At 71.9% G+C, this 56,475-nt stretch carries 52 protein-coding genes, 2 tRNA genes and 1 riboswitch (2 of these 55 running past the window's edge); of the genes, 23 read left to right on the forward strand and 31 right to left on the reverse strand.

Features of this window, described 5'->3' with window-relative positions; all coding sequences use genetic code 11:
* Positions 1-1,344: the 5' portion of a zinc-dependent metalloprotease gene (locus OG392_RS24205; protein ID WP_329282807.1), read on the reverse strand. Its footprint begins 87 nt before the window's first position; only the first 1,344 of its 1,431 coding nucleotides appear in the window; the start codon lies at positions 1,342-1,344; the stop codon falls past the left edge of the window.
* Positions 1,345-1,558: 214 nt separating this feature from the next.
* Here OG392_RS24205 and OG392_RS24210 point away from each other — a divergent pair, with 214 nt between their 5' ends.
* The 4 genes from OG392_RS24210 to OG392_RS24225 all read left to right on the forward strand — a co-directional run bounded on the left by OG392_RS24210 (position 1,559) and on the right by OG392_RS24225 (position 4,839).
* Positions 1,559-2,668 carry an SDR family oxidoreductase gene (locus tag OG392_RS24210; protein ID WP_187622414.1) on the forward strand — a complete coding sequence of 370 codons (1,110 nt, stop codon included), beginning with the start codon at positions 1,559-1,561 and terminating at the stop codon, positions 2,666-2,668.
* A 101-nt stretch (positions 2,669-2,769) separates the two neighbouring features.
* On the forward strand, positions 2,770-3,234 hold the full coding sequence (locus OG392_RS24215; RefSeq protein WP_329282809.1) for a molybdenum cofactor biosynthesis protein MoaE: 465 nt from the start codon (positions 2,770-2,772) through the stop codon (positions 3,232-3,234).
* A gap of 315 nt (positions 3,235-3,549) precedes the next feature.
* Entirely contained in the window at positions 3,550-3,684 is a 135-nt protein-coding gene (locus OG392_RS24220; protein WP_329287698.1) for a hypothetical protein, read from the forward strand.
* A 66-nt stretch (positions 3,685-3,750) separates the two neighbouring features.
* The gene (locus OG392_RS24225; protein ID WP_329282810.1) at positions 3,751-4,839 is read left to right on the forward strand and encodes a YlbL family protein; all 1,089 of its coding nucleotides are present in this window, start codon (positions 3,751-3,753) and stop codon (positions 4,837-4,839) included.
* Between the two features lie 69 nt (positions 4,840-4,908).
* Here the strand turns inward: OG392_RS24225 and OG392_RS24230 are convergent, their stop codons facing one another.
* Positions 4,909-5,460, reverse strand: coding sequence for a PPA1309 family protein (locus OG392_RS24230; RefSeq protein WP_329282812.1), 552 nt, complete (start codon positions 5,458-5,460; stop codon positions 4,909-4,911).
* A gap of 135 nt (positions 5,461-5,595) precedes the next feature.
* Between OG392_RS24230 and OG392_RS24235 the strand changes: the two genes are divergently transcribed.
* The 4 genes from OG392_RS24235 (at position 5,596) to OG392_RS24250 (ending at position 10,951) form a co-directional block, all read left to right on the forward strand.
* On the forward strand, positions 5,596-8,496 hold the full coding sequence (locus OG392_RS24235; protein ID WP_329287424.1) for a UPF0182 family membrane protein: 2,901 nt from the start codon (positions 5,596-5,598) through the stop codon (positions 8,494-8,496).
* A gap of 45 nt (positions 8,497-8,541) precedes the next feature.
* Positions 8,542-8,615 (forward strand) — tRNA-Met (locus tag OG392_RS24240).
* Positions 8,616-8,819: 204 nt separating this feature from the next.
* Positions 8,820-10,805 carry a tetratricopeptide repeat protein gene (locus OG392_RS24245; RefSeq protein WP_329282813.1) on the forward strand — a complete coding sequence of 662 codons (1,986 nt, stop codon included), beginning with the start codon at positions 8,820-8,822 and terminating at the stop codon, positions 10,803-10,805.
* Between the two features lie 72 nt (positions 10,806-10,877).
* Positions 10,878-10,951 (forward strand) — tRNA-Met (locus OG392_RS24250).
* A gap of 104 nt (positions 10,952-11,055) precedes the next feature.
* Here the strand turns inward: OG392_RS24250 and OG392_RS24255 are convergent.
* A complete protein-coding gene (locus OG392_RS24255; protein WP_329282816.1) occupies positions 11,056-11,475 on the reverse strand; it encodes a Fur family transcriptional regulator in 420 nt (139 codons plus the stop codon).
* A gap of 73 nt (positions 11,476-11,548) precedes the next feature.
* Between OG392_RS24255 and OG392_RS24260 the strand changes: the two genes are divergently transcribed.
* Entirely contained in the window at positions 11,549-13,054 is a 1,506-nt protein-coding gene (locus OG392_RS24260) for a catalase (protein ID WP_329282819.1), read from the forward strand.
* Between the two features lie 63 nt (positions 13,055-13,117).
* Here the strand turns inward: OG392_RS24260 and OG392_RS24265 are convergent, their stop codons facing one another.
* Positions 13,118-13,504, reverse strand: coding sequence for a CBS domain-containing protein (locus tag OG392_RS24265; protein ID WP_329282822.1), 387 nt, complete (start codon positions 13,502-13,504; stop codon positions 13,118-13,120).
* Between the two features lie 183 nt (positions 13,505-13,687).
* On the reverse strand, positions 13,688-14,497 hold the full coding sequence (hisN, locus tag OG392_RS24270; protein WP_030320808.1) for a histidinol-phosphatase: 810 nt from the start codon (positions 14,495-14,497) through the stop codon (positions 13,688-13,690).
* Between the two features lie 120 nt (positions 14,498-14,617).
* On the opposite strand from hisN, the gene OG392_RS24275 reads away from it, so the two are divergent.
* Positions 14,618-15,271, forward strand: coding sequence for a TetR/AcrR family transcriptional regulator (locus OG392_RS24275; protein WP_329282825.1), 654 nt, complete (start codon positions 14,618-14,620; stop codon positions 15,269-15,271).
* On the opposite strand, the gene OG392_RS24280 is transcribed toward OG392_RS24275, so the two are convergent.
* From OG392_RS24280 to OG392_RS24295, 4 genes are all read right to left on the reverse strand, one after another.
* Entirely contained in the window at positions 15,163-15,486 is a 324-nt protein-coding gene (locus tag OG392_RS24280) for a DMT family transporter (protein WP_209496723.1), read from the reverse strand. The genes OG392_RS24275 and OG392_RS24280 overlap by 109 nt on opposite strands.
* A 106-nt stretch (positions 15,487-15,592) precedes the next feature.
* Positions 15,593-16,606, reverse strand: coding sequence for a ribosome small subunit-dependent GTPase A (gene rsgA, locus OG392_RS24285; protein WP_329282827.1), 1,014 nt, complete (start codon positions 16,604-16,606; stop codon positions 15,593-15,595).
* A gap of 3 nt (positions 16,607-16,609) precedes the next feature.
* Positions 16,610-17,941 carry a 3-phosphoshikimate 1-carboxyvinyltransferase gene (gene aroA, locus OG392_RS24290; protein WP_329282829.1) on the reverse strand — a complete coding sequence of 444 codons (1,332 nt, stop codon included), beginning with the start codon at positions 17,939-17,941 and terminating at the stop codon, positions 16,610-16,612.
* 20 nt (positions 17,942-17,961) lie between these two features.
* Entirely contained in the window at positions 17,962-18,651 is a 690-nt protein-coding gene (locus OG392_RS24295; protein WP_329282831.1) for a M50 family metallopeptidase, read from the reverse strand.
* A 49-nt stretch (positions 18,652-18,700) separates the two neighbouring features.
* Between OG392_RS24295 and OG392_RS24300 the strand changes: the two genes are divergently transcribed.
* The 8 genes from OG392_RS24300 (at position 18,701) to def (ending at position 26,111) form a co-directional block, all read left to right on the forward strand.
* Positions 18,701-19,516, forward strand: a complete 816-nt coding sequence (locus tag OG392_RS24300; RefSeq protein WP_329282832.1) for an SOS response-associated peptidase — start codon at positions 18,701-18,703, stop codon at positions 19,514-19,516.
* Between the two features lie 46 nt (positions 19,517-19,562).
* Positions 19,563-20,204: an alpha/beta hydrolase family protein gene (locus OG392_RS24305; protein ID WP_443055093.1), complete on the forward strand. Its 642-nt coding sequence runs from the start codon at positions 19,563-19,565 to the stop codon at positions 20,202-20,204.
* Positions 20,205-20,446: 242 nt separating this feature from the next.
* The gene (locus tag OG392_RS24310; RefSeq protein ID WP_030207302.1) at positions 20,447-21,103 is read left to right on the forward strand and encodes a sigma-70 family RNA polymerase sigma factor; all 657 of its coding nucleotides are present in this window, start codon (positions 20,447-20,449) and stop codon (positions 21,101-21,103) included.
* Complete coding sequence (rsrA, locus tag OG392_RS24315; protein ID WP_030320825.1) at positions 21,100-21,417, forward strand: mycothiol system anti-sigma-R factor; 318 nt, start codon at positions 21,100-21,102, stop codon at positions 21,415-21,417. Before OG392_RS24310 ends, rsrA begins: the two co-directional genes overlap by 4 nt.
* A 149-nt stretch (positions 21,418-21,566) precedes the next feature.
* On the forward strand, positions 21,567-23,081 hold the full coding sequence (locus tag OG392_RS24320) for an HD-GYP domain-containing protein (protein WP_329287426.1): 1,515 nt from the start codon (positions 21,567-21,569) through the stop codon (positions 23,079-23,081).
* The gene (locus tag OG392_RS24325; protein WP_329282837.1) at positions 23,078-24,337 is read left to right on the forward strand and encodes an HD-GYP domain-containing protein; all 1,260 of its coding nucleotides are present in this window, start codon (positions 23,078-23,080) and stop codon (positions 24,335-24,337) included. Before OG392_RS24320 ends, OG392_RS24325 begins: the two co-directional genes overlap by 4 nt.
* A 79-nt stretch (positions 24,338-24,416) precedes the next feature.
* Complete coding sequence (locus OG392_RS24330) at positions 24,417-25,397, forward strand: tetratricopeptide repeat protein (protein ID WP_055600922.1); 981 nt, start codon at positions 24,417-24,419, stop codon at positions 25,395-25,397.
* 81 nt (positions 25,398-25,478) lie between these two features.
* A complete protein-coding gene (gene def / locus OG392_RS24335; RefSeq protein ID WP_329282839.1) occupies positions 25,479-26,111 on the forward strand; it encodes a peptide deformylase in 633 nt (210 codons plus the stop codon).
* A gap of 69 nt (positions 26,112-26,180) precedes the next feature.
* On the opposite strand, the gene OG392_RS24340 is transcribed toward def, so the two are convergent.
* From OG392_RS24340 to OG392_RS24435, 20 genes are all read right to left on the reverse strand, one after another.
* Positions 26,181-27,197: a ribonucleotide-diphosphate reductase subunit beta gene (locus tag OG392_RS24340; RefSeq protein WP_329282841.1), complete on the reverse strand. Its 1,017-nt coding sequence runs from the start codon at positions 27,195-27,197 to the stop codon at positions 26,181-26,183.
* Entirely contained in the window at positions 27,197-29,581 is a 2,385-nt protein-coding gene (locus OG392_RS24345) for a ribonucleoside-diphosphate reductase subunit alpha (protein ID WP_329282843.1), read from the reverse strand. Before OG392_RS24345 ends, OG392_RS24340 begins: the two co-directional genes overlap by 1 nt.
* A gap of 133 nt (positions 29,582-29,714) precedes the next feature.
* Positions 29,715-29,846: riboswitch (cobalamin riboswitch) on the reverse strand.
* Positions 29,847-29,900: 54 nt separating this feature from the next.
* Complete coding sequence (locus OG392_RS24350) at positions 29,901-30,401, reverse strand: GNAT family N-acetyltransferase (RefSeq protein ID WP_329282845.1); 501 nt, start codon at positions 30,399-30,401, stop codon at positions 29,901-29,903.
* A gap of 43 nt (positions 30,402-30,444) precedes the next feature.
* Positions 30,445-31,050, reverse strand: coding sequence for a hypothetical protein (locus OG392_RS24355; protein WP_329282847.1), 606 nt, complete (start codon positions 31,048-31,050; stop codon positions 30,445-30,447).
* A gap of 83 nt (positions 31,051-31,133) precedes the next feature.
* Entirely contained in the window at positions 31,134-32,753 is a 1,620-nt protein-coding gene (mctP, locus tag OG392_RS24360) for a monocarboxylate uptake permease MctP (protein ID WP_329282849.1), read from the reverse strand.
* Entirely contained in the window at positions 32,750-33,004 is a 255-nt protein-coding gene (locus OG392_RS24365) for a DUF3311 domain-containing protein (protein WP_329282851.1), read from the reverse strand. The genes mctP and OG392_RS24365 overlap by 4 nt, the downstream gene beginning before the upstream one ends.
* Positions 33,005-33,144: 140 nt before the next feature.
* Positions 33,145-34,128 carry a LuxR C-terminal-related transcriptional regulator gene (locus tag OG392_RS24370; RefSeq protein ID WP_329282853.1) on the reverse strand — a complete coding sequence of 328 codons (984 nt, stop codon included), beginning with the start codon at positions 34,126-34,128 and terminating at the stop codon, positions 33,145-33,147.
* Positions 34,129-34,219: 91 nt separating this feature from the next.
* Positions 34,220-36,223, reverse strand: a complete 2,004-nt coding sequence (locus OG392_RS24375) for an MMPL family transporter (protein WP_329282855.1) — start codon at positions 36,221-36,223, stop codon at positions 34,220-34,222.
* Positions 36,213-37,178 (reverse strand): aldo/keto reductase, encoded by a 966-nt coding sequence (locus OG392_RS24380; RefSeq protein WP_329282857.1) that lies wholly within the window; start codon positions 37,176-37,178, stop codon positions 36,213-36,215. The genes OG392_RS24375 and OG392_RS24380 overlap by 11 nt, the downstream gene beginning before the upstream one ends.
* Positions 37,179-37,195: 17 nt before the next feature.
* Positions 37,196-38,176 (reverse strand): endonuclease/exonuclease/phosphatase family protein, encoded by a 981-nt coding sequence (locus tag OG392_RS24385; protein WP_329282859.1) that lies wholly within the window; start codon positions 38,174-38,176, stop codon positions 37,196-37,198.
* On the reverse strand, positions 38,173-39,297 hold the full coding sequence (locus tag OG392_RS24390) for an endonuclease/exonuclease/phosphatase family protein (RefSeq protein ID WP_329282861.1): 1,125 nt from the start codon (positions 39,295-39,297) through the stop codon (positions 38,173-38,175). The genes OG392_RS24385 and OG392_RS24390 overlap by 4 nt, the downstream gene beginning before the upstream one ends.
* The gene (locus OG392_RS24395) at positions 39,290-40,378 is read right to left on the reverse strand and encodes a glycosyltransferase family 2 protein (RefSeq protein ID WP_329282863.1); all 1,089 of its coding nucleotides are present in this window, start codon (positions 40,376-40,378) and stop codon (positions 39,290-39,292) included. The genes OG392_RS24390 and OG392_RS24395 overlap by 8 nt, the downstream gene beginning before the upstream one ends.
* A 12-nt stretch (positions 40,379-40,390) precedes the next feature.
* On the reverse strand, positions 40,391-41,458 hold the full coding sequence (locus OG392_RS24400; protein WP_329282865.1) for an NAD-dependent epimerase/dehydratase family protein: 1,068 nt from the start codon (positions 41,456-41,458) through the stop codon (positions 40,391-40,393).
* Positions 41,452-42,882 (reverse strand): aspartate aminotransferase family protein, encoded by a 1,431-nt coding sequence (locus OG392_RS24405; RefSeq protein WP_329282867.1) that lies wholly within the window; start codon positions 42,880-42,882, stop codon positions 41,452-41,454. Before OG392_RS24405 ends, OG392_RS24400 begins: the two co-directional genes overlap by 7 nt.
* Before the next feature lie 2 nt (positions 42,883-42,884).
* Positions 42,885-43,895, reverse strand: coding sequence for a lysylphosphatidylglycerol synthase domain-containing protein (locus tag OG392_RS24410; RefSeq protein ID WP_329282870.1), 1,011 nt, complete (start codon positions 43,893-43,895; stop codon positions 42,885-42,887).
* Entirely contained in the window at positions 43,892-44,854 is a 963-nt protein-coding gene (locus OG392_RS24415) for a UbiA prenyltransferase family protein (RefSeq protein WP_329282872.1), read from the reverse strand. The genes OG392_RS24410 and OG392_RS24415 overlap by 4 nt, the downstream gene beginning before the upstream one ends.
* A gap of 42 nt (positions 44,855-44,896) precedes the next feature.
* On the reverse strand, positions 44,897-46,033 hold the full coding sequence (locus OG392_RS24420; RefSeq protein ID WP_329282874.1) for a glycosyltransferase family 2 protein: 1,137 nt from the start codon (positions 46,031-46,033) through the stop codon (positions 44,897-44,899).
* 64 nt (positions 46,034-46,097) lie between these two features.
* Positions 46,098-46,376 carry a hypothetical protein gene (locus OG392_RS24425; RefSeq protein ID WP_329282876.1) on the reverse strand — a complete coding sequence of 93 codons (279 nt, stop codon included), beginning with the start codon at positions 46,374-46,376 and terminating at the stop codon, positions 46,098-46,100.
* Between the two features lie 26 nt (positions 46,377-46,402).
* Positions 46,403-46,633 (reverse strand): hypothetical protein, encoded by a 231-nt coding sequence (locus OG392_RS24430; RefSeq protein ID WP_329282878.1) that lies wholly within the window; start codon positions 46,631-46,633, stop codon positions 46,403-46,405.
* 444 nt (positions 46,634-47,077) lie between these two features.
* A complete protein-coding gene (locus OG392_RS24435; protein ID WP_329282880.1) occupies positions 47,078-47,842 on the reverse strand; it encodes a GntR family transcriptional regulator in 765 nt (254 codons plus the stop codon).
* A 285-nt stretch (positions 47,843-48,127) separates the two neighbouring features.
* Here OG392_RS24435 and OG392_RS24440 point away from each other — a divergent pair, with 285 nt between their 5' ends.
* From OG392_RS24440 to OG392_RS24455, 4 genes are all read left to right on the forward strand, one after another.
* Complete coding sequence (locus OG392_RS24440) at positions 48,128-49,423, forward strand: extracellular solute-binding protein (protein WP_329282883.1); 1,296 nt, start codon at positions 48,128-48,130, stop codon at positions 49,421-49,423.
* A 158-nt stretch (positions 49,424-49,581) separates the two neighbouring features.
* The gene (locus OG392_RS24445) at positions 49,582-50,604 is read left to right on the forward strand and encodes a carbohydrate ABC transporter permease (RefSeq protein ID WP_329282885.1); all 1,023 of its coding nucleotides are present in this window, start codon (positions 49,582-49,584) and stop codon (positions 50,602-50,604) included.
* Between the two features lie 26 nt (positions 50,605-50,630).
* Entirely contained in the window at positions 50,631-51,467 is an 837-nt protein-coding gene (locus OG392_RS24450; protein ID WP_329287428.1) for a carbohydrate ABC transporter permease, read from the forward strand.
* A gap of 9 nt (positions 51,468-51,476) precedes the next feature.
* Positions 51,477-53,000, forward strand: coding sequence for a glycoside hydrolase family 3 protein (locus OG392_RS24455; protein WP_329282888.1), 1,524 nt, complete (start codon positions 51,477-51,479; stop codon positions 52,998-53,000).
* A gap of 76 nt (positions 53,001-53,076) precedes the next feature.
* On the opposite strand, the gene nagB is transcribed toward OG392_RS24455, so the two are convergent.
* Positions 53,077-53,862, reverse strand: coding sequence for a glucosamine-6-phosphate deaminase (gene nagB / locus OG392_RS24460; protein WP_329282891.1), 786 nt, complete (start codon positions 53,860-53,862; stop codon positions 53,077-53,079).
* A 700-nt stretch (positions 53,863-54,562) separates the two neighbouring features.
* Between nagB and OG392_RS24465 the strand changes: the two genes are divergently transcribed.
* A complete protein-coding gene (locus tag OG392_RS24465; protein ID WP_329282893.1) occupies positions 54,563-56,029 on the forward strand; it encodes a sensor histidine kinase in 1,467 nt (488 codons plus the stop codon).
* Between the two features lie 249 nt (positions 56,030-56,278).
* Here the strand turns inward: OG392_RS24465 and OG392_RS24470 are convergent, their stop codons facing one another.
* On the reverse strand, positions 56,279-56,475 hold the 3' portion of the coding sequence (locus OG392_RS24470; protein WP_003953983.1) for a WhiB family transcriptional regulator. 61 nt of this gene lie beyond the right edge of the window; only the last 197 of its 258 coding nucleotides appear in the window; its start codon lies beyond the right edge, outside the window; its stop codon occupies positions 56,279-56,281.

Raw genomic sequence — 56,475 nt, forward strand, 5'->3', positions numbered from 1 at the left:
GCGGTGCACGAAGCCGTCCGGGTCGTCCAGGTCGGTCGCCGTCGGCAGCATGTCCGGGTGCTCCCACAGACCGTCACGGCCGTCGACCCCGCGCGCGTCGGTCAGCGACGCCCACAGGCGCGCCGCGTCCCGCAGCCGCCGCGGCCGCAGCTCGAGACCGATCAGCGTGGCGAAGGTCTGCTCGGCGGGACCGCCCGAGGCCCGGCGCCGGCGCAGCGTCTCGCGCAGCGCGTCCGCCGACGTGAGGCGCGACTTGGCGGCCTCGTGGACCACCGCGTCCACCCAGCCCTCGACGAGCGCCAGCGCCGTCTCCAGACGGGCCAGGGCCGCCTTCTGCGCCGGGGTGTCCTCCGGCTGGAACATGCCCTGCTGGAGGGCCTCCTGAAGCTGCTCCGGGTGCGTCGGGTCGAGCTGGCCCACCGCCTCCTCCAGCTTCGAGGTGTCGACCTTGATCCCTCGCGCGTACCCCTCGACCGCGCCGAACAGGTGCGCGCGCAGCCACGGCACGTGGGCGAAGAGACGCTGGTGCGCGGCCTCGCGCAGCGCCAGGTAGAGCCGCACCTCGTCGGAGGGCACGCCCAGGTCCTTGCCGAAGGCCTCGATGTTCAGCGGCAGCAGCGCCGCCCGGCCCGCGGGCCCGAGGGGCAGACCGACGTCGGTCGAGCCGACGACCTCACCGGCGAGCGCGCCGACGGCCTGCCCGATCTGCTGGCCGAACATGGCGCCGCCCATGGAGCGCATCATGCCGATCAGCGGGCCCGCCATGGCCTGCATCTCCTCCGGCAGGACGTCGCCCATCGCCGAGCCGACCCGCTCGGCGACCGGGTCCACGAGCTGCTGCCACGCCGGCAGCGTCGCCTCGACCCACTCCGCGCGGCTCCACGCCACGGCCGTGCTCGCGCCCGAGGGCAGCGAGGTCACGCCGTCCAGCCACAGGTCGGCGAGGCGCACGGCCTCCTCGACCGCGGCCTTCTCCGCCGGGCCCACGCTGGCGTCCTTGGTGCCGTCGGCGGTGCCCTGGGCCACCACCTGGCGCGCGATCTGCTTGGCCATGTCCCAGTTGACCGGACCGCCCTCGTAGCTCAGCATCTGGCCGAGCTGCTGGAAGGCCGCACCGAGGTCGTTGGGGTTCAGCGAGCCGAACATCGCCGCGAACGGATTGTCCGCTCCGCCGGGCCCGCCCATGCCGGGCAGCCCACCGAAGCCGAACGGGTTCGCCCCGAACGGGTTGCCGCCCTGGCCCCCGGACCCCTGGCCACCTCCGGCGGGGTCCTTCTTCTTGCCCTCGTCGCCGTTCTCCGGCTCCTCCGGCGGAAGGCCGAATCCGAATGGGGTGTCACTCACAGGTTTCCTCGGCTCGTAGGGCCGCCGGCCTCCTGCCGACGGCGACTGCCCGACCAGGGCCTGTCCAGACAGGCCCCGCACACCACCAGCGTAGACATCCGGGCCGGAAATGGGCTCGGTGCTCCGCCGGGCCGTGCCCTGCGGCAGGATGGACGCCACCTGGTCCGTACGCGTCATCCGTGTACGTACTGAAGACAACCGCTGGAGACGCCCGGTGAGTTCCCCAGATCCACAGGTTCGCGGAGCGCGAAACCTCTCAACCCGGTCCGCCGCGCGCGGCCCCGTCGTCGCGGTCACCGGTGCCGCTTCCGGCGTCGGTGACCTGCTGACCAGGCGCCTGGCCGCGTCCGACGAGATCAAGAAGGTCGTCGCCATCGACGAGCGCCGGGGCGAGGTCGCCGAGGCGCAGTGGCACATCCTCGACGTGCGCGACCCGGCCATCGCCGAGAAGCTGCGCGGCGCGGACGTCGTCGTGCACCTCGCCGTCGATCTCGACCTGGAGACCGACCCCGCCGCCCGGACGGCCTACAACGTGCGCGGCACGCAGACCGTGCTGACCGCCGCGGCCGCCGCCGGGGTCCACCGGGTGGTGCTGTGCACCTCCGCGATGGTCTACGGCGCACTGCCCGACAACGACATCCCGCTCTCCGAGGACGCCGAGCTCAGGGCCACGGCGGAGGCCACCGGCGTGGGCGACATGCTGGAGATCGAGCGCCTCGGGCGCCGGGCCCCGCGCGCCCACCCCGGCCTCAACGTCACCGTGGTCCGCCCGGCCGTCCTGATCGGCGGTACGGACACGGCGCTGACCCGCTACTTCGAGTCGCCCCGGCTGCTCGTCGTCGCCGGCTCCCGGCCCACCTGGCAGTTCTGCCACGTGGAGGACCTGGTCAGCGCTCTGGAGTACGCGGCCCTTGAGAAGGTCGAAGGGGAGTTCGCGGTCGGCTGCGAGGGCTGGCTGGAGCAGGAGGAGGTCGAGGAGCTCTCCGGGATCCGGCGCATGGAACTGCCCTCCGCCGTCGCCCTCGGCGCCGCGGCCCGGCTCCACCGGATCGGGCTGACCCCGTCCCCGGCGGGCGACCTCGCGTACACGATGCACCCGTGGGTGGTCAGCGTCGGACGCCTGCACGACGCCGGCTGGCGGCCGAAGTGGACGAACGAGGAGGTCCTCGCGGCGCTCCTGGAGGAGGTCGAGGGCCGTCACACGGTCGCCGGCCGCCGACTGGGCCGCAAGGACGCCACGGCGGCGGGCGCTGCCGGGGCGACGGTGGCCCTGCTCGGCACGGCGGCGCTCGTCCGGCAGATGCGGAAGCGGCGGGGGATCTGACCGGGAGGCGCGGCGGCCTGTAGGACCCTCCTACGGGGGCCGCCGACGACCGGTCGAAACCGCTATTCCGGGATGTCGCGCGCGTACGGCACGATGGACGCATGGCACCGACGTCGTTTGACCACCCCGGCGAGCAGGCCGCCGCCGATCCGATCAAGCTCCTGGCGATCCGGGAGACCCCGCTCTCCCTCGACGAGGTCTTCCGGGCGGTCGGGGACGACGCCTCGGGCGGCACGACGCTCTTCGTCGGCACCGTGCGCAACCACGACGGCGGCGCCGATGTCGACCGTCTGGGCTACTCCTGCCACCCCACCGCCGAGGCGGAGATGCGGCGGGTCGCGGAGAAGGTCGTCGCGAACCACCCGGTCCGCGCGCTGGCCGCCGTGCACCGGGTGGGCGACCTGGTCGTGGGCGACATCGCGGTGATCGTGGCCGTCTCCTGCCCGCACCGCGGGGCGGCCTTCGAGGCCAGCCGCAAGCTCATCGACGACCTCAAGCACGAGGTCCCCATCTGGAAGCACCAGACCTTCTCGGACGGCACCGAGGAGTGGGTGGGCGCCTGCTGAAGCCCGTCACCCCTTGATCGGGGGTCCCGCCCCCGGCCGGTGGCCGGGGCCTGCTGACGGCCGCCGTCCCCGAGCCGGCCAAGGGGGTCCGAAGCGCAAGTCGACGCGCCGACGGGGCGTAGCCGAACGCCCGATTTGCGTAACCGCCCCCCAGGCGCGAGCGTTGATCCCACAGATGACAGAGTCTGCTGATCAACTCACTGGGGATGGGAGGTCGGGATGGCAGCGCTGGCCTGGTTGCTGATTCCGCTTTTCGCAGTCGTCGGCGCGGCGATATGGGGAAGCTGGGCTTCGAGGAACAAGACCATAGGCGACGTGGCAGAACTCGCCGGCTACGCACGCTTCCGGGACGCGATGGAACGCGCCCACACCACGACCCCGGATTCCGCTCGTCCCGAGCGCGAACCGGCCGCCGCCGCGGGCGGCGCCGCCACCTCGCCGTCGAGCTGACGCCGGCCCGCCCCGTACGGCCCGCCCCAGGGGTGCACCCACAGGCGAGTCCCGTACTGTCGTTCCATGCCACGCCGCACCGCGACGATGCTCGCCTCCACCCTGGTCCTGATCTGTCTGCTCATCGCGGGCGTCCTGATCCCGGTGCCGTACGCGGAGATGAGCCCGGGCCCCACGGTCAACACCCTCGGCGAGGCCAGGGGAGAGCCCGTCCTGCACATCTCGGGGCGCAAGACGTACCCGACCGACGGGCACCTCAACATGACCACGGTCCGTGTCACGAGCGCGGACTACAAGATGAACGCCGTCGAGGCGGTCTACGGCTGGCTGGCCCACGACAACGTGGTGGTTCCGCACGACACGCTCTACCCGGACGGCAAGACCGAGGAGCAGTCGAGCCAGGAGAACGCGGAGGAGTTCAGCCAGTCGCAGGAGAGCGCCAAGGTGGCCGCGCTCAAGGAGCTGAACATCCCGGTCGTCTCCCGCGTGGTCGTCGGCACCGTGATCAAGGGCTCGCCCGCCGAGGGCAAGCTGCACGCCGGTGACGTGATCAAGGCGGTCGACGGGGTGGCGATCGCCGCGCAGGCCGATGTCGCCAAGCAGGTCGTGAAGCGGAAGCCCGGCCAGGACGTCGCGTTCACGATCGTCCCCGCCAAGGAGGCGGCCGCCGCCGAGAAGGCCGGCAAGGAGCCCACCGTCACCCGGAAGGTGGTCATCACGACCACCACGTCCGAGGAGGGCGACCGGGCCGTCGTCGGCATCCAGGCCGGCACCGACCATGTCTTCCCGTTCACCATCGACATCAACCTGGCCGACGTCGGCGGCCCCAGCGCCGGGCTGATGTTCGCGCTCGGGATCGTCGACAAGCTCACCCCGGAGAGCCTCACCGGCGGCCGCTTCATCGCGGGCACCGGCACCATCGACGACGACGGCAAGGTCGGCCCGATCGGCGGCATCGAGATGAAGCTGGTCGGCGCGCGCAACGCAGGCGCCCAGTACTTCCTCACCCCGGCCGACAACTGCGAGAACGCCGTGCGGGACACCCCCGACGGGCTCACCCTCGTCAAGGTGGACACCATCGACGACGCCGCGAAGTCCCTGGAGAAGCTCCGCGCGGGCGACACGAAGTCCCTGCCGAGCTGCTCGAAGGGCTGAGTCCGCGTCCGTACGTGCGAAGGGGCGCCCGGTCACCGACCGGGCGCCCCTTCCGCTGTCGGGCGGAGGTCAGCTCTCGAAGGTCGCCGTCAGCGCCTCGGCGAGGCCCGGCACCAGGTCGGGGCCGGTCAGGACCTCGGTCGCGGTGTCCTTCTCGCGGAGCCGGATCGCCGCCTCGCGGGCGCCGCCGCGCAGCACGGCCACGGTCATCCGTACCTCCTGGCGGTCAGGGTGGGCGGCCACCCACTTGGCGAGCTGCTTCTCGTTCAGGCCCTGCGGGACCTGGGCCTCCGCCGACGGGGGAAGCATGAGCCGCTCCACCGTCATGGCGCAGCCGGCGACGCCCGCCGGCCAGGCGATCGTGCCGAGGAATTCGTCGAGGGGCTTCCCGCGCGGCAGCTTCTCCTGCTCGATCGGGGTGTAGGCGGTGGCATCGTCACCCAGGCCCAGCTGGGAGGCGAGCGCGGGTTCCTTGGCGCGCAGCCGTGCGGTGTCGACCAGGGCGAACAGACGGGCCGGCTGGTCCCAGCCGAGGCCCGCCGCGTACTCGTCGATCTCGAGCACCGCGCGGGTGAGGGGGCTCGCGGCCATTGCCGGGCCGGAGGGGGAAACGTTGGACATGACCAATATCCTGCCTCCTCTTCCCCTGAACACGGGAACTAGGTAAAGCCTCAGTAAGTTGCACCATTGGGCTCTACGATCGCGGGGCCTGCTTTCAGACGCATCAACATCGAGGGGCGCACGTTGGCTTTCCAGATGCCGGACCGCGGCGGTAGCCCGTCCGGACCGAGGATGAGAGTCGGCCGGCCGTCCCGGCGGGCCCGGACCCTGCTCATGACTCTCGGGGTGCTGGCCGTCCTGGCCATGGCCTTCGTGATGTTCGCCGGGTTCTGGACGGACTGGCTCTGGTACCGCTCGGTCGATTACTCGTCCGTGTTCACGACCACGCTGTGGACCAAGATCGGCCTCTTCGCCGTCTTCGGTCTGCTGATGGGGCTCGCCGTCGGCCTGAACATCTGGCTGTCGTACCGGCTGCGGCCGCCGCTCAGCGCGATGTCGCTGGAGCAGCAGAGCCTCGACCGGTACCGGATGGGCCTCGCCCCCTTCAAGAAGTGGGTGCTGCTCGCGGTCACCGCCCTGGTGGCGCTGATCGCCGGCGCCTCCGCCTCGGGCCAGTGGCGCACCTGGCTGATGTGGGTCAACGGCGTGAAGTTCGGCGAGAAGGACCCGCAGTTCGGGCTCGACGTGTCGTTCTACGCGTTCGACCTGCCCTGGTACCGCTTCCTGCTCGCCTTCGGCTTCGCCGCCGTCGTCCTGTCGCTGATCGCCGCCGCGCTCACGCACTACCTGTACGGCGGGCTGCGGATCACCAGCCCGGGCGCGCGTGCCACCGCCGCGGCCACCGGCCACCTCTCGGTGCTGCTCGGTGTCTTCGTGGCGCTCAAGGCCGTGGCGTACTGGCTCGACCGGTACGGCCTGGCCGTGAAGTCCAGCGACTTCAAGGCCACCGGCAACTGGACGGGTCTGCGGTACGTCGACGCCAACGCCTACCTGCCGGCGAAGACCATCCTGTTCTGCATCGCCGCGATCTGCGCCGTGCTGTTCTTCGCCACGCTCTGGCGCCGCACCTGGCAGCTGCCGGTGATCGGCTTCGGTCTGATGGTGCTCTCCGCGATCCTGATCGGCGGCCTGTACCCGGCCATCGTGCAGAAGTTCCAGGTCCAGCCGAACGAGCAGGCCAAGGAAGCGGAGTACATCCAGAAGAACATCGACGCGACGCGCAAGGCGTACGCGATCGACCAGACGAAGCTCGAGAACTACTCGGGCAAGTCGACGGTGAAGGCCAAGGACCAGCTGCGCAGCAACGCCGACTCGGCGGCCAGCTACCGCGTCCTCGACCCGAACATCGTGTCGCCGACGTTCCAGCAGCTGGAGCAGAAGCGGAAGTACTACCAGTTCCCGACCACCCTGGACGTGGACCGGTACGCGGGCAAGGACACCGTCGTCGGTCTCCGTGAGCTCAACATCAAGGGCATCCCGAAGCGGAACTGGATCAACGACCACTTCACCTACACCCACGGCTACGGCGCGATCATGGCCTCGGGCACGCAGACCGACGCCAACGGCTCCCCGGTCTTCACCGAGGCCGGACTGCCGACCACGGGCATGCTCGGTACGTACCAGCAGCGGATCTACTACGGCGAGAAGACCGATCAGTACTCGATCGTCGGCGGCCCGCAGAAGGAGCTGGACTACGAGGAGAACGGCGAGAAGACCACCAGCTACGAGGGCCAGAGCGGGGTCAACCTCTCCAACACGTTCAACCGCGCGGCCTACGCGGTCGCGTTCAGCGAGCCGCAGATCCTCTACTCGGGGGCCATCGGCGAGGGCTCGCGGATCCTCTACAACCGCACGCCCAAGGAGCGCGTCGAGGCGGTCGCGCCCTGGCTGACCATCGACGGCGACGCCTACCCGGTGGTCGTCGACGGCCGGATCCAGTGGGTCATCGACGCCTACACGACGACGAACGGCTACCCGTACGCCTCGCGCACCACGCTCGGCGACACGACCGCCGACTCGCTGACCGTCGGCAACCAGCAGCGCGCGGTCGTCGCCCAGCAGAACCAGGTCAACTACATCCGCAACTCGGTGAAGGCCACCGTCGACGCGTACGACGGCACGGTGACCCTCTACCAGTGGGACACCCAGGACCCGGTCCTGAAGACCTGGATGAAGGCGTTCCCGGGCACGGTCAAGGCCAAGTCCGAGATCGGCGGCGACCTGATGCAGCACCTGCGGTACCCGCAGGACATGTTCAAGGTCCAGCGCGAGCTGCTGACCCGCTACCACGTCACCGACCCCGCGCAGTTCTACAGCGGATCGGACGCCTGGCAGGTGCCGGACGACCCGACCAACAAGGACGGCAACGCGGTCCCGCCGTACTACCTGAGCATGAAGATGCCCGGGGACACGGCGCAGCGCTTCTCGCTGACGACGACGTTCACGCCGAACGGCCGGCCCAACCTGGGCGGCTTCATGGCGGTCGACGCCGACGCGGCCAGCAAGGAGTACGGCCGGCTGAGACTGCTGCGGGTCACCGAGGACGTGCCGGGGCCGGCGCAGGTGCAGAGCAAGCTCAACGGTCTGCCCTCCGTCGCCACCTTCGTCCGGGACATGAAGGGCGCCGACTCCGACATCCAGTACGGCAACCTGCTGACCGTCCCGCTCGACGGCGGATTCCTGTACGTGGAACCGGTGTACGCCCAGGGACGCAACGCGCTCTACCCGCTCCTGAAGAAGGTCGCGGTGTCGTACGTGGACGCGGACCAGCCGGAGGGTGACACGACCAAGGACACCACGGTGTTCGAGGACAACCTCACCAAGGCGCTCAACGCGGTCTTCGGGGTCGAGGCGCCCACCACGCCGCCCACCACTCCGACGACCCCGCCGGGCACCACCAACCCGCCGCCGGCGTCCAACGACGCCGCGCTCAAGCAGGCGATCGCGGACGCCCAGAAGGCGTACGACGCGGGCGAGGCGGCCCTGGCGAAGGGCGACTGGACGGCGTACGGCAAGGCCCAGGAAGACCTCCAGACGGCGCTCCAGCGCGCCGCGGAGGCCGGGGCGAAGCTCAAGACGACGGGATCAAGCGGCTGACCTGAGGTTTTCCACCCCGCGACCGTGGTACGGTTGGTTTACCGACGCGGGGTGGAGCAGCTCGGTAGCTCGCTGGGCTCATAACCCAGAGGTCGCAGGTTCAAATCCTGTCCCCGCTACTCAGAGGACGAGGGCCCGGATCCATAAGGATCCGGGCCCTCGTCGTGTGTCGGCGTGCATGGGGGGCCCGAAGAGCGGTAGGGAAGGGGCGAGTTGGCGTGAGTCGTGTTTGACTTGTCTCTCTGTGGGCATGTCGACAAAACGCTGAGTGACCTCACTGGCTGCGGTATACCAGGTGTGCTCGGGTTGCGGGTGGTGCGACGATGGTATTTATGGGGGACAGGGCAACTCTGTTGGAGACAGGGCGGTTTGTGCAGCGGCATGCCAGGAACGCCGCAGACGAGATCATCGAGGCAGTAGGGGCCGTCGATGCGGCCGTCGACACCACCGCCGAGACCGATGCCGACACCGAGAACGAGACCGAGACCGAGGCCCGCCACCGGCGTGCCGCCGAGCGCGGCGACCTCGCCTCGATGAGCGCGCTCGGCGCGCTGCTGCTGCGCCGCGGCGACCTCGACGGCGCCGAGCCCTATCTGCGGGGCGCCACCGCCGAGGGCGACCGGGCCGCCGCGAACAACCTCGGAGTCCTGCTGCACCAGCGCGGCTACGCCGAAGAGGCCGCCGGCTGGTGGCGGGTCGCCGCCGTCGCGGGATCCGCGCCCGCCGCCCACGCCCTCGGCCGTCACCACCGCGAGCGCGGCGACGAGCCGGCCGCCGAGTACTGGCTGCGTCAGGCCGCAGAGCAGGGCCACGCCCTCGGCGCGTACGCCCTCGCCGACCTCCTGGAGCACCGCAGCGACGTCGGCGCCGAGCGCTGGCTGCGCGCCGCCGCCGAGCAGGGCCACCGCGAGGCCGCGTACCGGCTCGCCCTCGCCCTGGAGCGCCGCGCCACCGAGACCACCCGCGGTCCCCACGACACCGGCACCCGGCTCCGGGTGCCCGGCACCGGCGCGCTCGTGCCCACCGGGGCGCCCGCCGCCGCCCCCGCCGCGACCGGCACCGGCGCGGCCCCCGGGCGGGCCGTCGGCGAGCCCGGCGGCGAGCCCACCGAGGCCGAGCAGTGGTTCCGTCAGGCCGCCGCGCGCGGCCACCGGCGCGCCGCGCTCCACCTCGGCGCGATCCTGGAGCACCGCGGCGAGCTCAAGGAGGCCGGCCGCTGGTACCTCAGCTCCGCCAAGGAGGGCGAGGCCAAGGCCGCCTGCGCGCTCGGTTTCCTGCTCCGCGACGCGGGCGACGAGGAGAGCGCCGCCGTGTGGTGGCTGCGCGCCGCCCAGGACGGCGACGGCAACGCCGCCAACGCCCTCGGAGCGCTGCACGCGGCCAGGGGCGAGCAGCAGACCGCCGAGCGCTGGTACCGGGCCGCCATGGACGCCGGCGACGTGAACGGCGCCTACAACCTCGGGCTGCTCTGCGCCGCCCAGGACCGCATCCCGCAGGCCGAGCAGTGGTACCGCCGGGCCGCCTACGCGGGCCACCGCGAGGCCGCCAATGCGCTCGCCGTGCTGCTCCTCCAGGCCGGCGACGCCAACGGCGCCGAGCCCTGGTTCTCCAAGGCGGCCGAGGCCGGCAGCGTCGACGCCGCGTTCAACCTCGGCATCCTCCACGCGGGCCGCGACGACGACCGTACGGCCCTCGTCTGGTACGAGCGGGCCGCGGCCGCCGGGCACACCGAGGCCGCCCTCCAGGTCGGCATCGCCGCCCTCAGGGACGGCGACGAGCGCACCGCCGAGCGGCACCTGCGCTGCGCGGCCGGCGGCGGCAGCGCCGAGGCGGCCTTCCGGCTCGCCTCGGTGCTCGACGCGCGTCGCCCCGACCCGGGCCCGGCCGTCCTCGGCGCGCCCCGGGAGGAGAAGTCCGAGTGTGAGGAGTGGTACGAGCGGGCGGCGCAGCAGGGCCACCGGCGGGCCCAGGTGCGGGTCGGCATGCTGGCCGCGGGGCGCGGCGACCTGGCCGAGGCCGACCGCTGGTACCGGGAGGCGGCCGAGGCCGGCAGCCGCAACGGTGCCTTCAACCTCGGGCTGCTGCTCGCCCGCGAGGGCAGCGAGCGCGAGGCCGCGCTCTGGTGGACCCGGGCCGCCCGGGCCGGCCACGGGCGCGCCGCTCTCCGGCTCGCGCTGCTCGCGGCGCGGCGCGGGGAGCTGACGGAGGGGCGCCGGTGGTGCGCCCGCGCGGTGGAGCTGGGTCCCGCCGAGGTCGCGGAGCGGGCGGCGCGGCTGAGCGAGGCGCTGCATCAGGAGCTGACCGCCTGATGGCCGCGTGACGGCCGCGCGGCAATGGATTTGCGCTGGTCGTCGGGCGTCCCGTAGAGTCGGGTCTACCGACGCGGGGTGGAGCAGCTCGGTAGCTCGCTGGGCTCATAACCCAGAGGTCGCAGGTTCAAATCCTGTCCCCGCTACTCAGTAGCAACGAAGGCCCGGATCCAGTCACTGGATCCGGGCCTTCGTCGTACCCGCGGCATACGGAGAAGGCCCCCGCCGGAGCGGGGGCCTGCCTCGTCCGTCAGGCGGTCGTCGCGCAGCTCGGGCAGATGCCGCGGTAGGTGACCTCGACGTTCGAGATGGTGAAGCCGAAGCGCTCGGTGTCCGGCAGGTCCGCCAGCGGGTCGCCGCCCGGGTGGACGTCGCGGATCGCGCCGCAGCGGCCGCAGACCAGGTGCTGGTGAGGCCGGTGGGCGTTGGGGTCGTAGCGCTTGGCGCGCCCGTCGGTGGCGACCTCGAGCACCTCGCCGAGGGTGACCATCTCGCCCAGCGTGTTGTAGACGGTCGCGCGCGAGATCTCGGGCAGGCGTGCCACGGCGCGCGCGTGGACCTCGTCGGCGGTCAGGTGCACGTGATCCCCGTCGAGGACCTCGGCCACGACGCGTCGCTGCGCGGTCATCCGCCAGCCGCGTCCGCGCAGTCGTTCCAACAGGTCGCTCATGGGGGTCAGGGTAACAGTCGCGGCTTCGGCTTCCCGAACAGGTGTGACTTTAGATGTTCACTTGACTTAGACAATGTCTATTATAGGATCGAGTTCGGCAGCGCAGGACGGGACGCAGGAGGCGCACGTGACGCAGGGACCGCTCACCACGGAGGCCGGCGCGCCGGTCGCGGACAACCAGAACAGCGAGACGGCGGGTGTCGGCGGTCCGGTTCTCGTCCAGGACCAGCTCCTTCTCGAGAAGCTCGCCCACTTCAACCGTGAGCGCATCCCGGAGCGCGTGGTCCACGCGCGCGGTGCCGGCGCCTACGGCACCTTCACGCTCACCCGTGACGTCTCGCAGTGGACCCGCGCGAAGTTCCTCTCCGAGGTCGGCAAGGAGACCGAGACCTTCCTGCGGTTCTCCACCGTCGCAGGCAACCTCGGTGCGGCCGACGCGGTGCGCGACCCGCGCGGCTGGGCGCTGAAGTTCTACACCGAGGAGGGCAACTACGACCTCGTCGGCAACAACACCCCGGTGTTCTTCATCAAGGACGCCATCAAGTTCCCCGACTTCATCCACACCCAGAAGCGCGACCCGTACTCGGGCTCGCAGGAGGCAGACAACGTCTGGGACTTCTGGGGCCTCTCCCCGGAGTCGACCCACCAGGTCACCTGGCTCTTCGGTGACCGCGGCATCCCCGCCTCGTACCGTCACATGAACGGCTACGGCTCGCACACGTTCCAGTGGAACAACGAGGCCGGCGAGGTCTTCTGGGTCAAGTACCACTTCAAGACCGACCAGGGCATCAAGAACCTCACCCAGGACGAGGCCAACCGGCTGGCCGGCGAGGACCCGGACTCGCACCAGCGCGACCTGCGCGAGGCCATCGAGCGCGGCGACTTCCCGACCTGGACCGTGCAGGTCCAGATCATGCCCGCGGCCGACGCGGCGGCGTACCGCTTCAACCCGTTCGACCTCACCAAGGTGTGGCCGCACGAGGACTACCCGCCCATCGAGATCGGCACCCTGGAGCTCAACCGCAACCCGGAGAACATCTTCGCCGAGGTCGAGCAGTCGATCTTCTCCCCGGCGCACTTCGTGCCCGGCATCGGCCCGTCCCCGGACAAGATGCTCCAGGGCCGCCTCTTCGCCTACGGCGACGCCCACCGCTACCGCGTCGGCATCAACGCCGACCACCTGCCGGTGAACCGCCCGCACGCCACCGAGGCGCGCACCCACTCCCGTGACGGCTTCCTCTACGACGGCCGCCACAAGGGCGCGAAGAACTACGAGCCGAACTCCTTCGGCGGCCCGTCCCAGACGGACCGTCCGCTGTGGGGGTCCGCCCCGGTCACCGGCGTCACCGGCGACCACGCCGCCGCGGTCCACGCCGAGGACGACGACTTCCGCCAGGCGGGCGACCTCTACCGGCTGATGTCGGAGGGCGAGCGGGGCCGCCTGATCGGCAACCTGGCCGGCTTCATCGCCAAGGTCTCGCGCGAGGACATCGCCGAGCGGGCGATCGGCAACTTCCGCCGGGCGGACGAGGACTTCGGCAAGCGGCTGGAGGCCGCGATCCAGGCCCTGCGCGGCTGAGGGCGCCTGCCGAAAGAGGGAGCGGGCCGGATTTCCGTACGGATTCCGGCCCGCTCCCGCGTCTCATCCCGCGACGCTGTGCAGCGGGACCCAGCAGCGGATGATGTCCCGCACCGAGACGATGCCGACGGGACCGTGGTCGTCGAGGACCACGAGATGGCGGAACCCGCCGTGCGTCATGGCCCCGGCCGCCTCGTCCAGGGTCCAGGTGGGGGCGGCGAAGACGACGTCGCGAGTGGTGTGGGAGTCGGCGGTCTCGGTGTCGGGATCCTGGTCGCGGGCCAGCGACTTGAGGATGTCCCGCTCGGTGAGGATGCCGAGCCCGGCGTCCCCGTCGAGGACGACGGCCGCGCCGACACGGCGCGCCGCCATCAGCCGGGCGGCCTGTCGGAGGGTGTGTGCGGGACCGATGGTGAGGACCACAGAGCTCATGGCGTCACGGACGAGCATGGGCGGAGCCACCTCCTTGGTGAAACGTTCCCGCGTTCAACGAGAACCGATTCACAAGTTCACAAGTGGGGGGACTCTCAGAGTGGCACCGCGGGAGGGGTCCGACAAGGGGGCGCGCGAGGCGCCCCCGGGGAGTGCCGAGGGCGCTCGAACGGAGGCGTTCGACCTGGGGCGGCGGGGCGATCAGCCCTCCGCGTTCTCCTGGTTGAGGTAGCTCAGCAGCTCGCCGTGGAGCAGACCGTTCGACGCCGCCGCGTTTCCGCTGTGCGGACCGTGCCGCCCGTCCAGCCCCGTGTACGTACCGCCCGCCTCCTGCACCACGACCGCCACGGCGGCCATGTCCCACAGCGAAAGCTCCGGCTCCGCGCAGATGTCCACCGAGCCCTCGGCGACCATCATGTACGGCCAGAAGTCGCCGTACGCCCGGGTCCGCCAGCACGCGCGCGTGAGGTCCAGGAAACCGTCGAGGCGGCCCTGCTCCTCCCAGCCGCTCAGCGAGGAGTACGCGAAGGAGGCGTCCTCCAGGGAGGCGACCTTCGAGACCCCGATCCGACTCGCCGAGGCGAGACTGCGCCCGGTGTAGGCGCCGAGGCCCTTCGCCGCCCACCAGCGCCGGCCGAGCGCCGGGGCCGACACCACGCCCACCACCGGCTGGAAGCCGGTGTCCCCGGCCTCCATCAGCGCGATCAGGGTCGCCCAGACGGGTACCCCGCGCACATAGTTCTTCGTACCGTCGATCGGGTCGATCACCCAGCGGCGCGGACCCGAGCCCTCCACGCCGTACTCCTCGCCCAGGATCGCGTCACGCGGCCTCGCGCGCTGGAGCTGCCCCCGGATCAGTTCCTCGGCGGCCTTGTCGGCCTCGCTCACCGGAGTCATGTCCGGCTTCGTCTCGACCTTGAGGTCGAGCGCCTGGAAGCGGTCCATGGTGGCCGCGTCGGCGGCATCCGCGAGGACATGGGCGAGACGCAGATCATCGTGGTAATCGGCCATGGTCGGCACTCTATCTCCGTGTGATCCCCGCGCGGAGAACCGTCCACCGGCGCCCTTGACACTGCGGGGACGCCTGTCGAACCTGAGCACGGAAACGATTCCCCGGTCCGGGAGGCGCCGATGCCGACAGCCCGCGAGGCCCTGCTCGACGCCGCGCTCGCCGCGCTCGCGCACCGCTCCTGGTCAGCCGTCCGCATGGCCGACCTCGCCGTGGCCGCCCGGGTCTCCCGGCAGACCCTCTACAACGAGTTCGGCAGCAAGGAGGGGCTCGCCCGCGCCCTCGTGTGCCGGGAGGCCGACACCTACCTCCAGGGCGTCCGGCGGCTGCTCGCCGCCCCGGCCCCGCCCGAGCGGAACCTGGTCGTCGTCGCCGAGTGGATCGTCACCCGGGCCGCGTCCCGACCCGTGCTGCGGGCCCTGCTCACCGGCGCCTGGGACGAGCGGCTGCCCGCGCCCCGGCCCGCCAGGCCCGGTGCGCGCCCCGCGGCCGTCCCCGACCAGCGCCGCGCCGACGAGGGACCGCCCGCGCCCGGCGAGCTGGTGGCGGCGACCGCGGCCTGCGCGGGAGAGGAGTGGGCGGCGGGCTGCGAACTCGCGGTCCGGCTGGCCCTGAGCCATGTCGTGGCGCCCACGGTTCCCTCCGTGGCGGGGTGGCGGGCGGAGGATCAGTGCGCCGAGCCGGACAGCTGGAGCCCGATCACACCGACGATGACCAGGCTGATCGAGATGAGCTTGAGTGTGGAGACCACGTCACCGAGGAAGATCATTCCGTAGATCGCGGTACCGGCCGCCCCGATCCCGGTCCACACCGCGTACGCGGGACCCACGTCGAGCTTCCGCAGCGCGAGCGTGAGGAGACCGAAGCTGCCCAGGGCGAAGGCCGCGAACGCGACGGTCGGCCACAGCCGGGTGAACCCGTGCGAGAGCTTCAGGCAGACCGCGAACCCCGTCTCCAGAAAGCCCGCCACCACCACCAGCAGCCACGCCATCGTCAGTGCCTCCCACGCCGTCGGTGACTGCTTCGTCGCACTTGGTGCGATTATGCACTTACCGTCCGTGGTCATCGGTAAACGTGGCCCGGAGGGGATCAGGGGCTCAGTCGCCCTCGCGCCGCTCCCTGGTGGCGAGCAGCCGGCGCAGCGAGACCAGTCGCGCGGGATCGGCGTGCCCCTCCGCCACCCACGCGTCGAGCGCGCAGTCCTGCTCGTCGTGACTGCACGCGCGCGGGCAGTTCTCCGTGCCCGGGACGAGGTCGGGGAAGGCGAGGATGACCCGGGACGGGTCGACGTGGTGCAGGCCGAAGGAGCGGACGCCGGGGGTGTCGATGACCCAGCCGCCCTCCTTGTCGTTGAGCGGCAGGGCGAGCGCGGAGGTGGTGGTGTGCCGGCCGCGGCCCGTGACCGCGTTGACGAGACCGGTGGTCCGTCGCCGCTCCGGCGGGACCAGGGCGTTGACCAGGGTCGTCTTGCCGACGCCGGAGTGCCCGACGAAGGCGGTGGTCCGGCCCTTGAGGTGCTCGTGGACCCGCTCGGCGGCGACCCCGTCCACGAACTCGTCGCGGGTGGTCACCACGTACGGCACACCGAGCGCCCCGTACATGCCGAGCAGGTCGTCCGGCGGCGCCAGGTCCGACTTGGTGAGGACGAGCAGCGGGGTGAGGCCGCCGTCGTACGCGGCGACCAGACAGCGGTCGATCAGCCGCGGGCGCGGCTCGGGGTCGGCGAGAGCGGTGACGATCGCCAGCTGGTCGGCGTTGGCGACGACCACCCGCTCGTACGGGTCGTCGTCGTCGGCCGTGCGGCGCAGCACCGAGCTGCGCTCACCGATCCGCACGATCCGGGCGAGGGTGTCCTTCTCGCCGGACAGGTCGCCGACGAGCGAGACGCGGTCGCCGACCACGGCGGCCTTGCGGCCCAGCTCGCGCGCCTTCATCGCGGTCACCGGCCGGTCGTCGACCAGGACGGTCAGCCGGCCGCGGTCGACGGTGAGGACCATGCCCTCGACGGCGTCCTCGTGCTTCGGGCGGATCGTGGTGCGGGGACGGGTGCCCTTGCGGTTGGGCCGCTGGCGGATGTCGTCCTCGTCGGTGTGCTTGCCGTAACGCCGCATGGTTCAGGCCCCGAGCATTTCGGTCCACATCCGGGGGAAGTCCGGCAAGGTCTTCGCCGTCGTGGCCACGTCCTCGATCTCCACGCCCTCGACCGCGAGCCCGATGATCGCGCCCGCCGTCGCCATGCGGTGGTCGTGGTACGTGTGGAAGACGCCGCCGTGCAGGGGGCGCGGGCGGATGTGGAGACCGTCCTCGGTCTCGGTCACGTCGCCGCCCAGCTCGTTGATCTCCTTGGTGAGCGCCGCCAGCCGGTCCGTCTCGTGCAGCCGGAGGTGGGCGACCCCGCGCAGGGTCGACGGGGAGTCCGCGAGGGCCGCGACCGCCGCGATGCCGGGCGTCAGCTCGCCGACCTCGCCGAGGTCCACGTCGATGCCGTGGATCCGGCCCGTGCCGGTGAAGGTCAGACCCGCCTCGGTCAGCTCGCAGGATCCACCCATCTCGGTGAAGATCTCCCGCAGCGCGTCACCGGGCTGGGTGGTTCGCGCGGGCCAGTCCGGGACCGTCACCCGGCCGCCGGTGATCAGGGCCGCGGCCAGGAAGGGCTGGGCGTTCGACAGATCGGGCTCGACGACCAGGTCCCGGCCGCGCAGCGCGGAGGGGGCCACCCGCCACACGTTCGGGGCGCCACCGTGCTCCGGCTCGTCGACCCGGGCGCCGACCGCGCGCAGCATGTCGACGGTCATCCGGATGTGCGGCAGCGAGGGCAGCCGCGAGCCCACGTGCCGTACCTCGACGCCCTGGTTGAAGCGGGGCGCGGACAGCAGCAGGGCGCTCACGAACTGGGAGGACGACGAGGCGTCGATCTCGACGGTGCCGCCGTCCAGACCACCGGCGCCGTGCACCGTCAGGGGGAGGGCGCCGCGGCCCTCGTCGTCGACGCGGGAGCCGAGCGCGCGCAGCGCGTCGATCACGCCGTGCAGCGGGCGTTCGTGGGAGCGGGGGTCGCCGTCGAAGCGCACCGGGCCGTCGGCGAGCGCCGCGACCGGCGGCAGGAAGCGCATGACCGTGCCGGCGTTGCCGACGTCGACGGTCGCGGGGCCGCGCAGCGGGGAGGGGATGATCCGCCAGGCCTCGCCGGAGCCGTCGGGGCCCACGCCCTCCTCGATCCGCACGCCGAGGGTACGAAGCGCCTCGGCCATCAGGAGGGTGTCGCGGGAGCGCAGCGGGCGGCGCAGCCAGCCGGGCTCGGACGCCAGCGCGGCGAGGACCAGGGCACGGTTGGTGACCGACTTGGATCCGGGCACGGTGACGGTCGCGTCGACGGCGCCGCGGGCATACGGGGCGGGCCAGAGGTCGGTGGGCGGGTCGATGTGCGCGGAGGTGGCTGCGGTCATGGACTCACTGTACGGGGGAGTCAGATGCCCAGGAGCCAGCGCCCGCCGCCGATCAGGGCCGAGATCGAGACGGCGTGGAAGAAGAACAGCCACACTCCGGCGGGCACATGGGTGAGCCGCGAGAGCTGGTCCGCGTCCGAGTCGGGGGCGCCGCCGTGGCGTCGCTTCAGCTGCAGCTCGAAGGCCGGGCGGATCCCGCCGAGCAGCAGGAACCAGACCACGGCGTACGCGAAGACCGACTGGACCTCGGGACCGGTCAGCCAGGAGACGAGGAGGAAGGCGGCGCCCGTCAGGACGACGGTGAGGACGCCGTACGCGTTGCGGACCATCACGAGCATCGCGAGCAGCAGCCCGGTGGCGATCCACAGCAGCAGGGTGACGTGGCCGGTGCCGAGCAGGGCGGCGCCGCCGAGGCCGAGCAGCGGGGCGGCGGGATAGCCCGCTGCCAGGGTGAGCACCACGCCGAGGCCGGTCGGCCGGCCGCGGCTCACGGTCAGTCCGCTGGTGTCCGAGTGCAGCCGGATCGCTTCGAGGCGCCGCCCGGTGGTGAGGGCGACGAGTCCGTGGCCGCCCTCGTGGGCGATGGTGATCGCGTTGCGGGCGAGCAGCCATATGCGGCGGGGTGCGGTGACGGCGAGGGCGGCGACGCCGGTGGCGATCACCAGCCACTCGGCCGGAGCCGCCTGGGCGGTGAAGAGGTCGAGGTCCATCTTTCGGGCCGCTCCTCGGGTGGTCGGGGATCGTGGCAGTGTGGCACGTATGTGCGGAAGGTATGCGGCGAGCCGGCGGCCCGAGGACCTCGTCGGCCTCTTCGGGGTGGAGAAGTGGGAGCCGGAGGAGACTCTGGCCCCGGACTGGAACGTGGCCCCCACCAAGGAGGTCTGGGCCGTTCTGGAACGCCCTCTGAAAGACGCAGAATCCCGGCGTCCGGTTCGCCAGCTGCGCGCGCTGAGATGGGGCCTGGTGCCGTCCTGGTCGAAGTCGCCGGAGGGCGCCGCCCGGATGATCAACGCGCGCGCGGAGACCCTGGACGAGAAGCCCTCCTTCAAGCGGGCCTTCTCGGCCCGCCGCTGCCTCCTGCCCGCCGACGGCTACTACGAGTGGGTGACCGGCGCGGGCGAGCGGGACCTGGAGGTCGAGGGGAAGCGGAAGCGGCCCCGGAAGCAGCCGTACTTCGTGACCCCGGCGGACGGCTCGGTCTTCGCGATGGCCGGCCTCTACGAGTTCTGGCGCGACCGGACCCTGCCCGACGGCGACCCCCTGGCATGGTGGGTGACCTGCTCGGTGATCACCACCGAGGCGGAGACCGGGCCGCTGGGCGTGGCCCCGGCCGAGGGCCCGCACGCGCTCGCCGACATCCACCCCCGTATGCCGCTGATGCTCACCGAGGACCGCTGGGACGCCTGGCTCGACCCGGCGACCACGCGGCCGGAGGAACTCCGCGGGCTGCTCGCCCCGCCGCCCGGGGGCCTGATGCGGGCCTACCCGGTGGCGACCGCCGTCAGCAACGTCCGCAACAACGGGCCCGAGCTCCTGACCGAGCTGGAGGGCCCGGAGGTCGGCACGCTCTTCTGAGACCGTCCCGCGCCCCGCCGGACGGCAGGATGGGAGCGTGACCGACGTGACACAGTACGAGACCGTTTCCACCGACGCAGGCGACGCCCGCGTCGCCTGGCACGAGGGGTCCGGGGGGACGCGGCCGTGGGCCGTCCTCGCCCTCGGCCACGGCGCCGGCGGCGGCATCGAGGCCCGCGACCTCCAGGCCCTGGCCGCCGCGCTGCCCGCCCGGGGCGTGACCGTCGCCCTCGTCGAGCAGCCCTGGCGGGTCGCGGGCAAGAAGGTCGCGCCCGCCCCCAAGACCCTGGACACCGGCTGGCGCGGCCTCTGGCCGGCCCTCGCCCGCCCCGGCCTCCCGGTGATCGCGGGCGGCCGCAGCGCCGGCGCCCGGGTCGCCTGCCGCACCGGGCGGGAGCTCGGCGCGCTCGCCGTCCTCGCGCTGAGCTTCCCCCTGCACCCGCCGGGCCGGCCGGAGAAGTCCCGCGCCGAGGAACTCCTCGGCACCGGCCTGCCGACGCTCGTCGTCCAAGGCGGCAACGACCCCTTTGGACGGCCCGCGGAGTTCCCGGACGGCCCGTACCGCCTCGTCGAGATCCCCGACGGGGACCACGGTTTCGCCCTGCCCGGACGGGCGCCGCTCGGGCCGGAGGAGGCGAGGGAACTCCTGGTGGCCGGAGTCGCCGAATGGATCACCTCCCTCCGCTGACGGACCGGGAATGTCGCGCCGGGAACCACTGTTGTTCCGTGCGTCGGTGTGAGAGCAAGGAAGAGGGAGTCCGTCGCATGGGTTCGACCATCTGCCCGGAGCGCGCGCAGGCCGCTGACCTCGACTGGACAGTGCTGCCCGCTCCCAAGGGAGCCCAGATTCGGGCGGCGGTCGGAGTGGTTCCTCGTCTATCCTCCGAAACGAGCGGGTCCGCCCTCGGGCTCGCCGCCGCGCTGGAGGAGGTGGGTCCGGTCACTGGGACCGACACAGGGACCGACGACGGCCCCGAGGAGACGACCGAGGAGCGCAACGCGCGCTTCGAGCGGGACGCCCTCGGCTACCTCGACCAGATGTACTCGGCCGCGCTGCGCATGACGCGCAACCCCGCGGACGCGGAGGACCTGGTGCAGGAGACCTACGCCAAGGCGTACGGATCCTTCCACCAGTTCCGCGAGGGTACGAACCTCAAGGCCTGGCTGTACCGCATCCTCACGAACACCTTCATCAACTCGTACCGCAAGAAGCAGCGCGAGCCCCAGCGCAGCGCCGCCGAGGAGATCGAGGACTGGCAGCTCGCGCGCGCCGAGTCGCACATGTCGACCGGTCTGCGTTCGGCCGAGTCGCAGGCGCTCGACCACCTCCCGGACTCCGACGTGAAGGAAGCGCTCCAGGCGATTCCCGAGGAGTTCCGCATCGCCGTCTATCTCGCGGATGTCGAGGGCTTTGCGTACAAGGAGATCGCGGACATCATGGGGACACCCATCGGTACGGTGATGTCCCGGCTGCACCGGGGTCGCCGCCAGCTGCGCGGCATGCTCGAGGACTACGCTCGCGACCGCGGGCTGGTACCCGCGGGCGCCGGAGAGTCGTCGAACGATCTGAAAGGCTCGGGCTCATGAGCTGCGGAGAGCCGCACGAGACGGATTGCTCGGAAGTCCTGGATCATCTGTACGAGTTCCTCGACAACGAGATGCCCGACAGTGACTGCACCAAGTTCGAGGTGCACTTCGAGGAGTGCTCGCCGTGCCTGGAGAAGTACGGCCTGGAGCAGGCGGTGAAGAAGCTCGTCAAGCGCTGCTGCGGCAGTGACGACGTCCCCACCGACCTGCGGTCCAAGGTCATGGGCCGGATCGACCTGATCCGCTCCGGGCACCTCGTCCCCGAGCAGGAGATCGCGCCGATCGTGCCGACGACGCCGGCGCCCCAGGAGTAACTCCCCCTCCGTGGAGGGACGAGGAGGCCGTCGCGACGCGATCGCGGCGGCCTCCTTCGTATATCAGCTTGTATCACCCGATGGTGCGAATCCGCTCCACCCCGCCGTCACGGGCCGTCCCACTCGCTACCGTGACGGGGATGATGGGCGTGAAGGTCATTCCGCGGGCGGCCCGCGTGTACGTCGGCTGCGCCCTGCTGGGCGCCGCGGCCTCCGTCCTGCCCGCCCTGCGCCCCGACGCGGCCACCCCCTGGGTCACCGTCGCGCTCCTCGCCGCCCTGTACGCGCTCTGCGAACTCCCCGCCCGCTGCCGCCTCCTGGGCCGCGCGACCGGTGGCTCCGTGCCCATGGGCACCGGCTCCTTCTTCCCCGTCCTCCTCGCCGCCGCCCTCCTCCTGCCGCCGGCCGCCGCCGCGCTCACCGCCCTCCCCGGCAGCCTCCTCGCCCGCGTGGACGAACCCCCGGCCGGCCTGCGCCGCGCCTGGCGGGCCGCCTCCACCGCCCTCGCCGTCGGGGCCGCCGCCCGCGCCGCCGAGGCCCTCAGCTGCGCCCGCGCCCTCGGACACGAGCACGACGCCCCCGACTTCCCGTACGCGCTGCTGCCCGCGGGCGCCGCCGCGCTCACCTTCTGCCTCGTCCTGACCGCCCTCGACGGCGGCATCCGGGCGACGGCCGACGGACTGCCCCCGCGGGCCGCCTGGCGCGGCCTCGGCCGGGCCCTCGCCCCGCACGCCGTGCACGGACTCGCCGGGCTGATGATGGCCGTCCTCTGGCGCAGCACGTACGGGCCCGTGTCGGCGCTCTTCGTGCTCCTCCCCATGTACATCTCCTGCTGGGTCTTCGCCCAGTACCACCGCGAGCGCGCCGCCCACCAGGCCACCATCCGCGCCCTCGTCCAGGCCGTCGACATCAAGGACCGCTACACCCGGGGCCACAGCGAACGCGTCGGCCACGCCTCCGTCCTGATCGCCCGCGAGCTCGGCATGGCGGAGGAGCGGCTCGACGTCGTGCGGTTCGCCGGCATCCTCCACGACGTCGGCAAACTGGGCGTGCCCACCCGGGTCCTCCGCAAGGACGGCCCCCTCACCCCCGAGGAGCGCCGGGTCATCGAACTGCACCCGGAGTACGGGCACGAGATGGTCCGCGGCATCGGCTTCCTCGGCGAGGCGCGGGCCGCGATCCTCCACCACCACGAACGCATGGACGGCAGCGGCTACCCGTACGGGCTGCACGGTGACGAGATCCCCGAGTTCGCCCGGGTGGTGGCGGTCGCCGACGCCTTCGACGCCATGACCTCCACCCGCTCCTACAGCCGGGCCCGCCCGGTCCCGACCGCCGTCGCCGAACTGAAGCGGTGCGCCGGCAGCCAGTTCGACGCCCGGATGGTCGCCGCCCTCGTCGCCGCCCTCGACCGGCACGGCTGGCAGCCCGCCGTCACCGCCGACGAGTCGGCGCCGACGGGCCCGCCGGGCGGGAACGTGCCGCCGCCGCGCGCGGCCGAAGCCGCACGCGGACAGGAAGCCGCACGACAACAGGAGACGCAGCCGGAGGCCGGACGCCGACCCGAGGAGTCCGAGGCCGGACGCCGACCCGAGGAGTCCGATGACCCCGAGGCCGGGCGCCGGAAGGAAGCGCCCGTGACCAGGTCCAGGGGGCGCGCATGAGGCCCGGCGCCGTCACCGTCGGCACCGTCCACGGGGCCGCGCTCCTGCTGAGCCTCACCGGATTCGCCTCCACCCTCTGGTACGGAGTCGACGAACCCGGCAACGCCCTCGCCTTCGGCACCCTCGTCGTCCTCGGCGAGCTGGCCCGCTGGGGCGCCGCCCCCGAGGAACGGGAGCCCGCGCCGCTCGCCGCCGCAGGGGCCCTCGCCTACGCCCTGCTCGGGGCGAGCGCCGGCACCGCCACCACCCACGGCGTCCTCCAGACCGTCGCCGTCGTCGTCGCCGCCGGCCTCGCCGGGATCGTCCCCCACATCGCCCGGGGCCGGGGGCCCGGCCTCGACCACCTCGCCCGCCGCGTCCTCACCGTCGGCTTCGCCGCCCTCTGCTTCCAGCCCCTCTACAACTCAGGGGCCGTCGTCGAGCACCTCGGCCAGGGCCCGGCGTACGCCCTCTTCCTCGTCCTGCTGCTCGTCCTGACCGCCCTGTGCGACGCCGTCCTCGCCGCCCTCCTGCTCCGCGCCCGCACGGCATTCCCGTACGGCCCCCTCCTCCGCGACGAACTCCGCGCCCTCCTCGGCATCGGCTCCGCCGTCGGCGCCACCGGCATCGTCATGGCGCTCGGCGTGGCCGCCGCCGGGCTCTGGGCGCTGCCCGTGCTCGCCGTGCCGCTGCTGCTCACCCAGGTCTCCTTCCGCCGGTACTCCGCCGTGCGCACGGTCAACCGGCAGACCATCGCCTCCCTCGCCCGGGCCACCGAGATCGCCGGCTGCACCCCGCCCGGGCACGCCCGCCGGGTCGCCGCCCTCAGCGCCGCCGTCGGACGGGAGCTCGGCCTCTCCGGGGCCGAACTGGCCGTCCTGGAGCACGCGGCGCTCATGCACGACATCGGCCAGCTCTCCCTCGTCGACCCCGTCGCCGGCGGTGCCACCGCGCTGCTGCCCGCCGAGGAGCAGCGCCGGATCGCCCTCCTCGGCGGCGAGGTCGTCCGCAGGACCGGCGTCCCCGAGGCCGTCGCCGTCGTCGTGGAACGCCAGGCCGACCCGTACCGCGAGCAGCCGCTGCCCGCCCGGATCGTCCGGACCGTGAACGCCTACGACGACCTCGCGGGCGGCGAGGGCGCGGGCGCGGCCCTCGACGCCCTGGAGCGGCTCAGGCTCGGCACCGCCCGCGATCATCACCCGGATGTCGTCGAATGCCTGGCCAGGGTCCTGGCACGGGGCGGAGCGGCTGGGGTGACCTCCGTCGCGGCTGGGTAACCCATGGGTAATGAGCGCGCGTCCGACCGGGCATGGTTGGATGCGAACAAGAGGGTGAAGCGACCGGCAGGCGGGAATCGTGAAGATCTTCGGGAAGGTACGGCATCGGCCCTCCGCCTCATGGCGGCAGGCCACCGACCGCGCGTTCACGCTGATCGGCGACGGCCGGTACGAGGACGCGGGCGCGCTCCTGACGCGCGCGGCGGATCTTGAGCCCTGGCTCTCGGAGTCCTGGTTCAACCTGGCGCTGCTGCACAAGTTCCGGCACGACTGGGAGCAGGCGCGCGCCGCCGGGCTCCGCGCCGTCGCGCTGCTCGACAAGGAGAGCGGCGCCCCCGACTGGTGGAACGTCGGCATCGCCGCGACCGCGCTCCAGGACTGGCCCCTGGCCCGCCGCGCCTGGCAGGCCTACGGACTCAAGGTCCCCGGCGCCGCCGCGGGCACCGGTGAGCCCGCCGGCATGGAGCTGGGCAGCGCCGCCGTCCGGCTGTCGCCCGAGGGCGAGGCCGAGGTCGTGTGGGGCCGCCGGCTCGACCCGGCCCGGATCGAGGTCCTCTCCATCCCGCTGCCGTCCTCCGGGCGCCGCTGGGGCGAGGTCGTCCTCCACGACGGCGTACCGAACGGCGAGCGCACCACCACCGCCGGACCCTCCTACCCGGTCTTCGACGAGATCGAGCTGTGGGCCCCCTCACCCGTCCCCACCTGGGTGGTGCTTCTGGAGGCGGCGACCGAGGCCGACCGGGACGCCCTGGAGCAGCTGGCCGCGGAGGCGGGATTCGCCGCCGAGGACTGGTCGTCCTCCGTGCGGCTGCTCTGCCGTGCCTGCTCCGAGTCGACCATGCCGAGCGCCGAGGGCGAGGGCGAGCACTCCGACCCCCACGACCACAGCGAGCCGGGGCACCCCGGCCCGCTCGGGCACCGTTCGCCGGGCGAGCTGTGGGTCCCGGAGCGGGAGTGCGGCATCGCGGCCCCGGCGGGGCTGGTGCGCGGGCTCCTCGACGGCTGGGTGGCGGACAGCCCCGACAGCCGTGAGTGGCGCGATCTCGAAGAGGTCTGCTGAGCCGGGGGCGACTCCGGGATCCGGCCGGGCCCGTAGGCTGTCTCTCGACGGAATCGGGTTTTCAGGAAGGCGCGGCCGGACATGGCGCAGCAGGAGACGGACGAGCAGACGATCAACGACGGGTTCGTCGTGGACACGGAGGACTGCGAGGCGCGCGAGCTCGCCCACCGTGAGCGCGGCACGGCCCGCCCGATCACCGTGGTCGGCAACCCGGTGCTCCACAAGGAGTGCAAGGACGTCACCGAGTTCGACGACTCGCTCGCGGCGCTCATCGACGACATGTTCGCCAGCCAGAAGGCCGCCGAGGGTGTGGGCCTCGCCGCGAACCAGATCGGTGTGGACCTCAAGGTCTTCGTCTACGACTGCCCCGACGACGAGGGCGCCCGGCACACCGGTGTCGTGATCAACCCGGTCCTCCAGGAGCTCCCGGCCGAGCTGCGTGTCCTCGACGAGTCCAACGAGGGCTGCCTCTCCGTGCCGACCGCCTACGCCGAGCTGGCCCGCCCCGACTACGCGGAGGTCCACGGCCAGGACGCCCAGGGCAACCCGATCAAGGTGCGCGGCACCGGCTACTTCGCCCGCTGCCTCCAGCACGAGACGGACCACCTGTACGGCTACCTGTACATCGACCGCCTCTCCAAGCGGGACCGCAAGGATGCCCTCCGCCAGATGGAGGAGGGCACCCCGCGCTACGAGACGGTGCCCAACGCCTGATCGCCGGTACGCGTACGAGAGGGGCCCCGCACTCGACCGAGTGCGGGGCCCCTCTCGTACGGCGGAGTCCTAGAAGTCCTCGTCCAGGTCCACCGAGCCCTCGACCGCCACCTGGTAGGCGGACGGGCGGCGCTCGAAGAAGTTGGTGAGTTCCTGGACGCCCTGGAGCTCCATGAAGGAGAAGGGGTTCTCGGAGCCGTACACCGGGGCGAAGCCGAGGCGCTGGAGCCGCTGGTCGGCGACGCACTGGAGGTACTCGCGCATTGACTCGGTGTTCATGCCCGGCAGGCCGTCGCCGCACAGGTCGCGGCCGAACTGCAGCTCCGCCTCGACGGCCTCCCTGAGCATGTCGGTGACCTGCTGCTGGAGCGCGTCGTCGAAGAGCTCCGGCTCCTCCTTGCGGACGGTGTCCACGACCTCGAAGGCGAAGTTCATGTGCATCGTCTCGTCGCGGAAGACCCAGTTGGTGCCGGTCGCGAGGCCGTGCAGCAGGCCGCGGGACCGGAACCAGTACACGTACGCGAAGGCGCCGTAGAAGAACAGGCCCTCGATGCACGCGGCGAAGCAGATCAGGTTCAGCAGGAAGCGGCGGCGGTCGGCGGCCGTCTCCAGGCGGTCGATCTTCTCGACCGAGTCCATCCACTTGAAGCAGAACTGCGCCTTCTCGCGGATGGAGGGGATCTCCTCGACCGCGTCGAACGCGGCGGAGCGGTCGTCCGGGTCGGGCAGGTAGGTGTCGAGCAGCGTCAGATAGAACTGGACGTGCACGGCCTCCTCGAAGAGCTGGCGCGACAGGTACAGGCGCGCCTCCGGGGAGTTGATGTGCTTGTAGAGGGTCAGGACCAGGTTGTTCGAGACGATCGAGTCGCCCGTCGCGAAGAACGCGACCAGACGGCCGATCATGTGCTGCTCGGCGGGGGTCAGCTTGGCGAGGTCGGCGACGTCCGAGTGGAGGTCGACCTCCTCCACGGTCCAGGTGTTCTTGATCGCGTCCCGGTAGCGCTCGTAGAAGTCCGGGTAGCGCATCGGACGGAGGGTCAGCTCGAAGCCCGGGTCGAGGAGGTTCTTCTTCTCGTTGGTGCTCATTACTGGCAGGCCTCGCAGGACTCGGGGTTTTCCAGGGAGCAGGCGAGGGCGTCCGCGTCGGGGGTCGCCTGCTGGACGGGGATGGTGGCGGCGGTGGGCGCCGCGGCCTGGGCGGCGCGGGCGATCCGGGTCGCCGGACGGGAGCGCAGGTAGTACGTCGTCTTGAGGCCCTGCTTCCAGGCGTACGCGTACATCGACGACAGCTTGCCGATCGTCGGCGTCTCCAGGAACAGGTTCAGCGACTGCGACTGGTCCAGGAACGGGGTCCGGGCGGCGGCCATGTCGATCAGACCGCGCTGCGGGATCTCCCACGCCGTGCGGTACAGCTCGCGCACCTCGGCCGGGACCCAGGTGAAGCCGGCCACCGAGCCGTTGGACTCGCGCAGCGCCTCACGGGTCTGCGCGTCCCACACGCCGAGCTTCTTCAACTCGTCGACCAGGTACGAGTTGACCTGGAGGAACTCGCCGGAGAGCGTCTCGCGCTTGAAGAGGTTGGAGACCTGCGGCTCGATGCACTCGTAGACGCCCGCGATCGAGGCGATGGTCGCCGTCGGCGCGATGGCGAGGAGGAGGCTGTTGCGCATGCCGACGGCGGCGATCCGCTCGCGCAGCGCGGCCCAGCGCTCCGGCCAGTTGAGCTCCACGGTGGCGCTGTAGTGGTCCGGGTGCAGGACACCACGGGCCGTGCGGGTCTGCTCCCAGGCGGGGACCGGACCGTTGCGCTCGGCGAGGTCGGCGGAGGCCTCGTACGCGGCCAGCATGATCCGCTCGGAGATCCTCGTCGACAGCGCGCGCGCCTCGGCGGAGTCGAACGGCAGCTTCAGCTGGAAGAAGACGTCCTGGAGGCCCATCGCGCCCAGGCCGACCGGCCGCCAGCGGGCGTTGGAACGCCCGGCCTGCTCGGTCGGGTAGAAGTTGATGTCGACGACCCGGTCGAGGAAGGTGACGGCCGTGCGGACGGTCGAGTCCAGCCGCTCCCAGTCGATGTCGTCACCGACGACGAACGAACCCAGGTTGACCGAGCCGAGGTTGCAGACGGCCGTCTCGCCGTCGTTCGTGACCTCGATGATCTCGGTGCACAGGTTCGAGGAGTGGACGACCGTGCCGGGCTCGGCGGTCTGGTTGGCCGTCCGGTTCGAGGCGTCCTTGAAGGTCATCCAGCCGTTGCCGGTCTGGGCCAGGGTCCGCATCATCCGGCCGTACAGGTCGCGGGCCGGCATCGTCTTGCGGGCCAGGCCCGCGGCCTCGGCCTTGTGGTAGGCGGCGTCGAACTCCTCGCCGTACAGGTCGACCAGCTCGGGCACGTCCGCCGGGGAGAACAGCGACCAGTCGGCGTCGGCGTTGACGCGGCGCATGAACTCGTCCGGGATCCAGTGCGCCAGGTTCAGGTTGTGCGTACGGCGCTGGTCCTCGCCCGTGTTGTCGCGGAGCTCCAGGAACTCCTCGATGTCCGCGTGCCAGGTCTCCAGGTAGACGGCGGCGGCGCCCTTGCGGCGGCCGCCCTGGTTGACGGCGGCGACGGAGGCGTCGAGGGTCTTGAGGAACGGCACGATGCCGTTGGAGTGCCCGTTGGTGCCGCGGATCAGCGAACCGCGGGCGCGGATGCGGGAGTAGGAGAGGCCGATGCCGCCCGCGTGCTTCGAGAGGCGCGCCACCTGGTGGTAGCGGTCGTAGATGGAGTCCAGCTCGTCCTGCGGGGAGTCCAGGAGGTAGCAGGAGGACATCTGCGGGTGGCGGGTGCCGGAGTTGAAGAGCGTGGGGGAGGACGGCAGGTAGTCGAGCCGGCTCATCAGGCGGTAGAGGGCGGTGACTTCGTCGAGCGCGCGGACGCTGTCGTCCTCGGCGAGGCCGCAGGCCACGCGGAGCATGAAGTGCTGCGGGGTCTCGATCACCTTGCGGGTGATCGGGTGGCGCAGCAGGTAGCGCGAGTAGAGGGTGCGCAGGCCGAAGTAGCCGAAGCGGTCGTCGGCGGCCGCGTCGATCGTCGCGTCGAGCCGCTCGGCGTGCAGCGCCACGAACGCGGCGGTGCGGTCGGCGATCAGACCCTCGCGGTGACCGACGGCGACGGAGGCCGAGAAGCGGTACGAGCCCTGGCTCGCGGCCTCGTCGGCGATGGTGATCGTCAGGAGCCGGGCGGCGAGCCGGGAGTACGCCGGGTCCTCGGCGATCAGACCGGCGGCCGCCTCCGTGGCCAGCTCGCGCAGTTCCGCCTCGTCCGCCACGGCGCTGCGGCCGCGGAGCGCGGCGGCGGCCACCTTGCCGGGGTCGGTGTCGGCGAGATCGGCGGTGAGGTCGGTCAGGGTCCGCAGCAGCACGGTCCCGGGGCCGTCGCTCTCGACCGCGGAAGCCTCGGCGGAAGCCGGATCGGCGGGCGCGATGGTCACGTGGGGGCTCTCCCTCGCTCGGCTCGGGGCCGCGGCGGGGGAAGGCGGGCATGCGGGCATCCGTAACGCCGGACGCGACGCTTCCACCGGCCCACTCCGCGAGGCCCGGACGTCGTTGGCACCCGGAACGGACGGACCGGATGCGCTGTCGGCAGGTCCTCGGACTCACCTCGCCCGAATATGTCGTATCCGTACGAAGCACACCGTTGCGGGACAGTTCCGGATTCGCGCCGGATTCCCCTGCGTCGACAGCGAGCATGAGCATACATGTGGGGGGCGCCGCTTGCGGCACCCCCCACATGTTGTGTCGCCCCCCGGCTCAGAACTCCAAGGAGTAGGTACGCAGGCGGTGATCGGGGATCGGCTCCCAGTCCCGGTCCGGGGTGCGGACGAAGCCCAGACGGTCGTAGATCCGGTGTGCGGAGACCATCGTGGCGTCCGTGGACAGCACGATGCGGCGGCACTCCGGGAGGGCCCTCGCCCGCTCGATGCAGGCCCGTACGAGGGCCTCTCCGACGCCTCGCCCACGGGCCTCCCGGGAGACCACGAGCATCCGGAACTCGGCCTCGCCCTCGACCGCGATGTCCGCCCACGGGGTCGAGCCGGTGGCGAAGGTCACCCCGCCGAGCAGCCGCCCGTCGGCGTCCTCGGCGACGAGCACCTCGCTCTCGCGCGCCCGCCGGGCCGTGTCCCGGAGCACGTGCAGATACGCGTCCTCCGCCCCGTGCGCGAGCAGTCCGTCGTCCAGATAGGTCCCCGCGGTGAGTTCACCGAGCGCTTCGTACTCCTCGGGCCGTACCGCCCTGATCGTGAAGTCCATGAGGGCAGTGTGCCTCCGGCGGCCCGGCGGGCCCCAGGGGGTCTCAGCCACCGGCCCCCACCGAGTTGTCGGGGGCGCCGTCGCCCACCGGCGGCAGATCGCCCCGCTCGACGGGGCCCCCGCCACCGGTCCGCTCCGGCAGGACGGCGTCGAGTTCGGCGGCGCCGGCGCGGTGGGTGCGCTCGGCGGCCCCCCGGAGCGCCTTCCGGTCCACCGTGAGCGGGGCGGCGACCTCGACGCGCAGCCCGTTCTCGGCGCGTACGTAGGCGTGCTGCCCGGCGGACCGCAGGTACCAGCGGTCGCCGTCCCGGACGCAGCCGTCCGGCCCGGCGGTGTTCGCCGCGGCGCACTCCTTCTCGGAGAAGGGCCGGCGCTCGGCGGAGACGGTCAGCCGGACGCCGTCCCGCCGCAGGTAACCGACCTGGAAGCCGTCGTCGCCGATGACCCCCGACGCCATGCGGGAGGCCTCGAAGCCCTCGGCCTCGGTGACGTACACATGGTCCTTGTCGGTCTGCGCCCAGCGGGCGCGGGCGTCCAGCTCGGCCGGATCGGGCGTCGGACGCCCGCCCGCCGTCTCGGTGCCGCAGCCGGTGACGGCGAGGGCGACGGGGAGCAGGGCGAGCAGGGCGAGGCGTGGTCCGGTGCGCATGTACCGCATCCTCGCCCGGGAAAGGCGAAGACCGCCATGCCTCCGGGGGAGGCAGGGCGGCCTTCGTCAGGTCCGGCGGTCGATCAGTGGGTCTCGGCGCCGACCTTCGGGAGCGTCTTGACCCCGGCGTCGCCGGCGTCGGCCGTGTAGTCCTCCGGGGAGGTCTCGTCGATGCCCTCGGGGGCCTTGACGGCCTTGAGGACGAAGGTCAGGACGACCGTGACGAGGACGTTGAGGAGGAAGGCGGTGAGACCGATGTAGCCGATCTCGCCGATGCCCGGGATCTCGGCGGAGGAGCCGCCGAAGTGCTTCTGTGTCGGGCTGGCGACCCCGTACGCGGCGACGGTGCCGTAGATCATGCCGACGGCCCAGCCGGCGAGCAGCGCCCAGCGGTGGAACCAGCGGGTGAAGAGGCCGCCGACGAGGGCCGGGAATGTCTGCAGGATCCAGATGCCGCCGAGCAGCTGGAAGTTGATCGCGACCGTCTTGTCCATGGTGAGGACGAAGGCGAGCGCGCCGACCTTCACCAGGAGCGAGACCAGCTTGGAGACCTTGGTCTCCTGCGCCGGGGTCGCGTCCGGTTTGATGAAGTCCTTGTAGATGTTGCGGGTGAAGAGGTTGGCCGCGGCGATCGACATGATCGCGGCGGGCACGAGCGCGCCGATGCCGATGGCGGCGAAGGCGACGCCCGCGAACCAGTCCGGGAACATCGTCTCGAAGAGCTGCGGGATGGCGAGCTGGCCGTTCTTCACCTGGATCCCGGCGGCGATCGCCATGAAGCCGAGCAGCGCGAGCAGACCCAGCATCAGCGAGTACAGCGGCAGGATCGTGGTGTTGCGGCGGATGACCTCACGGCTCCGGGACGACAGGGTCGCCGTGATGGAGTGCGGGTACATGAAGAGCGCGAGGGCCGAGCCGAGCGCCAGCGTCGCGTACGTCCACTGGCCCGCGTCGCCGGGGACGAGCGCGCCGCGCGGCTTGCCGGTCGCCGGGTTGGTCTGCGCGTACGCCTCGCCCGCCTTGGCGAAGATCTCGTCGAAGCCGCCCAGCTTGATCGGGATGTAGATGATCGCCACCGCGATGACGATGTAGATCAGGGTGTCCTTGACGAAGGCGATGAGCGCGGGCGCGCGCAGACCCGAGGAGTACGTGTACGCCGCGAGGACACCGAAGGCGATGAGCAGCGGCAGGTCCTTGATGAACCAGTGGGTGTTCTCGCCGCCGCCGACGCCCATCACGTCCAGGACGGCCTGGATGCCGACGAGCTGGAGCGCGATGTACGGCATGGTGGCGAGGATGCCGGTGACCGCCACCGCGAGGGACAGGCCCTTGGAGCCGAAGCGGCCGCGCACGAAGTCCGAGGTGGTGACGTACCCGTGCTTGTGCGAGACCGACCAGAGGCGCGGCAGGAAGGTGAAGATCAGCGGGTAGACGAGGATCGTGTACGGCACGGCGAAGAAGCCGGCCGCGCCCGCCGCGTAGATGGCCGCCGGGACGGCGACGAAGGTGTACGCGGTGTAGAGGTCGCCGCCCAGCAGGAACCAGGTCACCCAGGTGCCGAACGACCGGCCTCCCAGGCCCCATTCGTCGAGGCTGTCGTTCTCGGCCTTGCGCCAGCGCGCGGCCAGGAAGCCCATGACCGTGACGGCCAGGAAGAAGAAGATGAAGACGGCGAGTGCGACGCCGTTCACGCCGTCCTTCATCGCTCGTCACCCCCCTTGCGGGCACGCTGGTCCAGCTGCCACAGCTTGTACGCGACCATGGTGAGCGCGGTGGAGATCAGTACCCAGAGCATCTGGTACCAGTAGAAGAACGGGATGCCCGCGAAGAGCGGTTCGACCTTCGCGTACGAGCTGACCCAGAGCATCGCCACGAACGGCGCGAACAGACAGACCGCGATCACCACCCTCAGGGGTGTGATGGTGGGTTGTTTCCCTTGTGTCGCTTCTGGCATGGCGATTCCGGTCCCCTCGCTGATCACCTCGGTAATGGTGGGGAAATCTAGGGGACTGCTCCGCTCCATGGAACCCCCGTCCGCATAACGGATGGGACTACGTCAGCTGCGGTCGTGGGAGCGGTCCCTCGGCGCCGCGCTCAGAGCCAGCCCTCCTTGGCGGCCCGTACCCCGGCCTCGAACCGGCTCCGCGCACCGAGTCTGTTCATCAGCTCCGAGCTCATCCGGCGCACGGTCCGCAGTGAGATCCCCAGCCGCCGGGCGGCGATGTCGTCCGTGCAGCCGATGCCGAGCAGCATGAGCAACTCCCTTTCCTGCGGGGAGAGGTCGTGCTCGTCGCGGCGCGGGCTCTCGCCGAACGGGGTGCCCGCGTCCCAGAGTCGGTCGAAGAGCACCACGAGCGCGTGCACCAGGCCGGGGCTGCGGACCTCCAGGGCGCCGGCGCGTCCGTCGTCCGGGTCGACGGGGACGAGCGCGGCCTCCCGGTCGACGATGACCATGAGCATCGGCACCACGGGCACCGTCCGTGCGTCGCCGCCCAGATCGCAGTACCAGCGCACGTATTCGACGGTCGGCGGGTCGTTGCGGAAGCTCTCCTGGTAGATCGACCGGATCTTCACGCCGCGTTCCAGGGCGAGTTGGTCGAGCGGCTGGCTCGCGTCCATGGTGTCGGGGAGCTGAGCGCCGCCCGGGAGCAGCGAGAGGCACTCGGTGCGGGCGTTCGCGGCCAGGTCCTCCAGGCGTTCCCGTACGTTGTCGAGGCCGGTGATGCGGTCGACCAGATCGTGCCGGACGCCCGGCTCGGAGTGGTCCGCGTACGAGGCGAGGATGCCGGCGACGGCCCGCCCCGCGCGCTCGACCTGGCGTTTCCGCTTGCTCAGCTCGGCCTCGGCGCGGGAGAGCAGGAAGGAGAATCCGACGTCCGGGTTGAAGGGTTCGACCTCGCCGGAGGAGTCGTCCATCAGCACGAGTTTGAGGTCCGCGAGACAGGCGAGCGCCTCGCGGACCTCGGACGCGGGGCGGCCCAGATGGGCCGCCATCTCCGCCACGTCGTACTCGGGTCGCTCCAGGAGCAAGCGGTAGACGGCCTCCGTCGACTCCTTTATGCCGAGCGCCTCCAACATCCCGTATCTCCCCCTCGTCACGTTCCGTCGCGCGACCGCCCCGCATTCGTGATCGCGGTCGTCGATGCTAAGCGGGAGGAGCCATCTAGGTCTAGACCAATTGGGGTGAAGTCCGAGGTACGGGACGCGCGGAGGGCGCGGGCGGGGTGCGCCGGCGGCCGGCGAGCGCGTCGAGCAGCGCCGCCATCGCGAACCCCGACACGAGCAGCGCCAGTTCGACCTGCGGACCGACCCCGACCGCGAGCACCGCGAGCGCGCCCGCCCCGGCCGCCACGGGCCCCGCCCACGAGGGGCCGCCCGCCGCCGACGCCACCGAGCGGTCCAGCGACACACAGAAGGCGAAGACGCCCACGACGAGGGGGACCCAGCCGGTGACGGCCCCGGTGCCCGGCGGGCCCCACTGCCACAGGACGGTGAGCGCACCCGCCGCGGCGACGGCGGCGAGAAGGGCGCGGAACACGGCACGGGCCGCCGTGCCCGCCGTGGTGAGGGCGGCGAGGGCGAGGAGGGCGGCGAGGGCGGCCGCCGGGATCGCGTAGGGGAGGAGCCCGTAGACGCCCTCCACGAGATCGCGGTCGACCACGCCCGAGCCACCGACCGTGGCGGGGGGCCCTCCCTCCGCGAGCGCCGACCGCAGCGCCGTCACCGTCGCCGCGCCCGCCGCCGTCATCGGCTCCTCCTCCGGTACGACCACGACCACGGCCGCACCGTCGCGACGCCACTCGGCCGCCGCGGGCGCCGCCGCGAGCAGCACCCCCGGGACCCGGGCCGCCCGCGCGGCCACGGCCGCCGCGTCCGCGCCCCGCGGAACCAGGACCTCCAGCGGGTTCAGGACCCCCGACGGCACCCCGGCCGCCGTCAGCCGGTCGAGGCCGTCGCGGGCCGGGCCGCTCGCCACCAGGGCGTGCGCCACCGGATTGCCGACCCGAAGATGCGTGGCCGCTCCGGCGAGCAGGACGAGGAGGACCAGGCCGACCGCCGCCGGGACACGGCGGGACCGTCGCCCCACCCGTACCGGGGCCGCGGGTGCCGTCCGTGTCGTGCCCGGAGTCCGCGCCGTGCGCGCCACCCGGGCCGTCCCTGCCACCCGTTTCGTCGCCGCCGAGCGGAGCACCGGCGCCAGGGTCAGGGTCGCCGCCGTGCCCACCACCCACACCGCCAGCCCCGCGACCCCGACCGAACGCAGGAACGCCACCGGAACGAGCGCCAGGACAGCGCAGGCCGCCGCCCCCGCCGCACCGGCCGCCACCGCGGACCGGGCGGCGGTCTCCGGCGGCTGCGCCCACCGGTGCACCGAGAGCACCAGGGCCGTGACCGGCACCAGATAGACCACGATGAAGCTGATCTCGGTGAAGCCGGCCACCGCCTCCACCAGGACCAGCGCCCCCACCGAGGTCACCCCGGCGAGCAGCAGCGGCGCCAGGACCCCGAGCGGCGAACGGAACGCCAGGACCAGCAGCACCAGCAGCCCGAGCACACAGGCCGCCTTCACCGCGAGGGCCACCGCACCCGGCCCCGCCACCGCGCTGTCGTGCTGGAGCGGCAGCACGCCCGTCACCTCGACCCGTGCCTCCGGCAGCGCCGGCCGCAGCCCCGCGCGCAGGGTGCCCGCAGCCTCCTCGACGGCCGCGAGCCCCGCGAGGTCCGGCTTCCCCGCGCCCGGGTAGACCAGCGCGTACACCGTGCGGCCGTCCGCGCCGAGGAACCCCTCGTCACCCGTGCCCGCGTACGAGACCGTCCGCGCCCCCGGGCCCGCCGCCCGCCGGACGGCGTCCGCGAACGCCCCGGCCGCGCCGGGGGCACGCACGTCCGCGGCCCCCGGCCAGGTCGCGACCGCGACCAGCGGGGCGACGGCGGCCCCGTTCCCGTACCGCTCCTGGACGGCCTGGTTCGCGCGGTGCCCCGGCCCGCCGGAGGCGGTGAACGACTGGTCCAGCCGGCCGAGCCCGGCCACCGCCGCCGCACCGCCGAGCAGCAGCACGAGCAGCCACACCACACCGACGGCCACCCGGTGCCGGAGCGCGAAATCCCGCACCCGTTCGGCCCGCCGCGTCCGCTTGGACCACTCGGCCCCTGCGGCCCGGTCAGTCGACATCGTCGAGCCGCTTCCTCAGCTCGTCGTCCAGCCGCAGCCCCACCGCGCCGAGCGTCTCGTCCAGCTGCGCCGTCGAACTCGCCCCGATCACCGGGAGCACGGGCAGCTCACCGCCCAACGCCCAGGCCAGAACCACCTGGTTGGCGGTCACACCCAGCTCCGCCGCGACCTCCGCGAGCACCTTGAGGCGCCGCTCCGACCCCTCGTGCCGGTACTGCTCCGGCACCTCCTTGCCCGCGTCCGTGTACGCCCCCGTCAGCTGGGTCGTGTACGCCGTGAACGTCAGCTCCGGACGCGTCCCCAGATAGTCGAGCAGCTCCTCCGAGGCGTGCGGGTTCACCCCGAACTCCGCCCCGGGGCGCGGCCGCAGATAGGTGTACCGCTGCTGCACGGCCGCGTAGTCCGGCACCCCGGCGGCGACCGCCGCACCCCGCGACTCCTCGATCCGCCAGGCCGCGAAGTTGGAGCAGCCGGCCCGGCCGATCTTCCCCGTGTCCTCCAGCTCGCCGAAGGCCGCCATCGTCTCGGCGACCGGTGTCCGCCGGTCGTCGATGTGCGCGTAGTAGAGATCGATCCGGTCCGTGCCCAGGTTCCGCAGGCTCTCCTCCACCTGCCGGCGCAGCACCGGGGCCGAAAGCCCCTCCGCGCACTCCGGCCAGGCCGAACCGGGCGGGTCCGGCAGCGCGCCGACCTTGGTGGCGAGCACCATCTCGTCCCGGACGCCCCGGCTGCGCAGCCAGCGGCCGATCACCAGCTCGCTCTCTGCGCCGGTCGCGCCCGGCTCCCAGAAGGCGTAGGTGTTGGCGGTGTCGATGAAGGTGCCGCCGGCCTCGTGGAAGCGGTCGAGGACGGCGAAGGCGGCGGTCTCGTCGATCCGGGTGCCGAACGGCAGGGTGCCCAGGCACAGGGTGCTCACGCGGGGGCCCTCGGGGCCGCCCAGGTGGGTGTACTCCATTGCTTCTTCCCTTTCTCTCACATGTGGGGGGTGGTGACGGTCAGCTCCTGGACCAGGTGGTCCGAGAGGCCCTCCGCGGCGCGGAAGCGGTACGAGCCGACCCGGGCGCCGCCACCGGTGAACGCCCAGTCGATCCGCCACAGCCGCAGCCGCGCGCGGGCGTTCCAGCTGGCCGGGACGGGCGAACGGCAGGCACCGATCGCGTCGCGCAGCGTGCGCGGCATCCGGCGGATGTCCCCGATGGCCGCGCTCGTGTTGAAGTCACCGGTCACCAGGACCGGGTGCGGGTTGCCCCGCAGGTCGGCGACGAGCGCCGTGTACTCCCGGTCGCGGGCGGCGGCCCGGCGCCGCATGTCCCGGAGGAACGCCGGGCGCAGCGGGTTCATCACCGTCAGCTGCACCGGGATGTGCACGTTGTACGTGGACAGGATCCCGTCGCCGACCCGCAGGTCCACCCGGAGCGAGCAGGCGCCGACCGGCACGGGCGGACCGGCGGACGGGAACCGGGACAGCGTCACGGAGTTGTTGTCGACGGCCAGATGATGACCGGGGAACGCGGCCCGGATCCGCTCCTCGTCGTCGATGTCCCAGACCTCGCCGCCCTCGAAGCCGTTCAGGTACTCCTGGAGGACGTACACGTCCGCCGAGAGGGAGCACAGGAAGGCGTAGAAGCGCTCGGGATCGCCGCCCTGGTTCCAGTGCTGAGTGTTCCAGGACACGAGCCGCAGTCCCTCCGCGGGTTCCGAACGGGGGCCCAGCGCCCGCAGGTTGATCCCGTTCTGTGTCCAGCCCGCCAGCAGGCAGCCCGCGGCGAGCGCCCCCGCCGTCCGTCCGCCGCTGACAGCGGCGGCCGCGAGCAGGGCGAGCGGTACGGCGGCGAAGACGAGCGGCGGCAGCAGGGAGACCGCGAGCCAGGGCCACCAGCGCCCGTTCAGCGCGAGGTGCAGGGCGAGGAACACCGCCCAGACCAGGGCGCAGGACAGCAGCACGTCGGTCACCCGTTCCCCGGCAGGGACACCCACAGGTCCTGCACCGCGTGGTCGGAGAGCTTCTCGGGCTCGTTGAACTCGTACCGCTCGGCCTTCGCCCCGTTGCCCGTGAACGCCCAGTCGGTCCGCCAGAAGGGCTTCCAGCCTCCCTCCTCCCAGCTCGTGGGGTACGGGTCGGTGCTCACCTCCGCCGCGTCGTCGAGGCGCTCCCGCAGCGGGCCGAGGTCGGACATCGCCGCCGTGGCGTTGAAGTCACCGGCCACCACGACCGGGTTGCGGTTGGCCGCGAGGTCGGCCTCCAGGCCGGCGTACTGCGCCCGGCGCGGGGCGAACCGTTCCCGCATGTGGCGGTAGAAGGCGGCGGAGAGCAGCCCGTCCGGCATGCTGTTCCACACCGGCATGTGCACGTTGTAGAACGACACCGTCCGGTCCCCGACCCGCACATCCGTCCGCAGCACCTTGTTCTCCCGGTACTCCGCCTGCCAGTCCGCCCCCGGCGGCAGGTCGCCGGCCGGGCCCACGGCCGGCTGCCGCAGGATCGGGAAGCGGGAGAGCGTCACCAGCTCGCCCCGGACCGCGACCTGGTAGCCGGGGAACTCCCGGCGCAGCCGCGCCAGGTCGTCGATCGGCAGCTTGGCCTTACGGTCGGCGGTCACGTGCTGGTACTCGTGCAGCAGGTACACGTCCGCGTCCTTCGCCTTCAGGAAGGCGTAGAAGTGATCCTGGGTCCCGAGCAGTTGGTTCCACGAGTTGGTGTTCCAGGCGAAGACCCGCACGGAGTCGGGCCCGGGCCTCGGCTCCGACCGCCACAGCGCCGCCGGGTCGAAGCCCGACTGCCCGAAGCCCACGGCCAGGGCGAGCGCGGCGGCCGCGAGGCTCCGCCACCGGGCTGCGCCCCGGGCGAGCGGAGTCAGGGCGGCGAGCAGCAGCGGGACCAGGGCGAAGGCGGCCGGCGGGACGATGCCCACCAGATGCCCGAGCCAGATCCGGCCGTCCGCCGCCCACTCGACGAGGAGGAGGACGAGCCAGCCGAGCGCCGCGCCGAGGACGAGCCGGTTCAGGCGCCGCCGGGCCGGGGCGACCGGTACGGCCGCGGCCGGGGCCTCCACCGGCGCGAGCGTGTCAGCCACGGGAAGCCCCCGCGGCCACCCCGGCCGCTCCCGCCGCCGTCGGAAGGTCCGTCCCGGCTGTCGGCGCGGGAAGGTCCGGCCGGGGCTGGGGGTCGTACAGGTGCCGGAACCGCTTCGAGCACAGCCACTGCGCCCCCGCGACCCCGATCGCCGCGAACACCGTCAGGTTCACCAGGAAGTTGACGGCCACGAAGTACCCGAGGAACAGCCGCCCGCGGTGCCGCCTCACCTCCCGGTACATGTCCAGGTCGCCCCACACGCCGAGTACGAACAGGGCGAGCGGCAGCAGCGCCCACAGCGCTCCCCACAGCACCGGCGCGGCGAGCGCGGCCACCGTCAGGGGCGCGGCGAGGCTGGCCCCGGCGCGCGGACCGGTGACGAAGCCGCCCTGGAGGTGCCGTCTGCCGAGGATGAGCGGGACGGCGAGCCGGGCGCGGGCGAAGACCTTGTCGAGGACGATCCGCACGGTGTCGTCGTGGTCGTGCCGGCCGCGCACCTCCAGGGAGCTGAGCACCGTGTACCGCTCCGAGATGCGGCGCCCGTAGTCCTGGTCCTCGGTGTGCCGCAGGATCGGGTTGAACGGTCCGACCTCGTCGAAGACGCGGCGGGGGATCGCCAGGATCGCGGTGTGGACGGTGTCGATGACCCCCTCGGACTTCAGCAGCAGGTAGTACTGCTGGAGCGAGCGGTACTCCTCGATCAGGCTGTCGCGGATGAGCGGCTCCGGCTCGTAGGTGCCGCAGATCGCCCCGTACCCCTGTCCGGAGCCGAGGAGTTCGACGGACTTGGCGACGGCGTCGGGGTGCATGGCGACGTCGGAGTCGAGGAAGACGAGGATCTCGCCCGAGGAGAGTTCGGCGCCGAGGTTGCGGGCGACCGCGACCCCGCCGTTGACGCCGGTGGAGACCACCCGGGCGCCGGCCGCCGCGGCGATCGCGGCGGAGTCGTCGGTGGAGCAGTCGTCGACGACGAGGACCTCGATGTTCGGGTACGTCTGGGCGAGGGCGGCCTCGACGCACAGGCCGATCGAGCGGCCGTAGTTGTAGTTGGGGACGATGACGGAGACCAGCGGAACGGACATGATCGGGTTCTCCTAGAAAAGGACCTTGGCGAGGGAGAGGGCCCCCTGCCGCCACGGTTCGACACTGGTGACGCCCTCGCCCTTCTTCGCGGGGCGGGCGCCGGCGGGGAGCGCGGCGGTGGCGAGCCGCTGCTCGCGCCACCAGGCGAAGGTGCGCAGGATCGCGTCCTGGTTGGAGTACTTCGGCCGGAAGCCGAGGACGTCCCGGGCCTTGTCGGTGGAGACGAAGCTGTCGTCGAGGAGCTTGTGCAGCAGGCGTCCGTAGACCGGGGAGAGGCCGGAGCGCTGGAGCAGGCTGAGCGCGGCGAGCGCCGGCCTCGCGGGCATCGAGCGGACCCGCTTGCCGTGCCCGGCGGCGTCCAGGACGGCCTGGAAGTCCTCCCGTATCGTGCCGAACGAGGTGGCGCCCAGGTTGAAGGTGTCGTCGGCCGTCGCGGCCGGCGCGTCCATCGCGGTCACGACCGCGTCGACCAGGTCGTCCACGTCGAACATCTGGATACGGACGTCGCCCCGGCCCAGGACCGGGAAGTTCCGGCCCTCCTCGGCCCATTCGAAGAGCATCGCGAACAGGCCCATCCGGCCCGGTCCGAGGAAGGTCTTGGGCCGCAGGATCGGGACGCACATCTCCCGGCCGCGGAACCGTTCGGCGACCTCCTCGGCCTCCGCCTTGGCGGCGCTGTACGTGTCGACGGGCTCGCGGGGATACTCCTCCGGCGTGGGCACCACCTTCGGCAGTCCGTACACGGCGGTCGAGGAGATGTGCACGACGCGGGGGACGGCGTTCGCCTCGGCGGCGGTGAGGACCGCCTCGGTCCCGCCGACGATCACCGAGCGGATCATGTCGGCCGGGTAGCTGGGCAGGGCGGCGGCGCAGTGCACCACCGTGTCCGCGTCGGCCGTGACCCGCTTCATCGTCACCGCGTCCCGGACGTCCGAGACGGTGTGCGTCAGGTTCTCGTGCTCCGTGCGCGGGGCCCGCAGGTCCACGCAGTGCACCTGGCGGCCGTCGCCGAGGAGCCGGTCGATCAGGGTCGAACCGAGCATGCCGGCACCGCCGGTCACCACGATGCGCTCTACCACAGCGACGACACCTTCTCCTTGACGAAACGGGTGAGCAGACGGGGCAGACCCTGGGCGAGGGTCTTGTCGAGGCAGTCCAGGAAGAACTCGACCTCGTGCGGCTCGGCGACCAGCGAGGGGGCCACCATCAGCGGGTTGTCGCCGTTGAGCGTGTAGTACGTGTAGATGCCGTGGTCCCGGTAGAGGGCGTTGACCACCGACGAGGTGATGAGCTTGGTGCGGAAGCGCGGGTCCTTGGTCATCGCGCCCGGCACCAGCTTCGTCACCAGCTCCAGGATCTTCGGGCCCTTGTGCAGGAAGACCCCGTGGAGCGCGCCGTGGCCGCGGACCTCGGCCACCACGTCCGGGTACTCCTTGGCGATCCGCTCCAGACCGGGGGCGAGGATCCGCTCGATGTCCCGGGCGCGGGCCGGATAGTCGTCCTCGACGGCCACGTTGACGGCCTCGATGGCGGTGACCGCCTCCTCGCCGAAGCCGTAGTAGGTGGTGGACGTCGACTGGAGAAGGGCGTCCGTGAGGTTGTCGTAGGCCTTGCGGAAGACCGGCTCGCGGGCCACGAAGGCGGAGATGGAGGACTTGCCGCCGCCGAAGGACTTCGACGTGGTGAGGATGTCGGGGACCAGGCCCTCGTACCGCATGAAGTGGAAGAGGGTGCCCGTCTTGCCCCAGCCGGTGTAGATCTCGTCGAAGAGCAGGATGATGTTCTCGGCCGTGCACAACTCCCGCAGCCCGCGCAGGAACTCCTCCGAGCACTCGTTCATCGTCGACGCCGACAGCGGCTCGATGAGGATCGCGTACACGTCCGACTCGCCCTTCTCGGTGCGGAGTTCGGCGACGAGCCGCTGGACCGAGCCGAGGTCGCCGTACCGGAAGATCCCCACGCCGGGGATCCCGGGGAACTGGAACCCGGACTGGTTCTGGCCGGTCAGGCTGCCCGAGCCGAGCAGCTTGCCGTGGAAGGAGATGTCGGAGCGCAGCACCCGTGAGCGCCGGCCGCCGTGGTACTTGTACGCCAGCTTGACCGCGCCCTCGACCGCCTCCGCACCGGAGTTGGGGAAGAACGACATGTTCAGGTCGCCGGGCAGCAGCTCCGCGAGGTTGTGGCCGAGGGCCGCGACGTACGGCGAGAAGTAGGTCTTGTGGACCTCCATGCTCTTGCGCTCCTGGAAGCGCTGCCGGGCGGCGATGATCCGGGGGTGGTTGTGGCCGTGGTTGAGGACGCCGACGCCACCGGTGAAGTCGAGCACGCGGCGGCCGTCGCGCTGGGTGATCCAGACGCCCTCGGCGCTCTCGACGAGCTCCTGGCCGAAGCCGAAGGAGGTCATCAGGGAGACCTGGCTCTTGTTGACGTGGTCCTTGTACAGGCCGTGGACCTGCTTCGTCGTCAGCGACTCGCAGTCGTCGACGGAGTACAGCGGGGGCATGGTCAGTCCTTCGCGGGGATCGGGTGGGCGGGGGGAGCGGAACGGCGGGGGAGGGTCAGGAGGAGGGCGGCGCCTCCGACGAGGACTTCGCTGAGGGTGCAGACCACCCGGCTGGCGACGGCGACGGCGGTCGCCTCCTGCCAGGGCAGGACGGCGGTCAGCGCCAGCAGCAGCAGGGCCTCGCGGGCGCCCCAGCCGTCCGGCAGCACCACCACGAGGCTGGCGGCGGCGGTGGCCAGGGCGAAGCCGCCCACGCAGACCGGCAGCGCGGTCAGGGGCGGGGCGCCCAGCATCACGGCGAGGGCCCACAGGTGCAGCCCGCCGACCGCCCAGGAGGCGGTGGCCGAGGCGAGGGCCAGACGCATGCCCCGATCGCTCGCCCGGGTGGCGGGCGCCTGCCGGCGGGCGAGCCGGGCGGCGAAGGCCGCCAGGCGGTGCAGCAGTCCGGGCCGTACGGCGAAGGCGACGGTGACCGCGCCCGGCAGGACCAGCCACCAGGCCTCGGCGCCGATCGTCCAGGGCGCGGCGATCGGGCCGACGGCGAGGCCGGTGAGGACGGCCACGATCAGGTTCAGCAGGAAGACGGCGAGCACGACCGGCGCGGACACCCCCGCCGCACCGCCCATCCGCAGCTGGGCGAGGACGCCCCAGACGGCCCCCGGTACGTACTTGCCGAGATAGGACGTGAAGTAGATCCGGGTCGCGGTCCGGCCCGGCACCCCGGGCCCCAGGTCGGCGAGGAGGGTCCGCCAGGTGGCCATGGAGAGCAGGACGGCGAGGGCGTTGGCGGCCAGGGCGGCCACGAGGTACGGGACGGAGTCGGGGCGCAGGACGAGGCCGGCGAGTTCACCGGCCCGCCCGTACAGGGCGAATCCGATGCCGGTGACGACGGCGACCGGGAAGAGGACGGGAAGGGCGCGGCGGAGGCGTCCGCGCGGGGTCGGCGGAGCGTCGGCCGCGGCGGGCCCGGCGTCGGCCGGCGCGGCGGTCGGCGCGGTGGTCGTCACCGTCATGACCCGAGGTGGCTCAGCGGCCACGCGCCGGCCAGCAGCGCCGACCAGAGCAGGGCGTTGGAGACGGTCATCCGGTCGCTGAACAGCGCCCGCGAGGGATTGCCGCCCCCCGCGTCGACCACGATCAGCTGCAGGTAGCGGGCGAGGCCGAAGAGCGCGAACGGGGCGGTCACCACCGCGACCAGCGGCCCGTGCGGGCCGAAGACCGGGCTGTCCTGCACCTGGAGGACGTAGCTGACCGCCGTGAGCACCGCGGTGAAGGCGAGCAGCTGGTCGAGGAAGCCGAGGGTGTAGCCGCGCAGCGCGGGCCGGTGCAGCACCCCGCCGACCGCCATCTCGTGGCGGCGCTTGCCCAGGATCAGCAGCAGACAGAGGGAGAAGACGCAGAGGGTGAGCCAGCTCGGCACGGGGGTGCCCGAGGCCAGGCAGCCCTGGGCGAGCCGCAGGACGAAACCGAGGGCGACGATGAAGACGTCGAGGAGTGGGACGTGCTTGAGCCCCTTGCTGTACGCGGCGTTCAGAGCGACGTACGCGGCGACCGGCCACCAGTCGAGGAGGGCGGCCGTCCCGGTGACCACGGTGAGACCGACCGTCGCCGCGAGGAGGACGGCGAGGGCGGCGGCGAAGGAGACGGCGGTCGCGACGCCGATGCGGCCGGCGGCGATCGGCCGGTGCCGCTTCTCCGGGTGGCGGCGGTCCCGGTCCCGGTCGCCGAGGTCGTTGACGAGGTAGATCAGCGCGGACGCGAGGGTGAAGACACCGATCGCGGCGAGGGCTCCGCCGAGCGCGGCACCGTCGAGGTGGGGCGCGCCGAGCAGACCGAGGGGGACGACGACCAGGTTCTTCGTCCACTGGTGGGGGCGGACGAGGGAGGTGAGGTCGGCGAGCCGACTGGGAGGGCGGGAGGCCGGCGGGCGGGCCGTCGGCGCCTCTCGGCCGGTGAGCGTGGGCGTGGCCATGAACGGACTCCTGGGGGAGGGGCGTACGGGTGTGGGCGGCGGTCATCCGGTGGCGGAGGTGGCGGCCGAGGGAGCGGCGGTGGCGGCCGTGGGAGCGGCGGTGGCGGCCGAGGGAGCGGCGGTGGCGGAGGTGGCGGCCGTGGGAGCGGCGGTGGCGGTTTCGGGGCGGTCCGCCGGGAGGGCCTTTCCGCGGCGGCGCACGCTGGGCCCGAAGTCCGGCTCGGTGAGCCAGCGGACGGTGCCGCGGGCCGCGCCGAGCACGATCGCCTGGTGCAGTACGAAGTGGACGGCGGTGAAGTAGAGGAGGAAGCCGGGACCGCGGGTCCGCAGCGCGAACCGGCTCAGGCCCGGATCGGCGCAGGCGAAGACCAGCGCGCACAGCGCGGGGACCAGCAGCAGCCACGGGGTGAGCAGACCGAGCGGGAGGGCGGGGAGGGTGAGCGCGGCGGCGAGGACGCCGAGCGGCCGGTTGGCGGTGAGGCCGCCCTCCCGCAGCTGCCCGAGCGCCGCGATCAGCAGCTGCGAACGCCGGTACTGCTCCCGGAGCATCGCCCCGAGCCGGTCGACGTCGTCGTGCCGGCCGCGGATCGCCTCCGTCATCAGGATCCGGTGGGTGCGGACGAGCCGGCCGCTGTACTCCACGTCCTCCGAATCACGGAGGTTCTCGTCGAAGGGCCCGGTGGCCTCGAACACCTCCTTGCGGATCGCGCCGAGGGCGAAGAACGCGGTGCGGACCTCGCCGACGGCGCGGCGGCGCCAGAAGTGGGCGTGCAGGGCGTGGTAGCGCTCGACGGGCCCGTCGTCGAAGAGCGGTTCGGGGTCGAGCACTCCGTGGACGCAGCCGAGACCGGGGTCGTCCCGGAGCAGGTCGGCGGCGTTGGCGAGGGCCTCGGGGTGGAGGGCCGTGTCCGAATCGAGGAAGAAGAGGATCTCCCCGCGGGCGGCGGCCGCCCCGAGGTTCCGGGCGGCGGACACCCCGCTGTTGTGGGGGTTGGCGATCAGCACGACGTCGAACTCCCGGGCGATGTCCCGGGACCTGTCGGTGCTCGCGTCGTCGACGACGATGACGTCGAGGGGGGCGTGGGTCTGGGCGAAGACCGAGGTCAGGCAGGCATGGAGGGTCTTCTCGTAGTTGTAGTTGGGGATGACGACGGACACGCTGGGACGAGCCCTGGACATGGGGGTTCCTCGGGAGGGCGTTCGGGGGACGGCGGCGTGTGGGGGGCGCTTCTGAGCAGGCGCTTCAGAGCAGCCGGAAGTCCGCGATGCGGTGGTGGGAGAGCTCGGGGGAGTGGCCGAGGAGGCGCCGGCAGAGCAGCAGCGCGTGGCCGACGGCTTCGATCTCGTCGGGGCCCCGGATGTAGAGGGCCAGGCGGACCGTACGGTCGAGAACCAGCGCCCGTGCGGACTCGAAACGGTCCTGCGGACGGGCGACGCGGTGCAGCGTCTCGACGAGGAGTGCGGCGGACGGGGCCGGTGGGGGGTCGGTGTCCGGGGCGGGGTCGTCGTCCGATGCCCTCATCGAGATGCCGACGAGGTAGATGACGATCAGCCCCAGGAGAAGCCGTTGTCGCTGTCGTCGGTCTGCGCGGTCGCGGTCGCGGTCACGGGCGCGGTCACGGCCGGCGCGCCGTCGGCGGCGACGACCGGCGCGGCTCCGGCGGCCGCCGGCTCCGCGGCCAGGACGAGGGTCAGCGCGGCCGCGGCGGGGACGAGCAGGGCGAGGACGGGACGGACCTGAACTCGGGCGAAAGTGGCGAAACGGGCGCTGCTGAGCATGGCGGAGCTGCCTTCCTGGCGATACGGGCGGGGAATGTCGGGGGCGGGTCTCCCGGCGCCGCTCCCGGGCTCTTCCGGGCGGCTCCGACAGGTCCAAGACTGGCCCCCCGGGGGTGTCCTGTCACCGGAGGACGGCTGGCGCCAAGTGCGTGGCCGTTAGGAGCCAGTCCGGGCGGACGGCCGTCGCGCGCCGCTGATCTGGGGGTTTCCGGGAGGCGTCACGTTCCTGCCAGGCGGAAGGTGCCGGGTGGTCGTCATCTCCTCGGACGGCCCCGGAATCCCCTCCTGCGGCCCGCGCACCGTGCGTACGGACGCGGAATCCCGCCTACCGCCCCGGAACCCTCCGTACCGCCCGGGGAACCCTCCCTGCGGCCTCCGGAGACGCCGAACGGCCGCACCCCGGTGGGGTGCGGCCGTTCGCGTCGTACCGAGGGGCGTGCCCGCTCAGCCGTTGGGGCGCTTGAGGCGCGCCACGAACTTGTACCGGTCGCCGCGGTAGACGGACCGTACCCACTCGACCGGCTCGCCGTCGGCGTCCAGCGAGTGGCGGGAGAGCATCAGCATCGGCAGGCCCACGTCCGTGCCGAGCAGGCCGGCCTCGCGCGGGGTGGCGAGGGAGGTCTCGATGGTCTCCTCGGCCTCGGCGAGGTGCACGTCGTACACCTCGGCGAGGGCGGTGTACAACGAGGTGTACTTCACCAGCGAGCGACGCAGCGCGGGGAAGCGCTTCGCGGAGAGATGGGTGGTCTCGATCGCCATCGGCTCGCCGCTCGCGAGACGGAGGCGCTCGATGCGCAGCACCCGTCCGCCGGCCGAGATGTCGAGCAGCCCGGCGAGCGTGTCGTCGGCGGTGACATAGCCGATGTCGAGGAGCTGCGAGGTGGGCTCCAGGCCCTGGGCGCGCATGTCCTCGGTGTACGAGGTGAGTTGCAGCGCCTGGGAGACCTTGGGCTTGGCCACGAAGGTGCCCTTGCCCTGGATGCGCTCCAGGCGGCCCTCGACGACCAGCTCCTGGAGGGCCTGGCGCACGGTGGTGCGCGAGGTGTCGAACTCGGCGGCGAGTGTGCGCTCCGGGGGGACCGGCGTGCCGGGCGGCAGGGTCTCCGTCATGTCGAGCAAATGCCGCTTCAGTCGGTAGTACTTGGGCACGCGCGCGGTACGGGTGGGTGTCCCGCCCTCCGACTCCGTGCTGCCCGCGTCCGTGGCCATTGCCTGCCTTCCCGACTCCTGTGTTGCTGCCGTCACCGGCTCCTCCGTCTGTCGCGGCTCACATGGTGGCACGGACCGGTCACGGGTCGTCGCCCTCCCTCAGGTGTCGGTCCGATAACGGACGCGACTGCCCTTCTTATACACCCTTGACACCCCTAAAGGTCTAGGCCAAGCTCCGGGTACTGGTCTAAACCATTAAAGACCAGGTCCCAGCCCCACGAGCACTACCTGACGTATGTCTTCGCGCGGTGGGCAGGGGTTGCAGGCATCCCTGAGGAGGGTGGCGTGAAGCGCAAGCTCATCGCGGCGATCGGCGTCGCAGGCATGATGGTCTCTATCGCTGCGTGCGGTTCCGACAGTGACAAGGGTAAGGACGGTGCCAAGGCGCCGGCCGGGGGCGACAAGACTCTGACCGTCTGGGTCATGGACGGTTCCGCGCCGGACGCGTGGATGACCGAGGTGAACAAGGCCTTCGAGGCCAAGCACCCCGGCGTCAAGGTCAAGGTCGAGAAGCAGATCTGGAACGGCATCCAGGAGAAGGTCACCACCGCGCTCTCCGAGGACACCCCGCCGGACGTTCTGGAGCTCGGCAACACGCAGACCGCGGGCTACGCCGTGACCGGCGGCCTCGCCGACCTGTCCGGTGACAAGGCCACGCTGGGCTACGACGCCTGGAACAAGGGCATGGTCGCCTCCAACGAGCTGGACGGCAAGCTCTACTCGGCTCCGTGGTACGCCGCCAACCGCGTCGTCGTCTACGACAAGGCCGCCTTCAAGAAGGCCGGTGTCACGCCGCCGAAGACCCGCGCCGAGTGGATCGACGGTCTGAAGAAGCTCAAGGCGTCCGACCCGAAGTCGCAGGCGATCTACCTGCCGGGTCAGTCCTGGTACGTCCTCGCCGGTCTCATCTGGGACGAGGGCAGCGACCTCGCGGTCAAGGACGGCGACAAGTGGAAGGGCAACCTGTCCTCCCCCGAGGCCGTCAACGCCGTCAACTTCTACAAGGAGCTGGCGTCCTACTCCACCGCTCCGAAGGACAAGGACGAGGCGACCCCGCAGCAGTCCACCGACATCGTCCCCAAGGGCGGCGTGGCGTCCTGGATCGGTCTCGGCTGGGAGGCCGGCGGCGCGATCGACGCCATGAAGAAGGCCGGCAAGACCGCCGACTTCGGTTACTTCCCGATCCCGGGCAAGACGGCCGACAAGCCGGGCTCCGTCTTCCTCGGTGGCTCGAACCTCGCCATCGCCGAGCGCTCCAAGAACAAGGACCTCGCGAAGGAGTGGCTGGCGCTCGCCGCCGGCAAGGAGTACATGACGAAGTACGCCACCGCCACCGAGGGTGCGCTGCTTCCGAACACCGACGCCGCGCAGTTCAAGCCGGCCGCCGGCTCCTTCGCCGAGGCCATGGCCGCGTCCTCCGCCTCCGGCAAGGTCACCCCGGTCACCCCGGGCTGGGCGAACGTCGAGACCGCCCCGAACCCGATCAAGGACTTCATGACGAAGGTCCTGAAGGGCGAGGACGCCAAGACCGCCGGTGAGGCGGCCGACAAGGTCATCAACGAGCGCATCAACCAGCAGTAATCCGCAGCACCAGCAGCACCAGCAGTAATCCGTAGCCCGGTGGTGCGGCCGGTCACGCACCGGCCGCACCATCGGCGCTTCACGAGTGATCAGCGGCCCGCTCCCCCGGGCCGCGCCCCGGTGGGCGCGGGAGCCCCAGAACCGCGAGGAATAAGACCATGACCGTGGACTCCCAGGGGACGGCGACCGCCGATCCTCAGGACGCGCCCGGGAGGGCGGCAGGGAAGTCTCAGACTCCGCCACCCCCTTCGGGCCCGAAGGAAGTCCTTAAGCCTTCGCGCGGCAGACGTTCCCTGCCCAGCGGGTGGCTGCCGTATCTGCTCGTCGCGCCGGCCCTGCTGTCCATGGCGGTGCTGCTGCTCTACCCGCTGATCCGCAATGTGATGCTCTCCTTCCAGGAGCTCAACCGGAAGCAGTTCATCACCCGCGAGACCGTCTGGACGGGCTTCGACAACTACACCGAGCTCCTCGGCGACCCGGACTTCTGGACCGTCGTCGTCCGAAGCGTCGTCTTCACGGCCGTCAACGTCGCGCTCATCATGGCGATCGGCACGGGCGTGGGCCTGCTGCTCAACCGCCTGGGCAAGAAGATGCGCCTGGTGCTCTCGCTGGCCCTGATGTTCGCCTGGGCCATGCCGATCGTCGCCTCCGTCACGGTCTTCCGCTGGCTCTTCGACGAGCAGTTCGGCGTCGTGAACTGGCTGATGCGCACCCTCGGCTTCGACGGCTACGAGCAGCACAACTGGTTCGAGACCGGGTTCTCCACCCTCGTGATCATCATGATCCTGCTGGTCTGGGGCTCCATACCGTTCGTCGCCCTCAACATGTACGCCGCCCTGACCACCGTCGGGTCCGAGCTGTACGAGGCCGCGAAGATGGACGGCGCCAGCGGCTGGCGTACCTTCTGGGCCGTGGTCTTCCCGAACCTCAAGTCCTTCTTCATGATCACGACGTTCCTTGAGATCATCTGGATCTTCAAGGCGTTCGCCCAGGTCTACGCCATGAACCTGGGTGGCCCCGACCGCGGCTCCGAGACACTCCCGGTCTTCGCCTACATCGAGGGCGTCGGCCAGTTCCACTACGGTGTCGCCGCCGCCATCTCCATCCTGACGATCGTGATGCTCATCGCGGTCATGTCCTTCTACTTCCGCCTGATCCTGAAGCAGGAGGAGGAGCTGTGAGCGCCACCACCCAGACTCCGCAGAAGCTGCGCACCAGGAAGCCGCTCACGGTCGGCGTCGTCGCCAAGAACCTCACCGCTCTCGTGCTCGCGGTCGTGTTCGTCTTCCCCGTGTACTGGATGTTCTCGTCCTCGCTGAAGCCGCAGCACGAGATCATGACGAAGGACCCCGTCTTCCTCTTCACCCCGACGTTCGAGAACTACACGACCGCCACCGGCGTCGACCTGTTCTGGACGTACGTGACCAACAGCCTCACGGTCACCATCGGCGCCGTGTTGCTCGCCCTGCTCGTCGCGCTGGCCGCGAGCTTCGCGATCGCCCGGATGAGGTTCAAGGGACGCAAGGGCATCGTCCTCATCGTGATGATGGCGCAGATGGCCCCCTGGGAGGTCATGGTCATCGCGATGTACATGATCTCCCGTGAGAACGACATGCTGAACAGCATTCCGATGCTCACGCTCGTCTACTTCGTGATGGTCCTCCCCTTCACCATCTGGACCCTGCGCGGCTTCATCGCCGCGGTCCCGGTCGAGCTGGAGGAGGCCGCGCAGATCGACGGCTGCACCCGGGGTCAGGCGTTCCGCAAGGTGATCTTCCCGCTGCTCGCCCCCGGCCTGATGTCGACCTCGCTCTTCGGCTTCATCACGGCCTGGAACGAGTTCGCCATGATCCTCATGCTGAACAAGGAGAAGGAGTCGCAGACCCTGACGCTCTGGCTGACCCAGTTCCAGACCGCGTTCGGCAGCGACTGGGGCGCCACCATGGCCGCCTCCACGCTCTTCTCGCTCCCCGTGCTCATCGTCTTCCTCTTCCTCCAGCGCAAGGCCGTCGGCGGCATGACCGCCGGCGCGGTGAAGGGATAACGGCTCCCCATGACCACACTCGTACACGGCACGGACACCCTGACCCGTGACGCGCTCACGGTGCTCCAGCCCGGGTTCGTCGGCACCACCGCGCCCGACTGGCTGCTCCGCCGCATCGGCGAGGGCCTGTCGTCCGTGGGCCTGTTCGGCCGGAACATCGTCAGCCCCGAGCAGCTCACCGCGCTCACCGCCCAGCTGCGGGCCGAGCGGGACGACGTCCTCGTCGCCATCGACGAGGAGGGCGGGGACGTCACCCGGCTGGAGGTCAAGCAGGGCTCCTCGTTCCCCGGCAACTACGCCCTCGGCAGCGTCGACGACGTCGAGCTCACCCGGGCCGTGGCCCGTGAACTCGGCCGGCGGCTCGCGGCCTGCGGCGTCGACCTCAACTGGGCGCCGTCCGCCGACGTCAACTCCAACGCCGAGAACCCGGTCATCGGCGTCCGGTCCTTCGGGCCGGACCCCGACCTGGTCGCCCGGCACACCGTGGCGTACGTCGACGGCCTCCAGGGCGTCGGAGTCGCGGCCTGCACCAAGCACTTCCCCGGACACGGCGACACGAACGTGGACTCCCACGACGCGCTGCCCCGGATCGATGTGGACCTCGCCACACTGCACACCCGTGAGCTGGTGCCTTTCCGCGCGGCCGTCGCCGCGGGTACCAAAGCGGTGATGAGCGCGCATATTCTTCTCTCCGCGCTCGACCCCCACCGCCCGGCCACCCTGAGCCCGCAGATCCTCACCGGTCTGCTCCGCCAGGAGCTGGGCTTCGAGGGGCTGATCGTCACCGACGGCATGGAGATGCAGGCCGTCGCGGCGACGTACGGCATCGAGCGCGGATCCGTCCTCGCCATCGCCGCGGGCGCCGACGCCATCTGCGTCGGCGGCGGGCTGTGCGACGAGGACACCGTGCTGCAGCTGCGCGACGCGCTCGTCACTGCGGTACGGACCGGTGAACTGCCCGAGGAGCGGCTGGCCGACGCCGCGGCGCGTGTACGCGCCCTGGCGGCCTGGACCCAGGCGCACCGGGCCAGGGGGGCTGAATCGGTGTCGGGCGCGGCAGTGCAGGAGGGGACCGCGCCCGGCGCCGACATCGGACTCGTCGCCGCCCGCCGGGCCCTCAAGGTGACCCGGGGGGAGCGGCCGTACACCCCGATGACCAGCGCTCCCTACGTGGCCTCCTTCACTCCCGTCGCGAACTTCGCGGTCGGCGACGAGACCCCCTGGGGCATCGCCGCCGAGCTGGAGCGGCTGCTGCCCGGCACGGAGACCGGCTCCTACGCCGACTCCTCCGTGGACGCCCTCCTGGCCGCCGCGGGAGAGCGGCGGATCGTGGCGGTCGTACGCGACCTCCACCGCCACGTGTGGATGACCGAGGCCCTGGACGCCCTGGTCGCGGCCCGCCCCGACACGGTCGTGGTCGAGATGGGCCTCAACGAGGCGGAGCCCCGCGGGGCCCTGCACATCGCCACGCACGGCGCGGCCCGGGTCTGCGGCCGCGCGGCCGCCGAGGCGGTCGCCGGAACCGGCGCCTGACGGGACGTACGCGAAGGGGCCCGGCACCTGTTCCAGGTGCCGGGCCCCTTCGGCGTGCTCGGGGGTTCCGGGCGGCTCAGATGCCCTGCCAGGCGGGCTTGTTCGAGAAGGTGTGACGGAAGTAGTCCGCGAGCTTCAGCTTGGAGGCCGCGGCCTCGTCCACCACGACCGTGGCGTGCGGGTGCAGCTGCAGCGCGGAGGCCGGCACCAGCGCCGCAACCGGGCCCTCGACGGTCTGTGCCACGGCCTCGGCCTTGCCCTCGCCGGTGGCGAGCAGCACCAGGTGGCGGGCCTCCAGGATGGTGCCGATGCCCTGGGTGATGACGTGGTGCGGCACCTGCTCGATGTCGTTGTCGAAGAAGCGGGCGTTGTCCACACGGGTCTGCTCGGTGAGCGTCTTGATCCGGGTGCGGGAGGCGAGCGAGGAGCACGGCTCGTTGAAGCCGATGTGCCCGTCGGTGCCGATGCCGAGGATCTGCAGGTCCACCCCGCCGGCCTGGGAGAGCGCCGTGTCGTACGCCTCGCAGGCCGCCAGGACGTCCTCCGCGGAGCCGTCGGGGCCCATGAAGGCCTCCTGGGAGAGCCCGAGCGGCTCGACGACCTGGCGGAGCACGGTGGAGCGGTACGACTCGGGGTGGCCCGAGGGCAGGCCCACGTACTCGTCCAGCTGGGCGATCCGGGCCCGCGAGGCGTCGACGGAGCCGGCCTGGACCTGGGCGATCAGGGCGTCGTAGATGGGCAGCGGAGTCGAGCCGGTGGCCACGCCGAGCAGCGCGTCGGGCTTGCGGCGCAGGAGGTCGGCGATGCCGTCCGCGATGAGCTCGCCGCCCGCCTTGGCGTCCTTGACGATGACAACTTCCACGCTGTGCCTGCCGATCTGGTGAGGGGCTGGTGAGGAGCCATGTGGTATAGACCAATCAAAGCCAAATCTAGCAGAGGAGGAGCCTTCCCCTCATGCCGTTCCGCCCCCCGGACGCCCCCACCGCCTCCATCGTCGGCCGCCGCTGTCCCACCAGCCACTCGAACCTCTCGGCCTCTGTCGCACAGCCGCTCGCGCTCGGTGCGGAGGCCCCGGCCCGCGAGGGTGTCCAGGGCGCCGGCGTGGGCGGCGAAGGGGGATCTGGCGGGCGTCACGGCGACGGCGACGCCGGCCCGGCCGCCACGGCGCGCGGAAGCGGGGCGGCCGCACGGCTCCGGACGCTGGAGGCGAGAGGCCCGGCCTCGCGGCCGGCCGGCCCCGGAAACACCCGCGGGCCGCGGCGCCCGGCGGGACCCTCAGCCCGCCCGGCACCGCAGCCCGGAGTTTTGCTCCGGCCGGGGGTGTGCGGTCCCTCGGCCGTGTGGGAGGTCTCGACGCAGTCAGGGCAGAGAGCGTCGGGTACCTCGTTCCATCCTCCTGTGCGGGGAGGATGGAGGTCTATCGCATTCATTGTGGACTAGACCATTCTTGTCTGTCCATCCACAGGAACACGGTCCTTCCTGGCCCATCCTCCAGCACGCGGCCCCGGAGATCCAGGTTCACCGCCCCTTTATTCCGCGGGTACGCTCGCATCGTGCCCTCCATGAACGACCTCGTGCGCCAGCACACCGCCCTGAGCGACTCGGACCTCGAGTGGCTCCACCTGCTGGTGTCGGAGTGGCAGCTGCTCTCCGACCTCTCCTTCGCCGACCTCGTCCTCTGGGTCCCCACCCTCGACGGGACGCGGTACGTCTCCGTCGCGCAGATGCGGCCGAACACCGGCCCCACCTCCTACCAGGACGACATGATCGGCCATCTCGTGCCGCGCGGCCGCCGCCCGCTGCTCGACGCCGCGCTCGACGAGGGCAGGATCGTCCGCGAGGGCGACCCGGAGTGGCGCGAGGAGGTCCCGGTGCGGGTCGAGTCCATCCCCGTCCGCCGCGAGGGCCGCGTCCTCGGCGTCATCGCCCGCAACACCAACCTGCTGACCGTCCGGACCCCCTCCCGGCTGGAGCTCACCTACCTCCAGTCGGCCTCCGACCTCGCCCAGATGATCGCGGCCGGGACCTTCCCCTTCCCCGGCGAGCAGGTCGACATGGACTCCTCGCCCCGCGCCGGCGACGGGCTCGTCCGCCTCGACGCCGAGGGCATCGTCCAGTACGCCTCGCCCAACGCCCTCTCCGCCTACCACCGGCTCGGCCTGGCCGCCGACCTCGTCGGCCAGCACCTCGGCCAGATCACCGCCGAACTCGCCCCCTCCCGAGGGCCGGTGGACGAAGCCCTGGTCACGCTGGCCTCCGGCTACGCGCCCCGCGAGTTCGAGGTCGAGGGCAACGGCGGTGTGATCCAGCTCCGCGCCATCCCGCTCAAGCCGAAGGGCACCCGCATCGGTTCGCTCGTCCTGCTCCGGGACGTCACCGAACTGCGCCGACGCGAGCGCGAGTTGATCACCAAGGACGCCACCATCCGGGAGATCCACCACCGGGTGAAGAACAACCTCCAGACGGTGGCCGCCCTGTTGCGCCTCCAGGCCCGCCGAATGGACTCCGAGGGCGGCCGTGAGGCCCTCAACGAGGCCGTGCGGCGCGTCGGTTCGATCGCGATCGTCCATGAGACGCTGTCCCAGAACCTGGACGAGCGGGTGGAGTTCGACGAGATCGCCGACCGCGTGATCGCGATGGTCGCCGAGATCTCCCCGGGCCGGGTGACCTGTCGGCGCAACGGCCGCTTCGGCATTCTCGACGCCGAGGTCGCGACCCCGCTCTCGATGGTCCTCACCGAAGTCCTCCAGAACGCCCTGGAGCACGCCTTCGCGCCGGGCGACGAGGGCGCCGTCGAGGTCACCGCCGTACGGGGCGAGCCCAGGCCCGACGCCCGGCTCCTGATCACGGTCCAGGACGACGGCCGCGGTCTGCCCGAGGGATTCGACCCGCAGCGCGCGGGCAACCTCGGTCTGCAGATCGTACGGACCCTGGTGGAAGGGGAGTTGGGAGGATCCTTCGACATGCTGCCGGGCGCCGAGCGCGGCACGAAGGTGGTACTCGACATTCCCGTGCAGCCGCTGAAATAGCGGGCGCGGGCTGAGCGCCCGCGAGAATACCGGCCGCGGGAATACCGACCGCCGAAATGCCGACCGCCGAAATACCGGCCGCGGGAAGAGCGGTCGCGGACCGGTCCGGGGCGTACACAGCAGCGAGCCCCGGACCGAAGGTGTCGGCCCGGGGCTCGAATGCTGTGGGTTACTGCTGCGCGCTGCGGCTCAAGGGCGGTGATTGCATACGCGATGTATGCGCCGCTCGCCTCAGGCTGTCGGTGGGCGTCAGGCGCTGGCGTTACGCGCCCGGTTGCGAGCGGCACGGCGCTTCATCGCGCGGCGCTCGTCCTCGCTGAGGCCACCCCAGACGCCGGAGTCCTGGCCGGACTCGAGCGCCCACTGCAGGCACTGCTCCATGACGGGGCAGCGGCGGCAGACGGCCTTGGCTTCCTCGATCTGCAGCAGCGCAGGACCGGTGTTGC

It is taken from the genome of Streptomyces sp. NBC_00691, from assembly GCF_036226665.1.
In the GTDB taxonomy this organism is placed as follows: domain Bacteria; phylum Actinomycetota; class Actinomycetes; order Streptomycetales; family Streptomycetaceae; genus Streptomyces.

Excerpts from the sequence above, each read along its gene's own strand:
- OG392_RS24265 (WP_329282822.1), bottom strand. The coding sequence starts at position 13,504 with ATGCTCGTCCGTGACGCCATGAGCTCTGTGGTCCTCACCATCGGTCCC.
- OG392_RS24370 (WP_329282853.1), bottom strand. The coding sequence starts at position 34,128 with ATGTTGGAGGCGCTCGGCATAAAGGAGTCGACGGAGGCCGTCTACCGC.
- OG392_RS24375 (WP_329282855.1), bottom strand. The coding sequence starts at position 36,223 with ATGTCGACTGACCGGGCCGCAGGGGCCGAGTGGTCCAAGCGGACGCGG.
- OG392_RS24280 (WP_209496723.1), bottom strand. The coding sequence starts at position 15,486 with ATGGCGTGGCTGCTGGTGGTGGTGGCGGGCTTTCTGGAGACGGGGTTC.
- OG392_RS24255 (WP_329282816.1), bottom strand. The coding sequence starts at position 11,475 with ATGAGCGACCTGTTGGAACGACTGCGCGGACGCGGCTGGCGGATGACC.
- OG392_RS24420 (WP_329282874.1), bottom strand. The coding sequence starts at position 46,033 with ATGTCCAGGGCTCGTCCCAGCGTGTCCGTCGTCATCCCCAACTACAAC.
- OG392_RS24245 (WP_329282813.1), top strand. The coding sequence starts at position 8,820 with ATGGTATTTATGGGGGACAGGGCAACTCTGTTGGAGACAGGGCGGTTT.
- OG392_RS24230 (WP_329282812.1), bottom strand. The coding sequence starts at position 5,460 with ATGTCCAACGTTTCCCCCTCCGGCCCGGCAATGGCCGCGAGCCCCCTC.
- def (WP_329282839.1), top strand. The coding sequence starts at position 25,479 with ATGGCGCAGCAGGAGACGGACGAGCAGACGATCAACGACGGGTTCGTC.
- rsgA (WP_329282827.1), bottom strand. The coding sequence starts at position 16,606 with ATGCGGCGTTACGGCAAGCACACCGACGAGGACGACATCCGCCAGCGG.
- OG392_RS24435 (WP_329282880.1), bottom strand. The coding sequence starts at position 47,842 with ATGGCCACGGACGCGGGCAGCACGGAGTCGGAGGGCGGGACACCCACC.
- OG392_RS24415 (WP_329282872.1), bottom strand. The coding sequence starts at position 44,854 with ATGGCCACGCCCACGCTCACCGGCCGAGAGGCGCCGACGGCCCGCCCG.
- rsrA (WP_030320825.1), top strand. The coding sequence starts at position 21,100 with ATGAGCTGCGGAGAGCCGCACGAGACGGATTGCTCGGAAGTCCTGGAT.
- OG392_RS24300 (WP_329282832.1), top strand. The coding sequence starts at position 18,701 with ATGTGCGGAAGGTATGCGGCGAGCCGGCGGCCCGAGGACCTCGTCGGC.
- OG392_RS24395 (WP_329282863.1), bottom strand. The coding sequence starts at position 40,378 with ATGTCCGTTCCGCTGGTCTCCGTCATCGTCCCCAACTACAACTACGGC.
- OG392_RS24430 (WP_329282878.1), bottom strand. The coding sequence starts at position 46,633 with ATGCTCAGCAGCGCCCGTTTCGCCACTTTCGCCCGAGTTCAGGTCCGT.
- OG392_RS24465 (WP_329282893.1), top strand. The coding sequence starts at position 54,563 with ATGAACGACCTCGTGCGCCAGCACACCGCCCTGAGCGACTCGGACCTC.
- OG392_RS24325 (WP_329282837.1), top strand. The coding sequence starts at position 23,078 with ATGAGGCCCGGCGCCGTCACCGTCGGCACCGTCCACGGGGCCGCGCTC.
- OG392_RS24455 (WP_329282888.1), top strand. The coding sequence starts at position 51,477 with ATGACCACACTCGTACACGGCACGGACACCCTGACCCGTGACGCGCTC.
- mctP (WP_329282849.1), bottom strand. The coding sequence starts at position 32,753 with ATGAAGGACGGCGTGAACGGCGTCGCACTCGCCGTCTTCATCTTCTTC.
- aroA (WP_329282829.1), bottom strand. The coding sequence starts at position 17,941 with ATGACCGCAGCCACCTCCGCGCACATCGACCCGCCCACCGACCTCTGG.
- OG392_RS24235 (WP_329287424.1), top strand. The coding sequence starts at position 5,596 with ATGCCGGACCGCGGCGGTAGCCCGTCCGGACCGAGGATGAGAGTCGGC.
- OG392_RS24350 (WP_329282845.1), bottom strand. The coding sequence starts at position 30,401 with ATGGACTTCACGATCAGGGCGGTACGGCCCGAGGAGTACGAAGCGCTC.
- hisN (WP_030320808.1), bottom strand. The coding sequence starts at position 14,497 with ATGGCCGATTACCACGATGATCTGCGTCTCGCCCATGTCCTCGCGGAT.
- OG392_RS24275 (WP_329282825.1), top strand. The coding sequence starts at position 14,618 with ATGCCGACAGCCCGCGAGGCCCTGCTCGACGCCGCGCTCGCCGCGCTC.
- OG392_RS24405 (WP_329282867.1), bottom strand. The coding sequence starts at position 42,882 with ATGCCCCCGCTGTACTCCGTCGACGACTGCGAGTCGCTGACGACGAAG.
- OG392_RS24445 (WP_329282885.1), top strand. The coding sequence starts at position 49,582 with ATGACCGTGGACTCCCAGGGGACGGCGACCGCCGATCCTCAGGACGCG.
- OG392_RS24295 (WP_329282831.1), bottom strand. The coding sequence starts at position 18,651 with ATGGACCTCGACCTCTTCACCGCCCAGGCGGCTCCGGCCGAGTGGCTG.
- OG392_RS24365 (WP_329282851.1), bottom strand. The coding sequence starts at position 33,004 with ATGCCAGAAGCGACACAAGGGAAACAACCCACCATCACACCCCTGAGG.
- OG392_RS24215 (WP_329282809.1), top strand. The coding sequence starts at position 2,770 with ATGGCACCGACGTCGTTTGACCACCCCGGCGAGCAGGCCGCCGCCGAT.
- OG392_RS24425 (WP_329282876.1), bottom strand. The coding sequence starts at position 46,376 with ATGAGGGCATCGGACGACGACCCCGCCCCGGACACCGACCCCCCACCG.
- OG392_RS24380 (WP_329282857.1), bottom strand. The coding sequence starts at position 37,178 with ATGGAGTACACCCACCTGGGCGGCCCCGAGGGCCCCCGCGTGAGCACC.
- OG392_RS24410 (WP_329282870.1), bottom strand. The coding sequence starts at position 43,895 with ATGACGGTGACGACCACCGCGCCGACCGCCGCGCCGGCCGACGCCGGG.
- OG392_RS24225 (WP_329282810.1), top strand. The coding sequence starts at position 3,751 with ATGCCACGCCGCACCGCGACGATGCTCGCCTCCACCCTGGTCCTGATC.
- OG392_RS24340 (WP_329282841.1), bottom strand. The coding sequence starts at position 27,197 with ATGAGCACCAACGAGAAGAAGAACCTCCTCGACCCGGGCTTCGAGCTG.
- OG392_RS24260 (WP_329282819.1), top strand. The coding sequence starts at position 11,549 with ATGTCTATTATAGGATCGAGTTCGGCAGCGCAGGACGGGACGCAGGAG.
- OG392_RS24355 (WP_329282847.1), bottom strand. The coding sequence starts at position 31,050 with ATGCGCACCGGACCACGCCTCGCCCTGCTCGCCCTGCTCCCCGTCGCC.